This window comes from Actinomyces marseillensis (assembly GCF_900155605.1).
In the GTDB taxonomy this organism is placed as follows: domain Bacteria; phylum Actinomycetota; class Actinomycetes; order Actinomycetales; family Actinomycetaceae; genus Pauljensenia; species Pauljensenia marseillensis.
Genome location: NZ_LT707420.1, coordinates 1577298 through 1634968, shown reverse-complemented (window position 1 = coordinate 1634968; position 57671 = coordinate 1577298). Strand labels below are relative to the sequence as shown.

Genomic DNA, 57671 nt, shown 5'->3' with positions numbered 1-57671 from the left:
CTCAAAAGCCTTGAAGATGCTTACAGGTCGTGTTGGAAAAGATGGAGGCCCCGGGCTCTTGCAGCTCAACCAGACCTTGAGCTCAATATCTTGGAAAAAATCGGTGGCCACATCGTCTTGCCAAAGGATGAGAAGTGGCCGAAGGGCTTTGTCAAACTTGGGCAAAATGCGCCTCGAATGCTCTGGGTTCTCGGGGAACTCTCGACGCGTTCTTCAATAGCGATTGTGGGCGCTCGCGCGTCTTCAAATTACGGGAACAGCGTTGCTCGTGAACTTTCCCGGGAGCTTTCTCATCGGGGATTTGGCACTATTTCTGGCGGAGCGATCGGTATTGACTCCTATGCTCACCAGGGGAGCGTTGACGTGGCTGGCTACACATGTGCGTTCATGGCTGGTGGATTGGGCAATCTCTATCCCGCATGCAACACGGATCTCTTTCGAACAATCCTTGCCTGTGGGGGAGCGCTCATCTCTGAAGTTCCATGCACATTCCGTCCTGCAAAGTGGCGATTCTTGGGAAGGAACCGCTTGATTGCTGCCGCTGCAAGCGGAGTTGTCGTTGTCGAGGCCTCGCCGCGTTCAGGGGCGCTGGCCACCTCTCGGTGGGCGCTCGAGCAGGGAACACCCGTTGGTGGGATCCCCGGATCTATATATTCGGAAGCATCGCGCGGGGTCCATGATTTGCTTCGCAATGGGGGAACTCTAATCCGTGACTATGTCGATGTCCTCGAAATGATAGGGGAGGCAAACGCGCCAGAGATCCACGAGCTTCCATTGTTCGGAGATCCTACTGCTCCTGATGGTCTTGTTGATTCCCTCGAACCGCTACTACGCCGGGTTTATGAGGCCCTTCCCCAAAGACGCTCCATGACGACCGAGCGTCTTGCTGTTGCGGCTGGCCTCGATGAAGAATCCGTTAAGGTTGCTCTTGTTCGACTTCAGCTCAGTGCATTCGTCGGTGTCGATGAGCGCGGCTGGCATCGCAGTCTCGGGCAAGGCCGATAGACTTGCCCCGTGGAGGAGTCTTTGATCGATGCATGGGGCGTGTATTTGCGCGCAAATCTTGCGGTATCAGAGCACACCCTTCGCGCCTATGTCAGTGATCTGCGTTCATTCACTACTTATTGTCAGGTCGATGAACTCTCAACAGAGAACATCCACAGCGTCGTCACTCTTCGGGCAATTCGTGCCTGGCTCGCCAGTTTGGTTCAACAGGGGAAATCGCGATCGACAATCTCTCGCAGAACCGCTTCAATTCGTTCCTTCACCGCTTGGGCATATCGCCGTGGGTACCTTGACAGCGACCCCGGGTTGCTCGTGACCAGCGCTCGCGGGGACCAAAAGCTTCCGCAGGTTCAGACCCCTTCCGATACGGCCGAGCTCCTGTCTTATGCAGCCACTCGCGCACGCCAGGAGAATTCGCCGGCGGCGATACGCGATTGGACCATCCTTGAGACGATTTACGCGACCGGTATTCGCGTGAGTGAAGTGTGCTCGCTGGATACGACGTCTATTGACCAACAGGGCATGACATTAAGAGTGATCGGTAAAGGCAACAAAGAACGAGTAGTTCCTTTCACACGCGCGTGTTTGTCCGCACTGCAAGCATGGCTTTCTCATGGTCGCCCGAGTTTGGCGATTCCCGAGGCGGGACGTGCGCTCTTTGTTGGAGATAAGGGACGGCGCATTGACCCTCGTGTGATCCGCTCGATGATTCATCGAATGTGCGCACAGGCAGGCGTGCGAGACCTCGCCCCTCACGCCCTTCGCCACACTGCTGCGACACATATCCTGGCTGGAGGTGCAGACCTTCGAGCCGTGCAAGAAATGCTTGGACATTCTTCACTTCAAACAACTCAGCGTTATACGCATGTGGATGCTCAGCGCCTGAGCGCTATCTACAAACAAGCGCATCCTAGGGCTTAGCGCTCATTGAAGAGTTTTCAACCGCGGGTGTCCTTGGAGCATTCTGAGCGGATTGATGTAGCGATAACGACTAACTTTCGCACCCCAGTGAAGATCGCCCTTCCGCATGTGCGAATCCTCCTGCTTGGGCGGGACAACCTCACCGATGCGCTGCCCGCGCTGCACGGCCTCGCCAATGTGGAGGGAAGAAGTTGCTGGCTCAAAGGTGGAATGGATTCCCGAGCAATCAATGGAAAGGACTTCGCGTCCGGCGAGCATCCCGGAAAAAACTACGGTTCCGTTGCACGGGGAGCGAAGCGAAGGATCCTCACTTCCGATGTTGACCCATATTCCTCGTGAGCCTGAAAGCCATGGTTTATCAGGTTGGGCAAAACCTTGAGTAAGAGTGAAAGGCTGAGAAAAAGGAAGAGTCCACACGGAAGAAGCGCGTGGCATGGCTGGTGTTGCAATTCCAGGGAAACAAAGGCTCCAAGCGAAGATGAATGTCGCCACAGTAGGGATGAGCCGCAGAAAGCCATACGTACGTTGATTCATAAATCCAGCCTGCAAATAGGGAAACGATGTGGCTCGCGCAAGATGAAATCTGTGGAAAACGCCGAGGGAATGTCCTCCCTGTGGATAAAGGTATGTGAGCTATTGCAAGTGGAATTGCTGCATTTTGTACCCCACTGGGTCCGAAGAGCTAGGTGAGATGAGATAAGATTGGACAGCATTCGCTGTGCGAATGACTTCGCGTGCTATTTTCCGAGCACCTCACGGAAGTGAAAGTGCCGGGGCAGTTGCGTCACGGTCCAATGGGTCGCAACGTCATAGCACCAGGGCCGAAAAGGCACATTAACCGAGAAAACGGGGGAAACCCCACGATCCCGCCCAGCGGGGAAAGGACGATGCAATGGCAGTCGTCACCATGCGCCAGCTCCTGGAATCTGGCGTGCACTTCGGGCACCAGACCCGTCGTTGGAACCCGAAGATGAAGCGTTTCATCCTCACCGAACGTAACGGCATCTACATCATCGACCTCGAGCAGACCATTGCCGATATCGATATTGCCTTCGATTTCGTGAAGGAAACCGTTGCTCACGGTGGAACCATCCTCTTTGTTGGCACCAAGAAGCAGGCTCAGGAAGCTGTTGCCGAGCAGGCACAGCGCGTTGGCATGCCTTACGTGAACCACCGTTGGCTCGGCGGTATGCTCACCAACTTCTCCACCGTTTCCAAGCGCCTGCAGCGCCTGAAGGAACTCGAGCAGATTGACTTCGACGATGTGGCATCTTCTGGCCGCACCAAGAAGGAACTGCTCATGATGCGCCGCGAGAAGGACAAGCTTGCTCGCACCCTCGGTGGTATTCGCGATATGGCCAAGGTTCCCTCCGCAGTGTGGATCGTTGACCCGAAGAAGGAACACCTTGCGGTTTCCGAAGCTCGCAAGCTCAACATCCCGATCGTGGCCATCCTTGACACCAACGCCGATCCGGACGAGGTCGACTACCGCATCCCCGGCAACGACGACGCCATCCGCGCCGTTGCGCTGCTGACCCGCGTGATCGCCGACGCAGTTGCCGAAGGCCTGCTTGCACGCAGCGCCGGCCGCAAGAACGCTTCCGAGGAAAACGCAGCTGAGCCTTTGGCTGAGTGGGAGCGCGAGCTCCTCGAAGGTGAAGTTGCCGCCGATGAGGCAGCAGCACAGGCCGTCGCCACCGAGTCTGAAACCCCCGCACAGGACTGAAGCTCAGAAAGAAGGAAATCAGTAATGGCTAATTTCACCGCTGCTGATGTGAAGGCTCTGCGCGAGAAGACTGGCGCAGGCATGATGGACGTCAAGAAGGCGCTCCAGGAAGCCGACGGCGATGCTGAAAAGGCTCTCGAAATCATTCGTCTGAAGGGCCTGAAGTCGCTGTCCAAGCGCGAAGGTCGTCAGGCATCGGCCGGCCTGCTCGCCGCATCCGTCCAGGACGGCGTGGGCGTCATGGTCGAGGTCAACTCCGAGACCGACTTCGTTGCCAAGAACCAGAAGTTCATTGACTTCGCACACTCTGTCCTCGAGGCCGCTGTTGCCTCCGGCGCATCCGACGTTGACTCGCTGCTTGCAGCTCCGATGGGCGACTCCACTGTCAAGGAACAGCTTGACGCAATGGCCGCAGTTATCGGCGAAAAGCTCGAGATCCGTCGCGTGATTCGCGTTGAGGGCGAGAACGTTGATCTCTACCTGCACCAGACCAGCCCCGACCTGCCCCCGCAGGTTGGCGTCTTTGTCGTCACCGACGCAGCTGGAGCAGGCGTTGCACACGATATCGCGATGCACGTTGCTGCCTACATGCCCGCTTACCTTGACCGCGACTCGGTTCCGGCCGATGTCTTGGAGAAGGAACGCGCCACCCTCGAGAAGATCACCCTCGAGGAAGGCAAGCCCGAGAAGATCGTCCCCAAGATCGTTCAGGGACGCCTTGAGGCATTCTTCAAGGACAACTGCTTGGTCGATCAGGCATTTGCTCGCGATCCTTCAAAGTCCGTCGGACAAGTTCTGCGCGACGCTGGTGCAAAGGTCACCCAGTTCGTGCGCGTCCACGTCGGCGCCTGATTTTGTGTGATGGCCCCGCTTCATGCGGGGCCATCACCCTATCTCTTAGGACTCAGCACTCATTCAAAGGAGAAGTACTCATGCCAGCTGCTCGTCGCGTCCTCCTCAAACTCTCAGGTGAAGCCTTTGGCGGAGGTTCCGTCGGCCTCGATCCCACTGTCGTCCGCTCAATTGCAGAGCAGATCGCCGAGGCAGTTCACGCGGGGATCCAGGTTGCAGTCGTCGTTGGCGGTGGTAACTTCTTCCGCGGAGCCGAGTTGTCCAGGCAAGGTCTGGACCGCTCACGTGCGGACTACATGGGAATGCTCGGTACCGTCATGAATGCCCTGGCGCTCCAAGATTTCATCGAGCAGTCTGGTGTTCCCGCGCGCGTCCAAAGTGCAATTGCAATGCAACAGGTCGCAGAGCCCTACATTCCGCTGCGCGCTATTCGTCACCTCGAAAAGGGGCGCGTTGTTCTCTTCGGTGCAGGTGCAGGATTGCCCTACTTCTCTACCGATACGGTCTCCGCGCAGCGCGCATTGGAAACTCATTGCGATGAACTTCTTGTTGCAAAGAACGGTGTTGACGGCGTCTACGATGACGATCCTCGAGTCAACCCGAATGCACATAAGCTTGACTTCGTCACCTATCAAGATGCACTGAGCCGTGGTCTGAAGGTCGTTGATGCTGCAGCCTTCGCGCTTGGCCAGGAAAACGGGCTGACAATGCGTGTCTTTGGAATGTCAGAACCCGGTAACGTTACCGCCGCGCTCCGTGGCGAAAAAATCGGTACGCTTGTCCTCAGCGAATCACACTGAAAGGAAGATTTCCGTGATCGACGACATCCTGCTCGAAGCAGAAGAAAAAATGGATAAGACGGTCGAAGCAGCCCGTCACGAATTTGGCAATATCCGCACCGGACGCGCAAACGCTGGCATGTTCGAGCAGCTCCTTGTTGACTACTATGGAGCCCCGACCCCGATGCAGCAGCTGGCTTCTTTCCAGATTCCTGAAGCTCGTACCGTTCTGATTTCGCCTTTTGATCGCACGGCGACCCAGGAGATCATCAAGACTCTGCGCGAGTCCGATTTGGGGGTCAACCCGACCGATGACGGAAACGTTGTACGCGTTGTTTTGCCCGCTTTGACTGAAGAACGTCGTAAGGAATACGTCAAGCAGGCAAAGAACAAGGCAGAAGATGCCCGCGTTTCGGTTCGCTCTATCCGTCGTAAGGCAAAGGAAAGCCTCGATCGTCTGAAGAAGGACGGCGAAGCAGGAGAAGACGAAGTCGAGCGCGCAGAAAAGGCCCTCGAGGCTGCAACGAAGGCTCGCGTCGAATTGATCGACCACCTTCTTGCAACTAAGGAAAGCGAACTTCTCACCATCTGATGTCCACCACATCCCATCAACACGGTCCATCGGTGTTTTCGCGCGTCTTTTCACCTCAGCCGCGCGAAAACACCCAGCCGCTAGCACCGACGGGGAAGGCCGGTCGCAATCTTCCGGCAGCGGTTTCTTCTGCTGTAGTCCTGATTGCCTTGCTCGTCGCCTCGCTACTTGTCGTCCAAGGGCTCTTTGTTGGCTTCGTGTGCTGCATCGCTCTGCTTGGATTGTGGGAGTTGGGAGGAGCCTTCGCTCGGGTTGGCACTCATATCGCCCTTGCTCCCTTGTACCTTGGCGCAATCGGCATGATGGTCTGCGCGTGGCTTCTTGGCCCCGAGGCCCTCACCATGGCCCTCTACCTCACTGTTTTTGCGGTTGTGGTGTGGCGCCTCATTGATGCCCCCACGCCTTCTCGGATTGCTGACATCACTGCCAGCGTGTTTAGCGCAATCTACGTTCCTTTCCTCGCCTGCTTCGTTGTCTTGATGCTGCGCGAGTTTCGCTCGCCTGCAGTTATTGGGGTCTACGTTGCGGTGACCTGCTTTAACGATATTGGAGGCTGGCTTGTCGGTATTCTCTTCGGAAAGCATCCGATGGCGCCGCGTCTGTCCCCAAAGAAGTCGTGGGAAGGATTCGTTGGATCGCTTGCGTTCTGCATCGGTACCGGCGTTGGCGGCTTCTATCTTCTGGGCGCACCGTGGTGGTGGGGTTTGATCGCCGGTGCGTGTGGCTGTGTCTGTGCGACGATCGGTGACCTCACTGAATCCTTGATCAAGCGTGAAGTCGGTTTGAAAGATATGTCTGCTTTGATCCCCGGACATGGCGGTGTCCTTGATCGCGTGGACTCTCTTGTCATGACGGCCCCCGTTTTCTATGTGATTTTTCTTCTCGCACTTCGCTAAGCACAGCTAGCGATGGACGAAGATGCCGGTGGAAGCGATTAGGCTATGCACGTGGAAAGGAGGCCGTTGCGGTGAGCATAGAACAGCACAAGCGACGTGAGGTACGTCCAACAGATCAATTGCCCGAAGGCGCGACATCGCCTGATGCGAAGCCTCAGGTGACTTTTACTGCGCGTAGGCGCGGAAAAGCCCCTCGTCATCTTGCTGATTTTGACCGAAGTGAACGCAAGGCTTTCGTTTCCGAGGCCGGGCTGCCTTCTTTCCGCGCTGACCAACTTTCGCGTCACTACTTTGAACGCCACGTGAGCGATCCCGCGCTGATGACGGATATGCCCAAGAGCGCGTATGACGTCATTTCTACGACGCTTCTTCCTTCTCTTGTGCGTGAGGTCGCTGTTCTTGAGGCCGATCGTGGAGAGACTCTTAAGCACCTGTGGGAACTCTACGACGGGGCCCGCGTGGAGTCCGTTCTCATGCGTTACAGTGATCGGACGACTTTGTGCATTTCTTCCCAGGCTGGGTGTGGGATGGGCTGTCCTTTCTGTGCCACAGGTCAGATGGGGCTGACACGTAACTTGTCGACGGCCGAAATCATTGACCAAGTACGCTGCGCACATCAAGCGTGTGAGCAGGGGATGGTTGGTGGATCGCCCACGCACCTGTCGAACATTGTGTTCATGGGAATGGGGGAGCCCCTGGCAAACTATAAGGCAGTGGTGGGAGCTCTCCATCGGATCATTGATCCTTCGCCAAGCGGTTTCGGCATGTCGGCACGCAATGTCACCGTATCGACGGTCGGTCTGGTTCCTGCGATTGATCGCCTCGCGCAAGAAGGCCTGCCCGTGACTTTGGCCGTGTCTCTGCACACTCCAGATGATGACCTCAGAGATGAGCTCATCCCTATTAATTCCCGCTGGAAGGTCGGCGAGCTTCTTGACGCCGCGCGACGTTACTTTGTTGCGACTGGACGTCGCGTATCTATTGAATACGCCTTGATTAAAGATATGAATGATCAGGTTTGGCGTGCACAACTCCTTGCTGACGAGCTCAACAAGCGCGGCAGGGGATGGGCGCATGTCAACCCCATTCCTCTCAACCCAACTCCGGGATCCATTTGGACAGCGTCCACTCGTCGTGCGCAGGATGCATTCGTCCACACACTGCGAGACAATGGAATCTCGACAACGATTCGAGATACCCGCGGCTCTGATATCGACGGTGCCTGCGGGCAGCTTGCGACGGCTGTCAATAACCGCGAGCGTGCGCGTCAAAGTGCGCGTGAGAATAATGCACATGAAGAGGAGATGCGATGAGCGACGCTTTCCCGACGACGGGAATTTTCCGGCGTGGTTACGGTAAGAACGCCGTAGATGACTTCTTCGTCGATGCTCGTCATGCCTACGAGGGAGGCCTTCCTGCTGAGCAATTCAGTGCGGAGCAGGTCCGGCAGGCTTCCTTCCCTCGGCAGCGCAACGGTTATGACACCCAGGCTGTCGATGCAGCGATGAGCCGCCTTGAAGCTGCTTTTGTTCAGCGTGATCGTGCTGACCACATTGCAGTTAACGGAGAGGCTGCTTGGTACGAAAAAGTCGCCGACCGTGCGACCACCTTGTACCCGCGATTGCTTCGCCCCTACAAGGATCGCTTTGCTCACCCAAAGTCCGGAATTGGCTACGATGCCGAGCAGGTCGATGATCTTTTGGATCGGATCGCTGCCTTCTTTGATGATCGTGAGGAACTTCTGGCTGACGATGTTCGCCACGCCTTGTTCAAGTCTGCGCGCGGCAAGAAAGCATATGCGATGGGTCCAGTTGATGCCTATCTTGGCCGTGCAGTCGAGATCCTTCTCTCCGTGAATTAAACGATGACACAACAAGTTGTCCTTCTAGGCTCGACGGGATCCATCGGCACCCAGGCCCTGCAGGTTATCGACCAATATGCAGAGCGTTTCGATGTTGTCGCGCTGAGCGCGGGTGGACACTCCCTAGAACTCCTCGCTGAGCAGTGCGTGCGCTACCGCCCACAAATCGTTGGGATCCACAGCGGTGACGTTGATGAACTCGCTCAACTCATTCGCTCCAAGGGGGGAACTCTCCCGGAAATCCTCCACGGCGTAGAGGCCTCGACGCAGATCGCTGGATCTTTCCCCAAGGCCGTGGTTTTGAATGGGATTACCGGAGGCGTTGGCCTCGGACCTACACTCGCCGCACTTGAAGCGGGTGCAACCCTAGCCCTGGCAAATAAGGAATCCTTGGTTGTTGGCGGTTCCTTGGTACGCAGGCGAATGCGTCGACCTGGACAGATCGTTCCCGTTGATTCAGAACATTCGGCGATTGCTCAATGTCTGGAAAGCGGTGTGCATGAAAAGGGACTGACTGCTTCCCGCGTGACGGGGAAAAGCGAGGTCGCCCAGCTCGTTCTCACGGCCTCGGGCGGTCCTTTCAGAGGGAAGAAACGCCATGAACTCACGGATGTCACTCCCCAGCAGGCTTTGGCGCATCCGACGTGGAGCATGGGGCCGGTTGTTACCATCAATTCTTCAACGCTGGTCAACAAGGGCCTCGAACTGATTGAGGCGCACCTTCTTTTTGATATTCCGGCAGATGACATTGTGCCAGTTGTTCATCCCCAGTCCATCGTTCACTCGATGGTGACGTGGAAAGATGGCGCGACAATCGCCCAGGCTTGTCCGCCCGATATGAAGCTCCCGATTGCTCTAGGACTCACCTGGCCTGAGCGGCTTCCTGATATTGAAAGACCCGTTGATTTTCTCCGCGCACAGGAGTGGACCTTCGAACCCGTCGATTTTGAGACTTTCCCGGCCCTGACTCTTGCTCGCGCAGCTGTTTCAGAATCGGCGACGCACCCGGCAGTCTATAACGCGGCGAACGAAGTTTTCGTTCAAGCCTTCCTTGAAGAGAGGCTTCCCTATCTGTCGATTGTCGACCTTTTGGCGCAGGTTCTTGGTGAACACTCTGGTATTGCGCAGCCAANCACCGTATCGACGGTCGGTCTGGTTCCTGCGATTGATCGCCTCGCGCAAGAAGGCCTGCCCGTGACTTTGGCCGTGTCTCTGCACACTCCAGATGATGACCTCAGAGATGAGCTCATCCCTATTAATTCCCGCTGGAAGGTCGGCGAGCTTCTTGACGCCGCGCGACGTTACTTTGTTGCGACTGGACGTCGCGTATCTATTGAATACGCCTTGATTAAAGATATGAATGATCAGGTTTGGCGTGCACAACTCCTTGCTGACGAGCTCAACAAGCGCGGCAGGGGATGGGCGCATGTCAACCCCATTCCTCTCAACCCAACTCCGGGATCCATTTGGACAGCGTCCACTCGTCGTGCGCAGGATGCATTCGTCCACACACTGCGAGACAATGGAATCTCGACAACGATTCGAGATACCCGCGGCTCTGATATCGACGGTGCCTGCGGGCAGCTTGCGACGGCTGTCAATAACCGCGAGCGTGCGCGTCAAAGTGCGCGTGAGAATAATGCACATGAAGAGGAGATGCGATGAGCGACGCTTTCCCGACGACGGGAATTTTCCGGCGTGGTTACGGTAAGAACGCCGTAGATGACTTCTTCGTCGATGCTCGTCATGCCTACGAGGGAGGCCTTCCTGCTGAGCAATTCAGTGCGGAGCAGGTCCGGCAGGCTTCCTTCCCTCGGCAGCGCAACGGTTATGACACCCAGGCTGTCGATGCAGCGATGAGCCGCCTTGAAGCTGCTTTTGTTCAGCGTGATCGTGCTGACCACATTGCAGTTAACGGAGAGGCTGCTTGGTACGAAAAAGTCGCCGACCGTGCGACCACCTTGTACCCGCGATTGCTTCGCCCCTACAAGGATCGCTTTGCTCACCCAAAGTCCGGAATTGGCTACGATGCCGAGCAGGTCGATGATCTTTTGGATCGGATCGCTGCCTTCTTTGATGATCGTGAGGAACTTCTGGCTGACGATGTTCGCCACGCCTTGTTCAAGTCTGCGCGCGGCAAGAAAGCATATGCGATGGGTCCAGTTGATGCCTATCTTGGCCGTGCAGTCGAGATCCTTCTCTCCGTGAATTAAACGATGACACAACAAGTTGTCCTTCTAGGCTCGACGGGATCCATCGGCACCCAGGCCCTGCAGGTTATCGACCAATATGCAGAGCGTTTCGATGTTGTCGCGCTGAGCGCGGGTGGACACTCCCTAGAACTCCTCGCTGAGCAGTGCGTGCGCTACCGCCCACAAATCGTTGGGATCCACAGCGGTGACGTTGATGAACTCGCTCAACTCATTCGCTCCAAGGGGGGAACTCTCCCGGAAATCCTCCACGGCGTAGAGGCCTCGACGCAGATCGCTGGATCTTTCCCCAAGGCCGTGGTTTTGAATGGGATTACCGGAGGCGTTGGCCTCGGACCTACACTCGCCGCACTTGAAGCGGGTGCAACCCTAGCCCTGGCAAATAAGGAATCCTTGGTTGTTGGCGGTTCCTTGGTACGCAGGCGAATGCGTCGACCTGGACAGATCGTTCCCGTTGATTCAGAACATTCGGCGATTGCTCAATGTCTGGAAAGCGGTGTGCATGAAAAGGGACTGACTGCTTCCCGCGTGACGGGGAAAAGCGAGGTCGCCCAGCTCGTTCTCACGGCCTCGGGCGGTCCTTTCAGAGGGAAGAAACGCCATGAACTCACGGATGTCACTCCCCAGCAGGCTTTGGCGCATCCGACGTGGAGCATGGGGCCGGTTGTTACCATCAATTCTTCAACGCTGGTCAACAAGGGCCTCGAACTGATTGAGGCGCACCTTCTTTTTGATATTCCGGCAGATGACATTGTGCCAGTTGTTCATCCCCAGTCCATCGTTCACTCGATGGTGACGTGGAAAGATGGCGCGACAATCGCCCAGGCTTGTCCGCCCGATATGAAGCTCCCGATTGCTCTAGGACTCACCTGGCCTGAGCGGCTTCCTGATATTGAAAGACCCGTTGATTTTCTCCGCGCACAGGAGTGGACCTTCGAACCCGTCGATTTTGAGACTTTCCCGGCCCTGACTCTTGCTCGCGCAGCTGTTTCAGAATCGGCGACGCACCCGGCAGTCTATAACGCGGCGAACGAAGTTTTCGTTCAAGCCTTCCTTGAAGAGAGGCTTCCCTATCTGTCGATTGTCGACCTTTTGGCGCAGGTTCTTGGTGAACACTCTGGTATTGCGCAGCCAAGTGTGGAAGATATTCTCGGCGTTGAAGAGTGGGCGCGAAATCGGGCTGAGCACTTGTGTGCTTACTGATTGTGCCTGCGGATACGTACTAGATGCGGCTAGGCTGGAACAGGCTTAATAGGTCGGGCAGTAGGAATACAGTCGCACGCATTGGATGAGGACGAAGGACGAACGTGGGAATTATCGGTGTAGTCATTGTCATCGTGGGTTTGCTGATCTCGGTTGCCCTGCACGAATGCGGTCACATGCTTCCTGCCAAGAAATTCGGCGTTTACGTTCCTGAGTTCGCTGTCGGTTTTGGCCCCAGACTTCTTGCGTGGAAGAAAGGCGACACAACCTATTCCCTTCGAGCTATTCTTCTGGGCGGCTACGTCCGTATTGTCGGAATGTTTGCTCCGGCGCGTGAGGGGATAAAGATAACGAATAGCAGGGGAAAGCCCACTCTCGCCCAAGAAGCCCGCGAAGCAAGCATGGAAGAAATTCCTCAGGGCTACGAATCTCGCGCATTTTATCTCCTTCATCCAGCCAAGAAGATCGTTGTCATGCTGGGTGGGCCGATGGTCAATCTCTTCCTATCCATCGTGCTCATGACGGTTGCTTTAGTCGGGATTGGAATTCCTCGCGCCTCGCTGACGCTCGGCGATGTTCCCCAAGAGCTGTCCTCGCAAGGAACAAGCGTCCAAGCTCCCGCATACGCGGCTGGAATTCGGCGTGGGGACACGATTACCGCGATTAATGGAACAGGCGTTCAGTCGTGGGATGAGATGCGCCAGGCGATCGCAAGCTCGCAGGGTGAAATTGGCGTCGACTATCTACGCCAAGGCCAAAGCTATCACGTGCAAATCGACCCGCTGCGCACGGCTGATTCTGTGAGCATTGGTGTGATTGCTGGAATCGAATACCATGCGGCAAGTCCAGCGACCGTAGCCTCGTCAGTCTGGCAGACCTTTACCGGTACCGTACAAGTTGTCGTTCGTTTGCCACTTGCCTTGTGGGATGTTGGGCAATCGCTCGTTAAGGGCACACCGCGAGATTCTGCAGGCGTGATGTCGGTTGTCGGAATTGGTCGAATTGCGGCAGATGCGACTTCTTCGGATGTCACTGCTTCCAGCGGGGGATGGATGCGCTCGCTTGCTCTGCTTCTCTCGATTTTGGCTTCTCTCAATATGGCGCTTTTTGTTTTTAATCTTCTGCCTTTCCCCCCGCTTGATGGTGGGCATATTGTTTCCGCGCTTTACGAGTGGATTCGGCGTGGGATTGCTCGCGTCAGAGGCAGGCAAGTTCCGCCGCCCGCCGATACTGCTCGCTTGATGCCACTGACATATACGATGGGCGCACTCCTGATCGCTATGACAGTCTTGCTGGTCGCAGCCGACATCATTGCGCCGATTTCTTTGCAATAGAGCTGAGCCCGCGTGCCAGCCAGTTTCGAGTGGGAGATAATAACAAGGTGACTGAGATTAACTTAGGGATGCCGAGCGTCCACGAAAGCCCGTTTCCGCGTCGAAAGACTCGTCGAATCATGGTGGGGGATGTACCCGTCGGTGGTGGGGCTCCCGTTTCTGTTCAGTCGATGACGACAACGAAAACACACGATATCGGTGCGACACTGCAGCAGATTGCCGAGTTGACCGCAGCGGGCTGCGATATCGTCCGCGTTGCCTGCCCGACCGATAAGGATGCTGAGGCGCTTCCGATTATCGTTAAGCAATCCCGTATTCCCGTGATCGCTGACATCCACTTCAATCCGAAGTATGTTTTTGCGGCGATCGAGGCCGGTTGTGGTGCAGTTCGCGTGAACCCGGGAAACATTCGTAAGTTCGATGACCAGGTGAAGGAAATTTGTCGCGCGGCTTCCGATCATGGAACGTCACTGCGTATTGGTGTGAATGCTGGGTCTTTGGATCCGCGCCTTCTCAAGAAGTATGGTCGAGCAACTCCCGAGGCCCTGGTTGAGTCTGCCGTTTGGGAAGCGTCGCTCTTTGAAGAAAATGACTTCCACGATTTCAAGATTTCCGTCAAGCATCATGATGTGCTCACGATGGTTCAGGCCTACCGTCTTCTTGCAGAGAAAGGCGATTGGCCTCTTCACTTGGGAGTGACCGAGGCCGGCCCCGCATTCCAGGGAACAATCAAGTCCTGTGCGGCTTTCGGTGTCCTTCTTGCCGATGGAATCGGCGATACTATTCGCGTCTCGCTTTCTGCGCCTCCCGTAGAAGAAGTCAAGGTTGGCACGAAGCTTCTTGAATTTATGGGGCTGCGTGAGAAGACTCTTGAGATCGTCTCGTGTCCTTCGTGCGGGCGTGCCCAAGTTGACGTGTGGACGCTTGCTGAGAATGTCACTGAAGGCCTCAAGGACCTTACTGTTCCCCTCCGCGTTGCCGTTATGGGCTGCGTGGTGAATGGCCCCGGCGAGGCTCGTGAAGCTGACCTGGGTGTGGCCTCGGGAAATGGCAAGGGGCAGATTTTTATCCGCGGAGAAGTTGTTGAGACCGTTCCCGAAGACGACATCGTCCCGACCTTGATCAAGCACGCTAATCTTTTGGCTGAAGAAATGGGCTTGGAAGAAGGGGAAGGCTCTGTCGAGGTCATGCCCATCATCCGCTAGGGGAGTTGCGCGAGTGCGCTTCACGTATCCTTCACTACTAAGAAAACAATTGCTACTACCGCTTTAATGAAGGGGATTGTTATGAAGATTCGTCACGTATTGGCTCTGGGTGTGCTGGGGTGTGCGGGTGCGATCTGCGCGACGGGTTTCCCGCGCCGTATCGGATTGACCCGTTCCGAGGCCGCGGTTTCTCTGCCTGGAGACCTTGAGCTGCCCAACGCTGATGTCGTCGTCGACCGCTCGGTCGTTATCGATGCTCTTCCGACGCGCGTCTGGGAAGTTTTGGACGCTGCTTTTGAAGAGGATGAAGACGGTCGTGTGCTGATCCGCCAGGAAAACGATTGCTTGGTTATTCGCGTTCCTGCCCCCGGAAGCAACGTTGAGTGGGAAGACCAGGTTGAGGACTACACCGGTACCTGTACTTTCGCTCTTCTTCCCGAGGCCAACGATCGTACTCGCCTGCACCTGCGTGAGCGTCATCAGGCATCTGAGTCTGTTCCTGTGTGGCGCCTGTGGGCTGGAGTGTGCGCTGAGTCGTATTCCACCATGTCGATGCTGCGTGATTTGAAGGAAGCAGCAGAGGCTTTGTGAGCTGAACAATATGCCACGGCGGGTGCAGGCTTCGTGCCTGTGCCCGCCGTGCTTTAGGATTGAGGTGTGTTAAGAACTCTTTCCTCTTTTTTTCTGCGTACTTTGCGTGAAGACCCGGCTGATGCCGAGGTAATTTCGCATAAGCTCCTTGTCCGTGCTGGCTACATTCGTCGTACAGCTCCTGGTATCTACACGTGGCTTCCTTTGGGCCTGCGCCTGTTGCGTAAGGTTGAAGACATCGTTCGTGAAGAGATGGATGCGATGGGCGCTCAGGAAGTTCATCTTCCTGCGCTTCTGCCGGCGGATCCCTACAAGGAAACACATCGCTGGGACGAGTATGGACCCACGCTGTTCAAGCTTCAGGATCGTAAGGGCGGGGACTACCTGCTGGCCCCGACCCACGAGGAGATGTTTACCCTCCTGGTGAAGGATCAGTATTCCTCCTACAAGGATCTTCCTTTGACCATCTACCAGATCCAGACGAAGTATCGCGATGAAGCGCGTCCGCGCGCGGGTCTGATCCGTGGCCGTGAGTTTGTCATGAAGGATGCGTACTCCTTCGATATCGACGATGCTGGGCTGGATGTTTCCTATCAGAATGAACGCGATACCTACGAGCGTATCTTTAAGCGTCTGGGCTTGGATTACGTCATCGTCTCGGCGATGTCTGGTGCGATGGGCGGCTCTCGTTCCGAGGAATTCCTCCACCCCAGCCCGATCGGTGAGGATACTTTCGTGCGTTCCCCGGGTGGCTACGCCGCTAATGCCGAGGCCGTGGTGACCCCCGCGCCGGAGCCGATTCCTTTCGACGGTATTCCTGCGGTTGAAATGCGTGAGACGCCCAACGCACCGACGATCGATGCTCTGGTGGAGCGCTCGAACGAGCTCTATCCGCGTGAGGATCGTCCGTGGCAGGCCTCGGATACGTTGAAGAGCTTTGTGGTGACCTTGACCCATCCCGATGGGGAGCGCGAGGTTGTGCTGCTCGGCGTTCCTGGGGATCGTGACGTTGACATGAAGCGCCTCGAGGCTTCGGTTGCTCCCGCTGAGGTGGAAATGTCGACCCCGGAAGACTTGGCAAAGTACCCCGAGTTGGTTCCGGGCTACATCGGTCCTATGGCCGCTGGTCCGAACTCTCCCGCGCGTCATCTGGATGAAGACGGCAACCCGGTTGGCGGGATCCGTTTCCTTGTTGATCCTCGCGTTGTTGATGGAACGACGTGGATTGCGGGTGCGAATACTCCCGGTAAGCACGTCTATTGGTTGACCATGGGTCGTGATTTTACGGCTGATGGCACGATTGAGGCTGCTGAAGTCCGTGAGGGGGATCTTGCTCCCGACGGCTCTGGTCCTCTGCACCTGGAACGTGGCATCGAGGTCGGCCATATCTTCCAGCTGGGACGCAAGTATGCGAAGTCCTTGGGACTGACGGTGCTTGACGAGAACGGTAAGAGCCAGGTCGTCACCATGGGTTCCTATGGAATCGGTGTTTCTCGTGTTCTGGCTGCGCTTGCAGAAACCAATAGTGATGAGCGTGGTCTGGCATGGCCCGCGAATATCGCTCCCTTCGATGTACACGTCCTGGCCACGGGTAAGACGGACGAGATTTTCGATACTGCGGCATCGATTTCCGCGGCCTTGGACCGCGATGGTTTGGACGTCCTTTTTGATGATCGTCGTAAGGTTTCCGCAGGTGTGAAGTTCGCGGACGCGGAGCTCGTGGGTATCCCGGTTTCGGTCGTCGTTGGACGAGGCCTTGCTGAAGGTAAGGTCGAGATTCGCCTGCGCGCGAGCGGGGAGTCTTTTGAAGTTCCGGTCGAGTCTGCGGTGGAGCGTATTGAGCAGATCCATCGTGATCTTTTGGGAAGGTGAAGTAAATGGCTCTTCGCGAGATTCGAGTGATCGGCGATCCGGTCCTGCGTACTCCCTGTGATCCCATTCGCGATATTGATCAGAGCGTGAAGTCTCTGGTTGAAGATCTCCTCGAAACTGTGGATATGGATGGTCGCGCTGGTTTGGCTGCGAACCAGATCGGTGTTGGGCTGCGCGCCTTTTCCTACAATATCGATGGCGAAATCGGCTATGTGCTCAATCCCCGGATCGTTGAACTCAGTGAAGATGAGTATCAAGACGGGGATGAGGGTTGCCTATCTGTACCGCAGTTGTGGTTCCCCACTCAGCGTGCATGGTATGCGCGTGTGGAGGGCATCGATTTGGATGGTAAGCCTGTTGTCGTTGAAGGCGAGGAGCTTATGGCTCGTTGTCTTCAACACGAATGTGATCACTTGGACGGCATGCTCTACATTGATCGCTTGGATCGTAAGACTCGCAAGCGCGCGCTGCGCGAGATTCGCGAGCAGAACTACTAAGAACAATATGTGAGCATCAATCACACGCAACTGCGGCGGATCCTCTAGGATCCGCCGCAGTTTTTAGGTTAGAATAGCTTCACACCGTTTGTTTGTGGCATTGATAGAAGAGGACGTAGGGGAAGACGATCCTCAAACACAGGAGGCCACAATGCGAGGGACCTATACCCGCGGTGTACTTTTCGTACACTCAACCCCGCCTGCTCTTTGTCCGCACATTGAGTGGGCCGTTGGTGCTGCCTTGGGAACTGAGGTTCATTTGCAGTGGACTCCACAAGAAGCTGCTCCCGGGATGCTCAGGAGCGAATACTCGTGGGTAGGAAGCACCGGATCTGGAGCCCGACTCGCTTCTGCACTTCGCGGTTGGGAACACCTGCGCTACGAAGTTACCGAAGAAGCAAGCCCGTCATGCGATGCTGGCCGGTGGTCTCACACGCCGTCTTTGGGAATCTTCCATGCCCAAATGGATAGCGTGGGCAATGTTGTCGTTCCTGAGGATCGTGTTCGCGCTGCAATTGAAAACGCCACTTCCTACGAGGAACTGCGTGAAGGGCTAGATCTTGCTCTTGGACAGGCATGGGACGATGAACTTGAACCCTTCCGTCATGCTGGTGCGGGGGCTCCCGTGCGCTGGCTGAATCGAGTGGGCTGACCGATGGGGACCATTGGCGATCTCCTAGGAGATGCACTCGGTCAAGCATTGGCCTCGAATGTCGAAAATACTCCCGTAGACGCGATCGAGGGGGCACGCGAGAAAGCGCAGGAAGAAAGAAGTGCGCATGCTCGCGAGGTCGTCATCAATGCCGTGTGTGCACATACTTCTGCGGAGGCATCTCAACTTCACGATGGCCTTTCATTGGAGGAGCTCGACTTCGATACTCTTTCTCTCTATGCGGTTGTCACGGCAATTGAACATGAACTGAACATCAGCATTGAGGATGCCGTCATTGCTGATTGGCACAGTTTTGGGGATATCTTCGCCAGCGTCGGTGAGCTGACTCACTAGTTCTCAATTCGTGTCCTAAAATCAAAGAGAGCCATAGCTGACGCACTGAATCAAGGAGATAACAGGTGGCACGTATCGAAGAAGATCTGCTGGGCACGCGTGAGGTTCCTGATGATGCATATTGGGGGATTCATACCCTGCGAGCTCTTGAGAACTATCAGATCAGCGGCCGCAGTATCAATCAAGTTCCTGAACTGATTCGTGCCATCGTCCAAGTGAAGAAAGCCTGTGCACTGGCGAACCGCGAATTGCGAGTGATTAGCGCAAAGTCTGCTGATGCGATTGTTGCCGCATGCGATGACATCTTGACGAATGGCTCGTGCATGGACCAATTCCCAATCGATCAGTTCCAAGGTGGTGCGGGGACAAGCGTGAATATGAACGCGAACGAAGTCATCGCCAACCGCGCACTCGAAATGATGGGGTTGCCCCGGGGGGAATACTCGGTCATCAATCCCAACGACCACGTCAACCACTCGCAGTCCACCAACGATGCCTATCCAACGGCGTTCCGTCTGGCTTTGCACGGTAAAGTCGAGAGGCTGCGCATTGCTATCGAAGATCTCGCAGCAGCTTTTGACGCAAAGGGAGAAGAATTCCACGACATTCTCACCATGGGTCGTACGCAGCTTCAGGATGCTGTTCCCATGACTCTTGGCCAAGAGATGACCGCCTTTGCAGTGACCTTGCGTGAGGAAGACCCGCGCCTCGAGGCGAACTCGGAGTTGCTTCTTGAAACGAACCTGGGTGCAACGGCTATTGGTACGGGGCTTAATACTCCTGCGGGTTACCAAGAAGCAGTCGTGCGTCACTTGGCTCAGATCAGCGGGGCTCGGGTGAAGGCAGCAACGCACTTGGTTGAGGCAACGTCAGATACTGGCGCTTACGTTTCGATGCACGCAGCGATCAAGCGTACCGCGGTCAAGCTCTCGAAGATTTGCAATGACTTGCGCTTGCTTGCCTCCGGTCCGCGCGCAGGACTGAACGAGATTAACCTTCCAGAAATGGCAGCAGGTTCATCCATCATGCCCGCGAAGGTCAATCCCATCATTCCCGAGGTCGTCAATCAGGTCTGCTTCAAGGTCATCGGAAATGACCAGACTGTCACGATGGCTGCTGAAGCTGGCCAGCTGCAACTCAACGTGATGGAACCGGTCATCGCTCAGGCGATCTTTGAATCTATCGATCTTCTGGTCAACGCATGTGACACTCTTCGTGAGCGCTGCGTTAATGGAATCACGGCAAATGCCGAGGTCTGCCGCTCCTACGTTGAGAACTCTATTGGTATTGTTACGTACTTCAATGATGTGATCGGGCACCACCTTGGTGATGTTGTGGGTAAGCGCGCTGCTGCAGAGGGGAAGACCGTTCGCGAAGTGATTGCCGAGATGGGATTGCTTTCGGATGAAGAGGTCGAGGCGATTCTTTCGCCAGAAAACCTTGCGAACCCTCATTACCGAGGCGCACAGGTCGATTGATCTTCTTGCTTAGTTTGGAATCGGGAGATTAGCTCTCTCGACCTAAACTAGGTGGGCTCGCAAATTAGTGGTTATTTCAGGATGAAAGAATTGCCGATTTGGCTATGTCCTGATTGTCTGCTTCAACGCGGATAAATGCTTGATTTACCTCTGTCACCGCATGCGATATACCTGCAGCAGCGAATGCTATCTGATCGGCTAGATTGTTCATTTCACCAATCAATGAATCGAGTATTTCCTGGCTGCTGCCAGCAGCTGGGATAGATGAGAGTCGTGTTTTTGCCGCGCTTTCTCCAGAGTCATCAGCTTTTTTCGCAGCTTGAGCCACGTATTCTGGATGCCATTCGATATCCTGAGACACCTTACCTCCTAGAGGTTGAAGTAGTTGGCGAGCTCGCACCAGAGCATCGTTTGGTAGTAGCCCTCGAGCCCAACTCGTGCCGGATCTGAACTTTGTTTACGAACCATGCAGGGCGGAGCGAGGTAGCTGGATGGCACACGTGAGGTTGCGATCTTGTAGCTTGCCGAAGGAGTTGATAGCGTTGCGATGCTGGAAATTGGCTCATAGCGGCTGGCAACGCGCTTCCATCGAGTCCACGCCGAATATTCCCAGTTATCTTCCTCAATTTCCCGGTGAAACCTTGGATTCATATATCGAGTCGTCCGATCTATGAGCAGTCCTTTGGCTTCTTCGATATCACCTCTACTGAGTGCGTCAACTGCCTGCGACTGAATGTATCTTGGAGCGTCGAAATCGTTCTCACGAGTGAAGATCGGTGAGTTTGCCAGTAAGACGTGGGGGGTTTCTTCTGTATCGATCAGATAGATATGACTTTCTTCTCCGACGGAGCGCAAAACTGTTGTCGAAACCGGGGCCTGAAAAATACAGAGCTGACGTATTACGTTGGGTGTGTAATGAGGTGAGAGTGAATAAATAGTGATCGGATGAGTGCTCTTCTGGATAGGGACAAACAGATTCAGTGCATCCTCGGTCAGGCAGCCTGCAGAAAAAACGGATTCAACGCGCTGTCCAGCCGCTTTTTCAGCTTCTAACCATACCCTTTCGCCATTTCCTGACTCGAGAGCCGCAGTGCGAAAGGCTTCTGTGAGGCAAGTCGGAATTGAAATTGTGGGGCGATCTTTTGTATTCATGGAATCACCTGCAAAGTCTCGAGCATCCGGGGAAGTTGATCAGCGATTGAATTAATTGAAGTCGTTGTTGCGGTTGCTGTCGCATAGAGGCGGACAGTTCTGTTACTAACTGTCTGAGTCCAGGTCCACTGGATCGCTGTGTAGGAGAGTCCTTCGTCAACGTAAAGGCCGGTAGTCATTAGTGTGTCATCACTTGGGATCGGAAAACGTGTCTCTTCGATAGTCATCCAGCCGGGAATAATATCATCGAGGGGTATCGGGCTTTTCCCCATTAAATCGATGGTCACGATGAAATTCGGTCGGAAGCCTGACGTCTTTTCCGGAATTCCGACTGCAACAAAGAGAGCATCATCTAACGGGGAACGGGGGTGCGCGGAGGTCGCGTTAACTATTGGCGGAATCTGCGGAGTGAGTATCGCCTTCGGATTCGGGAGAGATAACGCCCTCCATGTGTCGGGGAGTTCCATTGTCGCGGTTAAAGACATTGAGATATCTCCAAACGTGAATGTCAAATTATTGACCAGACTCGGTGTAGGCGCGATGATTTGGCGATTTTCGTCGAGAAAACCTTGGCGCTTGTGCCACTGCCATTGTTGGTCCACTAGGTGCGGAATTGGAATCGGCAATAAAAAGACGATGCTGAGCATGAGGAAGAAAGGAATACTTCCAGCAAAAACCGATTGGATGTGCTGTGGCAGAGCGATCTTTATAGAAAACAGCAAGAGAGAAGCTGAGATCATGCAAAGCATCCACAACGGAATGGCAATTTCGTTGACGCGCCGTGGCGCATTCGCCTTACCGTATGCCCGCCAAAACTGGGCCAATGGGGTGTCCGTATATGTCTCGATGTACCAGACGTACAGTCCCAAACAGCCAAAAGGAAGACCTAAAGCAGTAAAAAGAATGCTTGAATCCATAGTTCTCCCTAAGAGGACAGCGCGTAACTGTTGAAAAGTGTTGCGCTACCGTCGCCGATGCTGCCTCCTAGCCACCCGCCTAGAACACCACCAACTATACTTCCTGCAACAATTCCGAGAGGGCCTAGCGAGGCTCCGACTGCCGCCCCAACTTTTGCGCCTAGCACTGCGCCTCCCCATCCGCCCGCAGCACTGAGACTTCCTTTAATTCCGGCACGTGCGATTTTTGTTCCTTCGCCCATTTCAGGGTGGTGGTAGGTATCAGACTGATAGGACTCCAAGGCGCTTAGCCCGCCTCCTGCGATGGCCACACCTCCACCTAAAAGTTTCGCTCCAGACTCAAGTTTAGATACGTTCTTAAGGACAGAAGGAGCTTCTCCATCAACACGAATTGCTTGGGTAACCTCTCCACTGTTGCGTGCCATGAGTCCTGGCTTTGCTCCTTCGGGCACCCTAGGGCTGTGCCGAGCCTGGTGAACGTGCCGGCCGCGGGTTGGTTTCCAGTTGCTGAGTTTTCCGCGCTCTCTGAACCTGCGCCAGGAGTTCAGATGGACGTAGTCCTCATTAGGAGAAAAAATCGCATTTTTATTAAACAAGTATGCGCCGTGGAACGTTTTAACTCCATCGGTTACAAGGCCTTGTAAGTACTTTGGCATCTTCCACTCAGCGTGATAGCCCTGCGGAGGGAGGAACTTATCACGGAAGCGCTTTACTAAACTCCCCAGGATTCGTTCGATGTCGCTGGTGTCTAATTTCGAAAGATCAGTCGCAAACTCGTGGTTTGCTGATTCTAAGTTGTTCTTCGTCCACGAGCATCGTTTGCTGAGAGAAGAAAAAAGTGCCGAATGGGAATCGCGCTGCTGTTCTGATAGATGAATGAAAGCACTTTCGCCGCATTCACTCACTGTTAGCCCAGCTTTTCTTGCGTCTTCTCTTATCGATCGAAAACTATCGCGGACTTTTTGGACTGCCCAAGCGTACGTAGATAGAGTCCCCCGTAGCAGCTCTAAAAGTTTGACGGTGTCCAGTGCGCTGTTTTCAAGTTTTTTCAGATCCTCTGCAGCCTGGGGGACACATGACGCGACCTGTGATTCGATGAGGTGTCGTGCGTCGTGGGCGTCTTGAGCCGAGTTTCGAAGCTGACTGATCATTGTCTGAAATTGCTGATCAGCTGCAAACAAGCCGTCGACGTCAATCGCAAAGGTCCATGAAATCGTCTTCACACTGTCATAGCTTGATTGCGGAGTTCCAATACAGTAAGGCTGAGGGGGGTAAGCACTGCAGAATCAGGTAACACGCCACTTGCCTCCACATCGCCGCTGACACGGTGTATCGCTGTTTATGCAACAGACACTACGCCTGAGAGTGGACGCAGGCAAGCAGTTTCAACTTTCGGATTCCTGCTTTTTAGTCTGTGTTGCATTGAAAACGCAATGAAAAGTGGGTGGTGAGATTCTCAGAACCTCACCACCCACTGAGCTTTTCCTGCACTTGTCGTTACGCAGGCTTAGCAGTTTTTACTCGTCGCCAGCGTGATCGTTTCCGGAGATCGAGTAGTTGAACAGCTGGTAGCGATCGATTGCCTCTTGGACGAGGGAGCGATCAATCTGTCCGCGGTCAGCCAGAGCCTTGAGGACTCGAACAGTCATCGACTCAGCGTCGATATGGAACCAACGGCGCGCAGCACGGCGGGTATCCGAGAAGCCAAAACCATCCGCGCCCAGCACGTGGTAGTCGCCGGGGACCCACTGACGGATCTGGTCAGGGAGCATACGATCGAAGTCAGAGGAAGCGACGAAGGGTCCTTCACTTCCCTGCAACTGAGAGGAAATGAAGGGGGTGCGTGCCGCTTCACTTGGGTGGAGGAAGTTGAATTCTTCCGCCTCCAAGGCCTCGCGACGCAGCTCTGTCCACGAGGTGACCGACCATACCGCAGCGTCAACGCCCCAATCGCGGGCGAGCAGTTCGCGGGCCTCACGTGCCCACGGAACACCGACACCGGAGGCAAGGAGCTGTGCCTTGGGGCCGCCGAAGTTCTGGTGGTCATCCAAGCGGTAGATTCCCTTGATTAGACCGTTAACGTCCAGGTTCTCCGGCTCCGCAGGCTGGTGGATCGGCTCGTTGTAGACGGTCAGGTAGTACATGACATTCGGGTCGCGTCCGCCTGCATCACCGTACATGCGCTCCAGGCCATCGCTCATGATGTGGCGCAATTCGTAGGCATAAGCGGGGTCGTAACACACGAAGGCGTGGTTCGTCGCCGCAAGCACCTGAGAATTGCCATCCATGTGCTGGAGGCCTTCACCCGTCAGGGTGGTGCGACCAGCAGTTGCGCCAATGACGAAGCCCTTCGAAAGTTGGTCGCCGGCAGCCCAGAACTGATCGCCTGTACGTTGGAAACCAAACATCGAGTAGAAGATGTAGAAGGGGACCATGGGGAGGTTATGAGTCGCGTATGCGGTACCGACTACCTGGAAGGCTGCGGCACTTCCGGCCTCGGTGATACCGGTGTGCAGAACCTGGCCCTGCTCGGATTCACGATAGGAGAGCATCATGTCCGCATCAACCGGAGTGTATGCCTGCCCCGTCGTATTAAAGATCTTCGCCGAGGGGAAGATCGCATCCAGACCGAAGGTGCGAGCCTCATCGGGAATGATCGGCACGAAGTACTTGCCGACATTCTTATCCTTGATGAGATCCTTAATGAGGCGGACCAAAGCCATGGTCGTTGCCACCTCAAGCTTGCCTGAGCCCTTGGAAAGAGCCTCGAAAGGCTTAACGGGAAGCTCGGGGAGCTTAGGCTGGTGGTCTCGACGCTCGGGCACCCAGCCGCCCAGCTTTTCGCGAAGCTCCTTCATGTAGAGCAGAGCCGGGTGATCTGCCGGCGGCATGTAGTAGGGGGGCATGTAGGGATCGCGTTCGAGTTCCTCATCTGTGATGGGGATTTGCAGACGATCACGAAGCTGCTTTGCGTCTTCCAAGGTCAGCTTCTTCATCTGGTGCGTCGAATTGCGACCAGCGAAGTGACTGCCCAGAGCGTAGCCCTTAATGGTGTGTGCAAGGATGACGGTGGGCTGACCGGTGTGTTCCATCGCGGCCTTGTATGCAGCGTAGACCTTGCGGTAGTCGTGGCCGCCGCGCTGCAGTGCCCAAATCTGGTCGTCGGTCCAGTTTTGAACCATAGCCTTGGTACGCGGGTCGCGTCCGAAGAAGTGCTCACGGATGTAGGCGCCGTCGTTAGCCTTGAAGGTCTGGTAGTCGCCGTCAAGCGTTTCATTCATCAAGTGAACAAGGGCATCGTCCTTGTCGGAAGCGAGCAGCTGATCCCATCCGCGGCCCCAAATCACCTTGATGACGTTCCAGCCGGCGCCCTTGAAGAAGGCTTCCAGTTCCTGAATGATCTTGCCATTACCGCGGACCGGGCCGTCCAGACGCTGCAGGTTGCAGTTGATGACGAAGGTCAGATTGTCCAAGCCCTGCTGGGCTGCCAGCTGGAGCATGCCGCGAGACTCGGGTTCGTCCATTTCACCATCGCCAATGAAAGCCCAGGTGTGCTGGAGCGAGGTGTCCTTGATGCCGCGCAGGTGAAGGTACTTGTCGAACCATGCCTGGTAGATGGCCTCGGCAGGGCCAAGACCCAGCGACACCGTCGGGAATTCCCAGAACTCGGGGAGCTGACGCGGGTGCGGGTAGGAGGGCAGGCCGTGCGCGGTGGAAACTTGCTGGCGGAAACCGTCCATCTGTTCTTCGGAGAGACGTCCCTCGATGAAGGCGCGGGCGTAGGGGCCGGGGGAGGCGTGGCCTTGGAAGAACACGTGGTCGCCGCCGCCGGGGTGGTCCTTTCCGCGGAAGAAGTGGTTCAAGCCGACTTCATAAAGAGTGGAGACCGAGGCGTAGGAGGAGATGTGTCCGCCAACCTTGACGCCGGGGCGCTGTGCGCGCGTCACTTGAACGGCTGCATTCCAACGGATCCAGCGGCGGTACTGGCGCTCCATGGCCTCGTCGCCGGGGAAGTAAGGTTCCTGGTCAACGGGGATGGTGTTGACGTAGGGAGTCGTGTATTCCTGGGGGAGCTGAATGCCCTGGCGCCTTGCCTCATCCAGCATGTGCAGCAGGATGTAGCGTGCGCGCGGACCGCCCTTTTCCTCGATGAGACCACTTAGGGATTCGACCCATTCGGAGGTTTCAGCAGGGTCGTTATCGGGAACCTGGCTCAATAGGCCGTTGACAACGGGATGGTTCTCGCTCACTTGATCTCGAACTCCTCTGGTTGGTTAATGGAAGCGTTTTATCGGACACGCCCTCGTGGTTACGGGTCTATTTTCGTCCCTCGGGACAGAAAAAGCGAGCGAGAATAGGACTTCTGGCCCATGATTCTTGCCTCATTTGTTGCGGTGATAATTTCCGTGACACTGGGAAAATGACCGGAAAATGGAGAAAGAGAAAATTATTGCTCTGAGTGCATTACGATAAGACCCGTGATAAGCGAAGAAACACTGACAATGTCGTGGCTCAAAGGGGAACTCCGGTGAGTGTCAAACTAGGGTTCACAAAGGGCCAGATTATTCAAGAGTTTTATCTCGACGATGATGCGGATCAGAGCTTGCGCCAACTCGCTGAGGAGGAATGCGGCAACGAGCTAGTTGATCCCGACTACGAAGATGTCGTTGACGGAACAATCGTGTGGTGGCGCGCGGAAGACGCTGAAGAAGAAGATCTTGCCGATCTCCTGGTCGATGCCATGTCGAATCTTGATGACGGTGGCTTGATTTGGGTGCTTATTCCCAAGCCGGGCCGTCCTGGTGCAGTTCCTGTTTCCGATGTTGAAGAGGCTGCACATACAGCCGGTCTTCACGCGACTTCTGCAAGTGCGCTTGCGCCGGAATGGGCAGGGATTCGTCTTACTGCTCGTTCAAGGACCCGCTGAGGATTTCGCGCGATACTGTCTCGGCAAGGCAGTGCGTGCCGCAGGTTTGACATGCGCGCAATGAATCTCACAGCATCTGATTCCAAGTAATAGCTGCTTGTACTCTATGCTGTACTGGTGCGTTCAACACTGGGCGCGCTTTGGGCCTTTAGCTCAGTTGGCTAGAGCATCTGGTTTACACCCAGAAGGTCATCGGTTCGAGCCCGGTAGGGCCCACTCAATGAGAAGGACCGGAAGCGAATGCTTCCGGTCCTTTCATGTATTGCGATGCAAGAGAACCTCTTGCGCGCAGACCTAGGATTGCGGCTCAGATTCGCTGTGCTCGTCTTGAGCAGAATGAACCAGTTCCTCCACGACGTCCTCACCGGCCACCAGCTTTCCAGATACGCCACTTCCAAGCTGTTCCATTGCGAGGCGTGCGACGAGTTGCTGGTTTGTTGTGGTCCTTTGTGAGCGTGCTCCGGAGAGGAAACTGAAGAACCAATTGACCAGGGTGCCTACTTGGGACTTGAATCCGACGATATAGAGCAGGTGGAGGAAGCACCATGAAACCCATGCTGTAAAACCGGTCAGACTCACCTTGCCCATTTTGACGACCGCTTTGAAACGTGCGATCGTCGCCATTGAACCCTTGTCGAAATAGGAGAACTCTGTGCGCTTGGGCGCGCGACCGGCTAGGCGTGCTCGTACGGTGTCTGCAGCGAAACGCGCCGATTGAATGGCGCCCTGAGCAACTCCCGGAACACCCGGGAAAGCCATCATGTCACCAAGGACGAAAATTTCGGGGTGGTTGGGAAGGGTAAGGTCCTTGTTGACTTCGACGCGTCCTGAGCGATCAACTTGGGCACCTGTCGCCTTGGCAAGTTGAGCTCCCAAGGGACTCGCGGACACACCTGCCGCCCAGACCTTGCAGACGGATTCGATCGTTTCTTCTTCCCCGGACTTGTACTTCAATGTGACGCCATCTGCATCGACATTCGTCACAAAGGCATCCATCTTCATCTCGACGCCGAGCTTCTCAAGCTCGCTTCGAGTTTTCTGCCCGAGTTTTTCTCCAAAGGGCGGTAGGGGATAGGGGGCTCCGTCGACGAGGATCACGCGAGCCTGCGTGGGATCAATTTGGCGGAATTCGCCCTTGAGAGTTTTCGAAGCAAGTTCTCGGATTTGGCCGGCCATTTCAACACCAGTAGGACCTGCACCAACGACAACAAAAGTAAGCAGTCGTTGAATTTCGGCTGGATCTGTGGCGATCTCTGCCTGTTCGAAAGCGCTAAAAATGCGCGCGCGCAGTTCGAGCGCATCATCGATAGTCTTCATTCCTGGTGCAAACACGGCAAAGTGGTCATTACCGAAGTAGGACTGTCCAGCGCCCGCTGCGACAAGGAGAGTGTCGTAGGAAGTTTCGTTGTATTCGTTGTGGTTACGCCACCGAACGATGCGGTTCTCGACGTCAATATCTTCGACCAAAGCCTGTAACACGCGAACATTCTTCTGCTTGCGTAAGATTTCGCGGGTCGTGGGGGCAATATCTCCCTCTGACAAAATTCCTGTTGCAACTTGGTAGAGGAGCGGCTGGAAAAGGTGGTGGGAGGTTCGTGCTAAAAGCGTGATATCCGCATCCGCATGCTTAAGGCGACGTGCGGCGGTGAGCCCAGCGAAACCGGAACCGATAATGACGATGTGATGACGAGACATTGACCTTCCTTAATTAGGTAAGGTCGATCTTACTAAAATGTGAAATGCTGTGCTAGAGACGGACGCGTGGTGCTTCTTATACTCTCTGGTCTTCTCGCGCTTCTAGTTGTGAGAAGACAGGGTTGATGCTCGCGCCACCAACTGAGGGTCTTGATCAGAGGCTGTCCGAGCTTCTTCGCCCCGCAGCTGTTCCAACAGAAGCTGGGCGCCCGCATATCCCATCGTCGCCGGGTTTCGTGAAATTGCGGTAACTGCGGGAGAAAACATGCTGAGCATCGGGGAGTCTTCGCAGGAACAGATTTTAATGTCCTCTCCGATCTTCAGTCCGCTCTGAGCGATGGCTTGGAAACCCCCTAGCGTGAGGATCTCGTTCGCGAAAATGATCCCCTCGGGCATGGAGGGAGCTTCGAGGAGCGCTCGCGTCGCTTCCAGTGCCGAGGCCTCGGAAAATTCGTTTTCGGGCGAGATAGTAACCCGTGCTCCTCGTTCGTGAGCGAGGCGCTGCAGCGTGGCGATGCGCTGCTGGATGTGAGAAAAAGAGCTAGAGCCGCACACGAAGGCGATGTGTCGGCATCCCTGCTCAAAGAGGTGTTCGGCGAGTAGGCGAATCATTTGTTCATCGTCACCAATGACCGCGCCGCATTGGTCAAATTTCTGGCCAATGACAACGGTGGGTAGAGAATACTCATTGAGTTTTTGGGGGCGTGGGTCACCATCTCGAGGATCAACAACGATGACGCCGTCGACGCGGCCCTGTACCCACCACTCCTGATAGGCTCGAAGTTCTTCCTCCATTGAGTGTGAGAGGTGGAGAAGCAGGTCGATGCCAGTGTTGTCTAGTCCGTCTTGGATTCCGGTGATGAAGTCGAAGAAGAACCTTTCGGATGAGTTATTGACGCGTGGTCTTTGAAGGACGAGGCCGATGGCGTTGGATCGCGAGGATGACAGTGCTCGCGCGGTTGCGTTTGGTCGCCATCCCATTCGGGCTGCGATTTCAAGAATTTTTGCTCGGGTACTCGGCGATACGCCGGGGCGATCGTTGAGGGCAAAGGAGACTGCTGCTCGGGAAACCCCTGCTTCGCGGGCGATATCACGGATTGTTAAACGCGCCATTGCGAAACTCCCTTAAGGTGTGATCGGATTGTTATGAGTTTAGCAGGAGCTAAACCGAATTAGTTGTTAATCTGTGATCAGAGCCGCAAAGCAGCGGTAAGGCAGAAACGGAGTCGTGATGCACGACAATAAAGAAATCCTGATGCAGCGTGTCACTCGTACGCTCAAGGAACGCATCCTTCCTTTCGAGTACACAACAGTGTCTTCGCTCGACGTCAGTCAATGGCGTCAACCCCTAGAAGACGGAGTGATTTCTGAACCAGTTCGCTTTAAGGAAGCCCTTCAAGCAAACTTTGTTCCCTTCGAACTTGGACAGACATGGGGTGGAGCGTGGCAGACCACCTGGTTCAAGCTTCACGGACAAGTTCCGACCGACCTCAGCCTCACCGAGGAGCAGCGTCTTGAAGTACGCGTTGACCTCGGCTTTGAAGAACACTTTGTCGGTTTCCACGCCGAAGCACTTGTGCGCGATGTGAATGGAAAGACCATTAAGGCCCTGAACCCGCGTAGCCGTTGGCTTCCGGTAGCTCAAACTCCTGGATCAACAATCGACTTTGTCGTGGAAGCTGCTGCAAACCCCCTGATCCTCGGAGTTCCTCCCTTCCAGCCGACTTTGAACGGGGACAAACTCACCGCTTCTCATGAGGAGCTCTACCACTTCCGTCAGGCAGACCTCGTCATTGTGAATAAGGACGTCTACGGACTCGCCCTTGATATTCAAGTACTCCACGAGATGATCGAGGCTGCGCCTCACTTTGGCGATTACGAGTGGAACCTTCTCTTTGGATTGAACCGTGCTCTGGACTGCCTCGACCTGGATGATGTTGTTTCCACTGCAGGTGCGGCGCGAGAAGTCCTCAAGCCTTTCATGGAGGCGCCGGCACTTCCCGGTGCTCACCGAATCAGCGCTGTTGGGCATGCGCACATCGACTCCGCATGGTTGTGGCCACTGCGCGAAACCCGCCGCAAGGTGAATCGCACTCTTGCCAACGTCGTTCGTCTCATCGAGGACGGCTCATCCTTGATCTTTGCTCTTCCTGCTGCCCAACATGCAGCCTGGCTCAAGGAAGACGACCCAGAACTCTTCGAACGAGTTCGTGACCTTGTTGCAAAGGGACGCATCGTTCCTGTCGGCGGAATGTGGGTTGAACCCGATGCCGTTCTTCCCGGTGGCGAGGCCATGTGCCGCCAGCTCGTAGAAGGCTTGGACTTCTTTGAAAATGAACTCGGCGCATCTTGCCAGGAAATCTGGCTGCCTGACTCCTTCGGGTATTCCGCAGCCCTCCCACAGATCGCGCGTGAAGCTGGAATCGAGCGCTTCCTGACTCAGAAGATCTCGTGGAACCAAGTCAACACTTTCCCGCACCACACTTTGCTGTGGGAAGGCATTGACGGTTCACGAATCTTCACGCACTTCCCGCCTATGGACACTTACGGTGCAGAAGTGACAGGTCAGAACTTGACCCACGCTGTCGAGAATTTTAAGGACAAGGGTCACGCAAGCGTCTCGCTCATGCCCTTCGGCTACGGTGATGGCGGCGGCGGCCCCACCCGTGAAATGCTTGAGCGCATCGATCGTTTTAGCTCTCTTCGCGGGGCTCCCGAAGTGGTCATGGAAACTCCGAAGCAGTTCTTTGACCGTGCACGTGAAGATGCTGATCAGATCCCCGTGTGGGTGGGTGAGCTGTACTTGGAACTTCACCGAGGAACCTTCACCTCTCAGATCGATGTCAAGCAGGGTAACCGTCGCGGCGAATCCATCCTGCGTGAAACCGAATTGTGGTGCTCCTATGCAGCCGTTAAGGGGCTCATGGAGTACCCCTACGAAGAACTGCGTTCCTACTGGCGCACGCTCTTGCTGTGCCAGTTCCACGACATTCTTCCCGGAACGTCGATCGCTTGGGTCTACCGTGAGGTTCGCGAACTGCACCAGAAGATCCAGGACGGATGCGATGCCCTCATTCAGCAGGCTCTAACAGCGCTCACGGGCACCCAGGAAACTGGCCAGGCGCGCGCTTTGCTCGCCAATGCCTCGTCCTTCCCGCTCCACGGAGTTGCCCCGCTGTCTGCGGGCGTTGCATGCGAAGAAAAAGACAGCGCGGGAGTACACCTCCTCCAAGTAGAGGACGGCTACGAGGTTACGAACTCCTTCTACAAGGCTCGCATCTCAAGCAGCGGTGAGCTGACGTCGCTGCGCGAAAACACTAGCGGTCGCGAGTGGATCCCCGCAGGGCAAAAAGCTGGCGAATTCCACATTCATCAGGACTTCCCGAATATGTGGGATGCCTGGGATCTAGATCCCTTCTACCGTAATTCCCTGCGCGTTGTTTCTGATCGCTCAGTGAGCAACGTTGTTGTGGAGCACGATCGAATTGAAATCCACACACACGCTCGTGTTGATTCCTCCACGATGGAACTCGTGTGGATCTTCCGATCTGGGGCCGTGGGAATCGACGTTCACGTTGAAGCTGACTGGCACGAGCATGAGAAGCTGCTCAAGCTAGCTATCCCGGTAGAGATCCACACGGACCACGCTCAGTACGAAACTCAGATGGGCTACATCACGCGTGCAACCCATGAAAACACGTCCTGGGATGCCTACCGTTTCGAGGTCTCGGCACACCGCTGGGTGCGCTTGGAAAATGCATCGCGTTCGTGGGCAATCGCGAATGATTCAACCTACGGATGGGACGTTACACGCCACCAGAGCGATCGTCGTGGTACCTGGTCGCAGGTCCGTGCAACCCTCGTGAAGTCAGCGCGCTTCCCCGATCCTCAGCAGGATCAAGGACACCACGAGTGGAACTTCCGAATTGTTCCTGACGCCTCAGTTCTTGATGCCGTTGCAGCTGGTCAACAGCTCAACCTGCGTGAGCGTGAGGTCAGCGGTCTTCCCTTCGAAGCACCCTTCTCCATCACTGGTGCAGTGGTTGAGTCCGTTGCGATGGCTCCTGATCGCTCCGGAGACCTCGTCCTTCGCGTCTACGAGGCCCAGGGTGGTCCTTCACAGGTGACCTTGACTGCGCCCGAGGCAACCTCAGTGACCGCCTGCGATCTGCGCTACCGCCCCAGCGAGGACGAACCGCATCTTCGCGGTGGCGATGGACAGTGGTCCTTCGATTTGTCCGCTTTCCAGATCACGACGCTTCGACTTTCCTTCACCAAGTGAAGAGAAAGAAACGATGAAGTTTGGTGTGAATTACACCCCGCGGCGGGGATGGTTCCATTCGTGGCTGGATTTTGATGCCGAGGCCGTGCGTGATGACTTCCATGCCATCCGCGCCATCGGTGCCGACCACGTTCGGATCTTCCCGCTGTGGCCACTTCTGCAGCCCAATCGCACCCTTATCCGACATCGGGCAATTGGCGATGTTGTGAGAACGGTTGAAATCGCGGGGGAGTGCGGACTCGAAGTGACGGTCGATGTTCTTCAAGGACATTTGTCGTCCTTCGATTTCCTTCCCTCGTGGGTCACGTCGTGGCATCGCCGCAACCTCTTCATCGATCCCGATGTCGTCTCAGCACAGCGGAATCTGGTCGCTGAAATGGCGCGGGCGTTACGTGGGATTCCTGCCGCAGCTGGGCTATCTGTGGGCAACGAGTTCTTCCAATTTGCTGCATCGCGCCATCCTTTCGCGCACGAGGTGAGCGAAGATGACGCGATGCAGTGGCTTAGGGGAATTCTTGAAACGGCAAAACAGGAGTGGCCGCACGGGATTCACACTCACAGTCATGATGATGACCTGTGGTTTGAAGACGATCAGCCTTTTACTCCTGCGTGCGCAACTACCGTAGGTGACCTCACCACTGTGCACTCATGGATCTTCGGGCGCATCGGACCACGGCTTGGAAAACAAGCTCCACAGCTTGTCTGGTTTGCCAGATATTTGTGTGAGCTTGCCGCCGCGTGGAGCGAGGATCCGGGCAGAGGAGTATGGCTTCAAGAAATCGGTGCTCCTGAGAACTATGTGGACCAAGACCAGGCCCCGCAGTTCCTCATGGAGACCCTTGAAATTCTCATGGGAGAGCGAGGCGGGGGAATATCCCCTGGCCTTGAAGCAGTCACTTGGTGGTGCTCTCACGATGTCTCCCGTGAACTATCCGACTTTCCGGACATCGAGTATTCCTTGGGGCTGCTGGGACAAGACGGGAATCCGAAACCAATCGGAGAGGCCTTCCATCGTGCTGCTCAGCGTTGGGCGGATCTGCGAGTTCAGGGTGAGCAGCGTTCGTCCCTCCTACTAACTGCACAGGAATGGACGCGCGTCGATACCGATGCTCGGCACGAGTATTTCGACCGATGGATGGAGCTTGCCTTGGCAGGAGACGTTCGTTGCATCGAATTGGACCGTTCTCGTTATTTTCCACATGGTGATCACGGGAATAGAAGAAAAGAAGCTTTCCTCTCTACGGGGGACTCTTAAAACCTACGCGTTCTCAAAGTAGTTTCTTCGAAGGAGAAGACTATGCGTCAGTCGCATACTTTCCTGACTGCCATCGCCTTGAATGCGGCATTCAGCTTGGCTGCTTGCTCCGGCGGTTCCGGAGCAAGCTCCTCTTCGCATATGCTTAAAAGTTCTTCTTCAAAGGGCTAAGAAAGTCTTTCTTGCGATGTGTTTGCCGCGGTGTGTGGGCCACAAGCTCATGCCCCGCTTCTCTATGCAAATAGGGCTTGAACCTGAGAGAAATCCACTTTCCCTGTCGTTGTCTTCGGGAGAGCCTCAACCCAGCGGATACTGCGAGGATGCTGCCAAGGCGCCAAAGAATCTTTGACTAGATTCCTCACTTCTTTGAGGGAGGGCTCTTCATGAATCGCCGGAACGAGCGCCGCTGCAACGATTTGTCCCCATCGTTCATCATCGAGACCGACAACGCAGGCATCAGCCACACAGTCCAATGCGCGAAGAGCTTCTTCAACGTGCGCGGGGGAGACAAGCTCTCCACCCGTATTGATAACCCGTGAGGAACGGCCGATCATATGCATGCAATGCTCCTCATCGAAAACGGCGATGTCTGAGGAGGAAAACCACTCATTCTCGCGTTCTTCTTCACCCCAATAACGCGAGGCAACTCCCGGGCCGCGTACTTCAATGATCCCGGCCTGTCCGGCCTCGGTAATGAGGTTGCCCTGCGCATCACGGAGACGGCACTGGATATAGGGGAAGGGGAAACCAATCGCACCCGGGTGAGCAGGCCAGCGCTCGGGACTCAAGAATGTTCCGGCGCCTCCTAGCTCAGTCATTCCCCACACATGAATGGGGGACAGGCCCATGCGTGACATTTCGTCAAAAAGTGATGCCCCCATGGCATCTCCGCCGACCAGAGGGCGGGTCCACGAGGACAGATCGATTGTGGCCTCGCGTGCGGCCTGCACGAGCATATGGCACATAGCGGGTACCGCAAACATGATCGAGATACGCCATTTCTCGATGCCGCGAGCCACTTCGAGCGGGTCGAAAGAGGCGAAGACGACGAGGGTTCCTCCGTGAGTAAAGATATCCATCGAGGTGCCGTTGAAACCACCGATATGAGATAGCGGCGCGACTACCCCACAAACCGCTGATCCGGGACAGTATTCGAACCCATCCCTAAAGCACTGAGAAGCCCACCACAGGTTCGCATGAGTGAGCTGAGCTGCTCGCATCTTCCCTGAGGTGCCGGAGGTGAAAACTAAAGCGGCAGTCTCATCATGGCATGGGAGAGGGGAGAAATCCGCTGGGCACTGGCTACCGGCTTCACGCGAGAGGGTATCGAGCTCCTCAAAAGACAAAGATGCCAGTAAATTGCTTGTGTGAGGCCTGCCGCTTCGGGGACCGATAATGAGCGCAGGTGCGACTTCGTCATACAGGCGCATGCGCACTGCCTCGGGGAGGAGAGGCGAAATAGGAACAGACACCGCATGAATCCACGAAGCGGCGGCGTGAATCAGAAAATGCCACACGCTATTGGGAGCGCATACAACGATGCGATCACCCGCATTCAGCCCCAGAGTCGTGAAATACCAAGCAAGCCTGCGAACGCAGCTGGCGCTCTGCGCAAGAGTAAACGTGCGTGCGCTTTCAGCATCGATCAGGCTGAGTCGGTCTGGATGCTGATGGGCTGCAGACAGCAGCGCGTGGGCAGGCGAGAGATCGGGCAATACTTCCGCCTGACACCCGGTGTTCATCGAGCGCCGGTCATCTGGCGGTGAAGTTCTTGGCGTTTCTTCAGACGCTCAAGGACCGATCCAGCTTCCTGCAAGGTCGAACCGGAGTTCTCGATGTGTGCGAGTTCTTCCGGAATTTCGAAGCCTCGGGCGCGCATTCCCTTTGCCCACAGCAATCCCGCGCGATAGGAAGAACGCACGAGGGGGCCGGCCATGACCCCGGCGAAGCCCATGGCCTCGGCCTCGGCAGAAAGCTCGATGAACTCTTCGGGATGCACCCAACGGTCAATTGGATGATGCAGGGGAGAAGGGCGCAGATACTGTGTGAGAGTCAGCAGATCGCAGCCGGACTCGTGCAGGGCGCGCATGGCTTCAAGAATTTCCTCGCGGGTTTCGCCCATGCCCAAAATCAGGTTAGATTTCGTGACCATTCCACCGTCGTGTGCGCGTTTAATCATTGCGAGTGAACGCTCGTAACGGAAGGCTGGGCGAATCTTCTTGAAGATTCGCGGGACCGTCTCAAGGTTGTGTGCGAAGACCTGGGGAGCGGCTTCGATAACCATATCGATGGACTCAGCGCTGCCTCGGAAATCGTCGACGAGAAGTTCAACTCCTGTTCCCGGGCTCTTTTGGCGGATTTGGCGTGTGGTTTCTGCATAGAGCCAAGCCGCGCCATCGGGGAGGTCGTCGCGGGTGACGCCGGTGATCGTCGCGTAGCGAAGTCCCATTTGAGCGACCGACTCGGCGATGCGCCTGGGTTCGTCTTGGTCGTATTCCGTGGGACGCCCAGTTGCAATATCGCAAAAATCGCACCTTCGCGTGCAGATTGCACCACCCAAGAGAAAAGTTGCTTCACGGTCTTCCCAGCATTCGTAGATGTTCGGGCATCCAGCTTCTGCGCATACGGTGTGCAGCCCTGCGCCGCGAGCAAGAGAACGCATGTCCTGGTAGTTTTCACCCGCGCGTGCGGTCGTACGAATCCACTCGGGCTTATTCTCGATGGGAGTTTGCGCGTTACGAACCTCTACGCGCAAAAGCTTGCGTCCCTCGGGATCGGGGAGAGTGCTCATTGGGTGCGTCCTTCCGAATTTTCCATTGCCGAGGCCGCCGGTGCGAATGCGCCGATGGGGGCAGTTTCCCAGTGGAGCGGCTCTGGAGCTGAGTGAAGCTGAGGGGTAATCGATGCGATCATGTGCGGGACCAAAAGCTGAGCGGCCTGGGTCACATCGCTGGAGATTCCTTCCCATGACAGGGAAGCAACGTCTGCGTCGGTCAGGCCGCAGGGAATAATGCCGCTGAAGGCATACTGGGGGTCGATATCGACATTAAGAGCAATCCCGTGCATGGTCGCGCCTCGTGCGACCTTCAAACCGATTGCACAAATCTTTCGGTCGCGGCCTTGGTCGCCGCGAAGCCATACCCCTGCGCGGCCTTCAATGCGTTCTACGGGAAGTCCCCATTCTTCGCGCAGAGTCTCAAGGACACCATTTTCAACGCTGCGAATCCACGCGTATAGATCGACGGGCTGACGAAGGCGCACGATCGGGTAAATAACGACTTGCCCGGGACCATGCCATGTCGCAGAACCCGCACGATCAACGTGGATGACGGGCAGCGTTGAATCGGGAATATCTTGGGGTTTTGTATGGCGTCCTGCTGTCCATGCCGGGGCAAACTCGCCGACGATCAGGGTGTCTTCCGCCTCGCCGCGGGCGACCTGGTCATGAAGCGCATGCTGGTAGTCGTTCACGGCGGAGTAATCAGTCAGTCCACTGGGGATGAGATTCAAAATCCGCACTCTTCGATTTTAGAGGCGTGCTAGGTGCATTTCCTGAGCTTAGAGTGGGACATTCGTCCCACTGCTGTGACCTATCATGCATCCGGTTAGACTGAAGCCATGACGCAATGGACCGTTGACAGCATACGAATGCTGATGAATCAGTGGTATCCGCCCTCGACGGCGCATGGGTGGGACAAAGTTGGACTCATTACCGGCGCGCCTCAGGCACCGGTTCACAAAGTGCTTCTGGCATTAGATCCCACGCAAGCAGTGGTTGATGAGGCATGTCAGTGGGGCGCTGACATGGTCATCACCCATCACCCGCTCCTCCTCAGGGGAGCGTCGTTCCTTTCGGAAGAAAGCGCGAAAGGGCGAATGGTCGCCACTCTCAATCGTTCCCGTATCGCTCTTTTTAACGCGCACACCAACGGGGACGTTGCAATCGACGGGGTGGCGCAGGCCTGTGCAGACGTCATCGGTCTGAAGGACACCAAAGTTTTAGCCCCCGAAGGGACGAATGATCAGGGGCACATAATCGGGCTCGGGCGTATTGGTACTGTTTCTCCGATGAGCCTACGGGAGTTCGCGCGTGTTGTTGCACAAGCCTTACCAGCAGGCCCAACAGGACTACTCGTCGGCGGTGATCTTGACGCGACAATTCACCGAGTTGCGGCGAGCCCGGGAGCGGGAGATAGCCTACTTGACCTAGTCCTTACCAGCGGGGCAGATGTCTTTATCACCGCCGATCTGCGCCATCACCCCGCCAGCGAATTCCTCGAAGAAGGGCATTGCGGCCTAATTTGTGCAAGCCACTGGGCAACGGAGACACTGTGGATGCCGGTACTTGCTCGCAAATTGAGGGAAGAAGCACGCCGATCAGCTATCACCTGTGAGGTGAAAGTCTCTACCATTGTGACAGAGCCGTGGAACGTTCATTTGAATACGGAGGGAAGTTACCTGTGAAAGCGCCTCACCCCCAGCAATTGGTCTTACTCGAGCTGCAAAAGCTCGACCAGAAGGAATCTTCGCTCCGCCACCGTCGTCAAGCCCATCCCGCACATGAAACTGTGCGCGAACTGGCTGCTCGTCTTGCTGATCTGCGCCGTGCAGCAGTGTCGCAAAGCGCTGTGATTTCAGACTGTGAGCGTGAGAGCAGACGCATCGAAGAAGAGATTGAACGCGTGCGCCAACGCCGCGATCGTCAAAGCGAGAGAATCGAAAAGAACCAGGTTCCCTTGCGTGATATTAATTCCATGCAGCACGAGATCGCGCAGATGGACGAGCGCATCAAGCGCCTCGAGGAAGACCAACTTTCCGCAGAGGAACGAACCGATGCGGCAAGAAACGCTCAAACTCAGATGAACGCCGAAGCAGAAGCAATTGAAGCTGATATTGAATCGACGAAGGCTCGTTTCCTTGAAGAAACCGCCGAACTTGATGATGAACTTCGCAGCGTGATTGCGCAGCGTCGTGAGCGCGCCGCTCAGATTGATGCTGCTCTTCTTGAAGAATACGAGGCCGCGCGTGACAAGAACGGTGCCCTTGCAGTGATCGAGGTACGCGACGGTAACGCTATGGGCTTTGCTGAGCTTTCCCCGATGGAACTCGAGCGTATCCGCCTGACCCCCAGCGACGAACTGTACTTCGCGGAAGATACCGGACAGATTGTCGTTCGGACCCGAAGCTAAAACAAAGAAAGGCCCCGCGATGCGGGGCCTTTCTTTTATTTCTCAGCGGTGATCAGAGTCAGAGTGCGTGTACTTCCGCGGAGTCGAGTTGAGCGCGGTGGCGACACTTCGATCGCCTTCACGCGGCTTGTCACTCCGCGTGCATCGCAAGTGTGAATCCTGGGAATGATGTCGTGGAGGGCTTCTTTAAGTTCTATTTCCTGAGTGATGGCGGAGGCAACGGGGGCAAGTGCGGCAGCGAGGATTCCACGCCACTTCTTCGCATTGTGCGAGACAACGCTTCGTTTCCCGTCTTTTTCGCGCTCAACGCGGACATCCCACAGATGCGCCCACTGAGCCGTACAAGCATTCTTGTAGTCACTAGAGCGGCAGTCAAGGATTGTGTGCCCAGCATAGTGATCCTTCAGTTCTTCGTTGAGAACTCGGCGCCACAGGGAGGAGATTTTTCCGAGCGGAGGTAAGGCCGCACCCATTGCAAGGCGGTGGAGAGGAATCATGTCCTCAGCGCGAAGCACTCCAAAGATTCCCGAAAAGATGAGGATGCGTCGGGCTTCTGGTCCTTCCCAGATTGTTGGGTTGTGCTCGCGAAGGGCTTCGTAAAGCACACCAGTAAATACAGTTGACGCTGGGGCGCATGGTTGGCTCATGAGAGCACGATTGGCAGCAAGTTCTACTTCGTGCTTCGCGCCAATATTGAAGACGCGCTGCGCTGTTTGGGGCTCGGTGATTCGAGCACAAGCGTTTATTATTTCCGCGCGAGTTGAATTCAAGATCGGAAACGACAGCGAATCGAGGTTCAGATTGGGGCCATCGCTGGGTGCATTCTTGCCTTCTGAGGGCGGTAACCAGATATCCACGACTCCACACTAGTGATAAACGCGCTAAACTTCCCTGTGCATACGAGTTGGCTGGGCGGCCGCGCGACTTTAAGTCTCGAGGAACGTCCGGGCTCCACAGGGCAGGATGGTGGCTAACAGCCACCCGGGGTGACCCGCGGGAAAGTGCCACAGAAAAGAAACCGCTGCGTAAGCAGTAAGGGTGAAAAGGTGAGGTAAGAGCTCACCAGCGTTGCGGGTGACCGCATCGGCTTGGTAAACCCCATCCGGAGCAAGACCGAGCAGCAGACGTAAAGAATTGCCCGTTCGATGTCTGCGGGTAGGTTGCTTGAGGCCATCGGCAACGGTGGTCCTAGATAGATGGTCGCCACTACGGAAGTAGGACAAAACCCGGCGTACAGGCTGACTCGAATGCACTTGAGGGCCGCTTGGTAATCCAAGCGGCCCTCAAAATTATGATCGAAAGGGAGAACCCCTCCTGCGTTACGCGCGAGACTCGCGTGCGGCCTCGAAAGCTGCTCCAACGATGCCGGCAGTGTTGCGCAAGATTGCCGGCACAACGGGAGTGCGCAGGTTCAAGAGCGGGAGGAACTTCTCATGGTTGGCGCTCACGCCGCCACCGATGACAAAGAGATCGGGGGAGAAGAGCATCTCAACGTGTGAGTAGTAGCGCTGAAGACGACCAGCCCACGTGACCCAATCCAGATTCTGTGCTGTTTTCTGGCCTGCTGAAGCCTGAGTTTCGGCATCGTGGCCGTCGATCTCGAGGTGGCCGAGCTCGGAGTTGGGCAGAAGGATCCCGTCGTTGATGATTGCCGAGCCGATTCCAGTTCCGAGCGTCGTCACAATGACGACACCGGGAACGCCTCGTGCAGCGCCGTAAATGGCTTCGCCAAGTCCCGCGGCATCCGCATCGTTAAGGGCAACGATAGTGCGCCCCAAATGACGATCCATGAGCTCAACGACATCGATTCCCGCCCAAGAAGGATCGAGGTTAGCCATGAAGGGAACGCGCCCGTGCACGATGGGAGCGGGGAAAGTAATTCCAACCGGAATTTCTGGTGTGACGCCAAGCGTTTCAAGGACCTGACCGCACACCTGTGCAACAGCATCTGGCGTTGCAGGGGACGGTGTCTCAATGAGAACACTCTCGCCGGAGTATGTTCCCGTTGTGAGGTCGACAAGTGCGCCTTTGACGCCTGAACCGCCGATATCAATTCCGCATGCGAGTTTCATGTTCTTCTCCTTTGAGTGGCCGCACTACTAAGAATAACTGCCAACCAGAACGGATAAAAGTTTGCTTCCGTATCAGGGAAGAGTCAGGATTTCTGCACCGTCTTCAGTCACGACGATCGTGTGCTCAAATTGTGCTGATCGGCCGCGATCCTTCGTGACGACAGTCCAATCGTCATCCCACTGCTCCCACTCAATTCCGCCCAGATTGAGCATGGGTTCGATGGTGAAAACCATGCCTTCTTCCATGACTTCGTTATGCGCAGGAGCCGCATCGTAGTGGGGAACAATCAAGCCTGAGTGGAATGCTTCACCGACGCCGTGCCCGGTGAAATCACGAACGACACCGTAGTCAAAGCGATGCGCATAGGATTCAATCACTCGACCGATGACGTTAATCTCGCGACCGGGGCGCACAGCTTTGATGCCGCGCATCATTGCGTTACGGGTACGTTCAATGAGGAGATGGGACTCTTCGTCGACATTTCCTACCTCGAACATCGCACAGGTATCGCCGTGAACACCGTCGTAGTACGCCGTGATATCGACATTGACGATGTCCCCGTCTTCGAGGGGCCGATCATCAGGGATACCATGGCAGATCACTTCATTAATCGAGGTACACAGGGATTTGGGGAATCCCATGTAACCCAGACATGACGGATAGGCATTATGCGAAATGATGAACTCGTGGCCTATACGATCCAATTCGTCCGTCGTTACCCCGGGACGAACTGCTTCACCGACTACCTGCAGCGCCTGAGCAGCGATACGGCCAGCCACACGGATCTTTTCAATCGTTTCGGGGCTTTTAATATCGCCGGCAGTGACGACTTCGGGACCTGAGTGATACATGTACTCAGGACGGTCGATGTGTGCGGGAACCGCACGACGCGGTGAGATCTTACCGGGCTTCAAAGTTCCAAGCGGAGCACGCTTTGCGCCAAGTGATTGCGACATTGTTGATTCAACCTCATTCACTACGGTAGTTATCTGAACCGGGAAAATCGCCACTGCGAACGGCGGAAATGTAGCTGCTTGCTGCCGATTGAAGTTCACGGCCGAGTTCCGCAAAGCGACGGGCAAAAGATGGGGACCAGGAGGTCATGCCAGCCATATCGGACCAAACAAGGACCTGTCCGTCCGTGTGAGGGCCTGCTCCGATCCCGATCGTAATGATGGAAAGTTCCTTTGTGAGCTGCGTTGCAACGGGCTCAGGAACCATTTCAAAAACGACTGCGAATGCACCGGCGGCTTCTAATGCGCGAGCATCTTCCATCAGCTTCTTTGCGCCTTCTCCGCGTCCCTGCATACGCGGTCCCCCCAAGGAATTTTCGGATTGGGGAGTATAGCCGAGGTGTGCGACGACGGGGATTCCCCCGCCTGCAAGCAGAGCAACAGTTTCAGCTCGCGCCGCGCCTCCTTCGAGCTTGACGGCGTGCGCACCGGCTTTCATGAGTCGTGCTGCACTGGCGAAAGCCTGCTCAGGTGAGGCCTCGTAGGTGCCAAAAGGAAGGTCAGCGACGATCAAAGCACGGGATGCTGCACGGGCAACAGCGGCAGTTGCGCGTTCCATATCATCGAGGGTTACGGGAAGAGTAGAGGAATACCCCAGCACAACATTGCCCAGCGAATCCCCAACCAAAATCATATCGATCCCCGCCCGATCAAAGATCGAAGCGGTGAGAGCGTCATAAGCGGTCAGCATCGATATTCTGACGCCCTGTTCTTTAGCCGCTTGGAGATGCTGAATACGGATGCGCTTCTTATCCAGCGGTCCACGTCCGGGCTGTGGCGAGAGTGAACGCAGGGGAGCTGAAGCAGTTGAATCGTCAGCGAGGTAACCCGTCATTGTTGTCCTTTCGTCGCACTTTGAGAGTAGTCCGCACTGCGGCTTCATTCCAGCCGGAAGAAGCTGTTGACCTACAATGGAAGAAATCCTCGTCCTGTCACGAGGCAAAATGCTGACCCAATCATAGGAGAGTAGGACATGACCGGCACCGCTGGTGGCCTCAATCCCTTAGATGAGCACGCAATTGAAGAGCTTGTCACTCAGGCAACCCAGGCGATCGCTCACACTGAAGACCTCGATGAATTGAAGGCCGTGCGCCTGGAGTTTATGGGAGACTCAGCCGCTCTCGTCCAGGCAAACCGCGGTATCGGCAAACTTGACCCGAAAGATCGCGGTCTTGCCGGTCGTCTGCTGGGATCTGCACGTTCGCAGATTAATGCAGCTCTGCAGGAACGCCAGGAACTCCTTCAAGAGCGTCACGATGCGCAAGTTTTGGTCAGCGAGGCCGTGGACATCACAATCCCGACCGCTCGCGCTCGCGCAGGCGCCCGTCATCCCCTCGAAACGATCATGGAAGAGATCTCAGATTTCTTCATCGGAATGGGATGGCAAATCGCCGAAGGACCGGAAATTGAACACGAATGGTTCAACTTCGACTCCTTGAATTTCGATATTGATCACCCCGCACGTCAGATGCAGGACACCCTCTACATCGACGGTCGCAGCGTCGGGGGAGACGGTGAAGAAGACGCTCACCTGGTGATGCGTACGCACACTTCGCCTGTGCAATCGCGTTCGATCCTTTCTCGAGGCGTGCCGCTGTACATGGCGTGCCCCGGTAAGGTTTTCCGATCCGATGCTCTTGATGCAACGCACACCCCGGTCTTCCACCAGGTTGAGGGCCTCGCAATTGATCGCGGGCTGACAATGGCGCACTTGAAGGGCGTGCTCGACCACTTCGCCCGTCACATGTTTGGCCCCGATGCGAAGACCCGTTTGCGTCCCTCTTTCTTCCCCTTTACCGAACCCAGCGCGGAGATGGATTTGTGGTTCCCCCAGAAGAAGGGCGGAGCCGGATGGATCGAATGGGGTGGCTGCGGAATGGTCAACCCGAATGTTCTTCGAGCAACGGGTATCGATCCCGAGGTTTACACGGGTATTGCATTTGGCGTTGGTGTTGAACGCACGTTGATGCTTCGTGACGGTATTGCCGATATGCACGACATCGTTGAAGGAGATGTGCGTTTCTCCGAGCAATTCGGTGTTAACGGAATGGGAAGGGGCAACTGATATGCCAATGGTTCCAATGAGCTGGCTGCGTGACTATGTCGATGCAGACCCGGCAATGACAACCGAAGAACTCGCGGCTGCTTTAGTTCGCGTCGGACTCGAAGAAGAAACCATCCACCCCGCGCGCGTTACGGGGCCTCTCGTCGTGGGCCGTGTGCTCAGCCGCGAGGAATTCGAAGCCTCGAATGGTAAGACGGTCAACTACTGCCGTGTGGACGTCGGAGAACATAATGACGCGCCCGGCACTGGAAAAGAGCCCAGCGATCTTCCCTCGCGCGGCATTATCTGCGGTGCGCACAACTTTGATGTCAATGACCTAGTTGTTGTCTCCCTGCCGGGTGCTGTTCTTCCCGGACCTTTCGAGATTGCCGCACGAAAGACTTACGGCCACGTCTCTGATGGAATGATGTGCTCGGCGCGCGAACTTGGCTTGGGCGAGGACCACAATGGCATTATCGTCTTGCAGAAGGACTTCCCGGAAGCAGATCTTCCCGCTGTTGGCCAGAGCGTGATTTCTTTCCTTGGTTTGGGCGAGGAAGTTCTTGAGATCAACGTGACGCCGGATCGAGGGTATTGCTTCTCGATGCGAGGAGTTGCGCGCGAATTCTCCCACTCGACGGGTTCGGCTTTCCGTGACCCGGGTCTTGTGGGGACTCTCGTTGAGTCCGTTCCCGAGGCGAACGAGGCCGGATTCCCCGTTGTTGTCGCTGACGATGCCCCTATTCACGGACGCTGCGGCGCAGATCGCTTTGTGACTCGAATTGTGCGCGGCGTCAATCCTGCAGCTCCCACGCCTCGTTGGATGGTTGAGCGGCTTGAAATGGCGGGAATGCGCTCGCTTTCTTTGGCTGTGGATATCACCAATTACGTGATGCTTGACCTTGGCCAGCCGATGCACGCCTACGATCTTGCTGCTCTTGAAGCTCCGATCGTTGTTCGTCGCGCACGTCCGGGTGAAGAGCTGACGACTTTGGACGAGGTTGCGCGCACTCTGGATCCTCAGGATTTGGTCATTTCTGATTCGCCTAGTGGCGAGGAAGGATCGCGCCTTCTGGGGATCGCCGGTGTGATGGGCGGTGCATATTCCGAGGTCGAGGATTTGACGACGGACATCCTTCTCGAGGCCGCGCACTTCGACGCGGTATCGATCGCGCGTTCCTCTCGTCGTCATAAATTGCATTCCGAGGCCGCGAAGCGTTTTGAACGTGGAACTGACCCGCTTCTTCCCGCGATTGCAGCACAGCGCGCTGTCGATCTCCTCGTTCAATACGGTGGCGGTCATGCGGATCCTGCGGTCTTTGACCTCAATAACTTGCCTGAACCGACGAGCTATGAGTTCGCACTCAGTGATGCTGAGCGTTTGACCGGTGTTGCCTACACGCCCGAACGCGTCCGTCAGCTGCTCGAAGAAGTTGGTTGCGCTATCGAGGCCATTGACGATGAACGTGTACGCGTGACGCCTCCCTCATGGCGCCCCGACTTGACGGGAGCCGCTCACTTCGTCGAGGAAATTGCGCGTCTTGATGGTTACGACAATATTCCTTCGGTTCTTCCGACTGCTCCCGCTGGAACAGGCCTGACGCTTGCCCAGCGCGCACGACGTTTGGTCGCCCAAGGACTCGCGCATGCAGGCTTGACGCAGGTAGAGAGCTATCCCTTCGTTTCTGATTCTTTCGATCGCCAGGGAATGAAGGAAGACGATCCTCGCCGTCAGGCGGTCAAACTGCGTAATCCTCTTGCTGATGATGCGCCGTTACTGCGTACCTCGGTTTTGGACACACTTCTTGACGTAGCGGCCCGCAACTGTGCGCGCGGGATTCCCTCAGTTGCAATTTATGAAGTTGCGAAGGTGGTGCACAGTCAGGGCGTCGTTCCTACGGGACTGATTTCGGCCGAGCATCGTCCCAGTGACGAGCAGCTTGCTGCATTGGAAGCTGGAACTCCTCCGCAGCCGTGGCATGTTGGTGCTGTTCTCGCGGGTCAAGCACTGCCGGCAGGAATCCTCTCCGCTCAGCGTTCTTTCGATTGGGCGGACGCAGTCCAGGCGGTGCGATCGATTGCTGATCAGCTGGGCGTACGTATCGAAGTGACGCGTGCGTGGCTTGCGCAGCCGATGAGTCACAAGGGGCCTCGTCTCCCCGAGGCAGCAACGGATCCCGCTGAAGTTGCTCCCTACCACCCGGGTCGGGTCGCGCGAATCTTTGCGCGAAAGGGTAAGGATTTCGTCGAACTCGCCTTGGCGGGTGAGCTCTCACCGAAGACCTGCAAGGCTTTCGGACTTCCGGCGCGTTCATGTGCCTTCGAACTGGACTTGGATGCACTGATCGCTCTCATCAGTGATGAGCCTTTGCAAGTCAAGCCTGTTTCGACGTATCCGGCAGCGAAGGAAGATCTTGCTCTGGTTGTTGCCAATGACCTGCCTGTTTCTCGTGTTGAGCAGGTTATTCGCCAGGCGGCGGGCGCTCTCATTGAGGATCTTTCGCTCTTCGACGTATACGAGGGCGACCAGGTTCCCGAAGGATTCCGTTCTTTGGCCTTCTCTCTGCGTCTTCGCGCCAGTGACCACACTCTGACTCCCGATGAGGTACAGAAGGTCCGTGCGGATGTCATCGCAAAGACGGAGAAGGTTTTAGGGGCAACGCTTCGCGGGTGATCTGGTTGCGCCTTGTTAGGATGAAGCCAGGCTCGTGTGTGAAGGAGTATCAATGAAGGTTTTGCTGACTGCAGCTTCGCAGCATGGTGCAACCACAGAAGTTGCAGAAGCGATTGCTCGCAGGCTGAAGGTTGATGGCCTCGAGGTTGTCTGCAAACCGCCGCAAGACGTTGACTCTCTTGAGGGATTTGACGCCGTTATTTGCGGTTCTGCTGTCTACATGACTCAGTGGATGCCCGCCGCCCATGATTTTATGGAGCGTTTTGCGCAGGAACTGCACAAGATGCCGGTGTGGGCTTTTTCCGTTGGCATGAACGGTGTCCCCAAGCACGTGCCTCAGGATCCCAGCCGGATTGGTCCTGTGCTGACACGTATCGATGCGAAGGAGTTGCGTTCTTTTGCGGGACGCTACGATCCTTCTCTTCTTTCGCTTCGTGAGAGGGCGATCGTTCGCCTCGCGGGTGCAGTGGAAGGCGATTTCCGTGATTGGGATGCAATCGATGAATGGGCTCACGGCATTGCTCAAGAGCTGACACGTCAATAACTTCGATATTCCGCGGCTGAATGTCGATGGAAGGGGCCTATGCGATCCGATTTTCGCATAGGCCCCCTTTCTTCCCTTATACTTGCCTGAACGGGAGTGGAGTCAACGTCGATTCGCGACTAATTAAGGGGATTTTGATGTCATCTGAAGCGACACCGCAGACGAAGGCTGGGCGCCATGCAGCAATTCGCAATCTGTTAGTCTCCCAAACTATTAGTTCTCAGGAACAACTGCGTTCTGCTTTGGGGACTCTCGGTATTGAGGTCACCCAGGCAACTTTGTCGCGTGATCTTATGGAAATGCGCGCGACGAAAATGCGTGACCGCTCGGGTACGTTGATTTATTCGGTCCCTAACGCAGATGGTTCTCAATCGCACGAAGCTGAGGCCAGCGTTGAACGCTTGCAGCGGTGGCTTCAGACCCTTCTTGTGACTTCAACCTGCGTAGGCAATCAATTGGTTTTGCGCACTCTGGTTGGCGCGGCAAACCTTTTGGGTTCAGCTCTCGATGTGGCTCGTATCGACGATGTCGTGGGAACAATCGCGGGTGACGACACGGTTTTGATCATCTGCACTTCCGATCAGGGAGCGCTTAACGCCCAAGAATATTTGACCTCTTTGGCCGGAGGCGGATCGCATCAAAGCGTCCTGTAAGAGGCTGTTTTCTTGAAGAGAATTGCTGTGTAGAACATGCCCGTTAGCCGTGTGGCTAGCGGGCATGCCTTCTTACGGCTATTCTCCCTACTGGAACTGGTTCTAGTCTTGAGGAATTACGTGAGTACAACAGTGAGTTCGAGGGCCGAATCTCTACTGCCGGCCGTAGGCGTTGCGATATTCTTCTTGGCTTTTGGCGGCCAAGGGGTACGTAATCTTTTTGGCTGGGTCGGTTTCGGAGTGATTGCGGGGATCGTCCTCATTGCTGCGTGGGTGGTTTTCTTCCTTGCGGGTAGGGCAGTGACGCTGCGCCGATTGTCTCTTTCGGTTTCTTCCTACATTCTGGTCTGTTGTTTATCGGTGATATGGAGCCAGTATCGTTTAGAGACTTTTGGCTCAGCCTTGATTACTCTGGCGACAAGTTCGGCGGGGGTTCTCGTTGCGATTGCATTTCCGCTTCGACAGATGTTGGATGTCTTCACTCAGGCGATGAAGATCATCATTGCTGCCTCCTATGCCCTCGAATTATGGGTGTCCTTGGTGGTTGGGCATCGCATACCGCCGATGTATATGCGCAATTGGAAAGAAGTACCGGAACTCTATTACTGGGTGAATGACGCTCTCTTCAAAGGCGGACCGATTCAGGGTTTTGTGGGAAACCGGAATCCGCTTGCCTTCATTGCGCTTCTGCTCATGCTCTCCGTTTTGGTTCTTTGGGTTGAGGACAAGACACATCACCTGCGTAATGGAGCGTGGCTCCTTGCGTGTGTGGGTATTTTAGTTTTGACCGGCTCTGCGACCGTTTTTGTTGCCATGCTCGTCTCGGTGAGCGCCCTTGTTTTCTTCTTGATTATTCGCCGCTTGGGCTTTTATGAACGTCGCTTCGCTGTCCGCGTCGCTCTTACTGCCGCGGCAAGTTTCCTCTTGGTCGCCGTCATCATGAAGGACCAAGTCACTATCTTGCTGGGTCGCAGTTCTGATATGACTGGCCGAGGTGTGATCTGGCAGAAGCTCTTGGAGCTGTGGCAGCAGCACCCCTTCCTTGGATGGGGTTGGGTTGTTTTGTGGCCGCCGTGGTTGCCTCTGTTTAAGAACTTGGTTGTTCGTCCCGACGGCACTCCTACTATGCAGGCACACAATGCCTACATTGAGGCTCTGTTCCAGACCGGAATCGTCGGTCTTATGCTTTTGGCCTTCGCTGTTTTGTGGGTGATGATTCGTATCTTCCGAGTTGCGCTACGCGATCTTGAAACTGATTTAGTGCCTACTTTGGCTGCAGTTCTGATGCTGGCAATGTTTGTGCAGTCTTTTACAGAGTCGCGTCTCTTGACGGAAGGCAATTGGGTGCTCTTCGTTGCCTTTGCAACTTGGTTGAAGGTTCGTGCAGAGTCCTACGACTTCCACCCTCCCCGCCGAGCACTCCCTGGCGGCCGGACTAGCACCACCGCGGCCTCGTAAAGGTAAAACGAACGCTTCCACAGAGGCGAACACTTATCGCGTAAACTATGACTTGAATGTCATTCCAATAGGAAGAGGAAAATTCAGTGACCGATATTATTGACGACCTCCAATGGCGTGGTCTGATTGCTCAGCACACCGACCTTGACGCGCTTCGCGCTCACTTCGCTGCGGGCCCGGTCACTTTCTATTGCGGCTATGATCCCACTGCTCCGTCTCTTCACCATGGACACTTGGTTCAGCTGATCGTTATGCGTCACTTGCAACTGGCTGGACATAAGCCGCTTGCTCTTGTTGGCGGTGCGACGGGCCAGATTGGTGATCCTCGCCAAAGTGGCGAGCGTCAGCTTCAACCGACTGAAGTTGTTCAGGGCTGGGCCGACCGTTTGCGCGCACAGATTTCACGATTCTTGGATTTCGAGGGGCCTGCAGCGGCTTGCATGGTGAATAACCTGGACTGGACCCAGGAGATGAGTGCAATCGATCTTCTGCGCGGGATCGGTAAGTACTTCCGCGTGGGCACCATGCTGAATAAGGACATTGTTGCTCGTCGTATCGCTTCTGATGAAGGTATTTCATACACCGAGTTTTCCTACCAGGTTCTTCAGGCGAACGACTACCTCGAGCTCTTCCGTCGTTACGGTTGCACGCTAGAGACCGGTGGAAACGACCAGTGGGGCAATATGGTTGGCGGCGTCGACCTGATTCACAAGGTCGAGGGCGCTGATACCCACGTCATGACGACGCCCATTATTACTAAGGCTGACGGAACAAAGTTCGGTAAGTCCGAGGGTGGTGCAATTTGGCTCGACCCCGAGATGATGAGCCCGTACGCCTTCTATCAGTTCTGGTTGCAGGTCGCCGATGACGACGTCGTTCGCTTCTTGAAGATCTTCACTTTCCTCTCGCGCGAAGAAATTGAGGCGCTTGAGGTGGAAGTTGCCGAGCGCCCGCATGAGCGTGCTGCCCAGAAGGCCTTGGCTGCGAGCGTGACTGCTTTGGTCCACGGTGACGAGGAGCTTGCGCGCGTGCAGGCTGCGACCGACGCGCTGTGGGGGAGCGGAGACCTTTCTTCCATTGACGAGGCCACCCTGGCAGCAGCTACCAGTGACCTTCCCCGCGCGGAGCTTTCGTTGGGGGACTCTCTTATTGACGCTCTTGTCGAGACCGGACTGGAGAAGGGGCGTAGTGCTGCACGTCGTACCCTCGCGGGTGGTGGAGCTTACGTCAATAAGGTCAAGGTCGAAGACGAAGAGGCTGTGCTGCGTGCCGATGACCTCTTGGCAGGTGGCTTGGTTTTGATCCGTAAAGGTCGCAGGAATCTGGCTGTAGTTGCGGTCCGATGAGCTGTTTTTCAAGGTGTGCTCGTCATCATAGTGTTTTGATTTGACGACGAGCCCCTAAACGGCCTAATCTATAACTCGTTGCGCTGAGGGCGACGGAAACGTTGCAAAGCGCGAAAGCCCCTTTGAGATTCGCCTCGGGTGAATTGCAGATGTGGGGGTGTTGTTTGTGAACTCGATAGTGTGTTTGTTTTTTGTTTTTATGCCTGTTTTTTGTTTTTGAGTATTTTTTTTGGTTGGGATTGCTTGCCGCGTTTTTGTGGTGGGTTTTCCGGGCTTATTGTTTTTACAGTTTTGTTCGGAGAGTTTGATCCTGGCTCAGGACGAACGCTGGCGGCGTGCTTAACACATGCAAGTCGAACGCTGAAGGCTCAGCTTGCTGGGCTGGATGAGTGGCGAACGGGTGAGTAACACGTGAGTAACCTGCCCTCTTCTTTGGGATAACGGTCGGAAACGGCTGCTAATACCGGGTATTCACTGTCCTTCGCATGGGGGGTGGTGGAAAGGTTTTTTCTGGTGGGGGATGGGCTCGCGGCCTATCAGCTTGTTGGTGGGGTGATGGCTTACCAAGGCTTTGACGGGTAACCGGCCTGAGAGGGTGACCGGTCACATTGGGACTGAGATACGGCCCAGACTCCTACGGGAGGCAGCAGTGGGGAATATTGCACAATGGGCGAAAGCCTGATGCAGCGACGCCGCGTGAGGGATGGAGGCCTTCGGGTTGTAAACCTCTTTCGCTCATGGTCAAGCCGCAACTCAAGGTTGTGGTGAGGGTAGTGGGTAAAGAAGCACCGGCTAACTACGTGCCAGCAGCCGCGGTAATACGTAGGGTGCGAGCGTTGTCCGGAATTATTGGGCGTAAAGGGCTTGTAGGCGGTTTGTCGCGTCTGCCGTGAAATCCTCTGGCTTAACTGGGGGCGTGCGGTGGGTACGGGCAGACTTGAGTGCGGTAGGGGAGACTGGAACTCCTGGTGTAGCGGTGGAATGCGCAGATATCAGGAAGAACACCGGTGGCGAAGGCGGGTCTCTGGGCCGTTACTGACGCTGAGGAGCGAAAGCGTGGGGAGCGAACAGGATTAGATACCCTGGTAGTCCACGCTGTAAACGTTGGGCACTAGGTGTGGGGGCCACCCGTGGTTTCTGCGCCGTAGCTAACGCTTTAAGTGCCCCGCCTGGGGAGTACGGCCGCAAGGCTAAAACTCAAAGGAATTGACGGGGGCCCGCACAAGCGGCGGAGCATGCGGATTAATTCGATGCAACGCGAAGAACCTTACCAAGGCTTGACATGCACGGCGGCACTGCAGAGATGTGGTGGCATTTAGTTGGTCGTGTGCAGGTGGTGCATGGTTGTCGTCAGCTCGTGTCGTGAGATGTTGGGTTAAGTCCCGCAACGAGCGCAACCCTTGCCCTATGTTGCCAGCACGTTATGGTGGGGACTCGTGGGGGACTGCCGGGGTTAACTCGGAGGAAGGTGGGGATGACGTCAAATCATCATGCCCCTTATGTCTTGGGCTTCACGCATGCTACAATGGCTGGTACAGAGGGTTGCGATACTGTGAGGTGGAGCGAATCCCTTAAAGCCGGTCTCAGTTCGGATTGGGGTCTGCAACTCGACCCCATGAAGGTGGAGTCGCTAGTAATCGCAGATCAGCAACGCTGCGGTGAATACGTTCTCGGGCCTTGTACACACCGCCCGTCACGTCACGAAAGTTGGTAACACCCGAAGCCCATGGCCTAACCGTTTGGGGGGAGTGGTCGAAGGTGGGATTGGCGATTGGGACGAAGTCGTAACAAGGTAGCCGTACCGGAAGGTGCGGCTGGATCACCTCCTTTCTAGGGAGCCCATTTGGGGGATGCATACGGCCTGGGGTTTTTTCGGGTTGTGTGTGTTTCTTGTGCCTGCATTAGGACGCTGCCCCTTTTGGGTGGTGGGTGTGGGTGCGTTTTTGGGTTGGGCATAAATTGTTGTGCAAGAGGCAAGCATGCTGTCGGGTTCACGTTCAACACCTGTTGGGCGAGTAGCCCACGACTGTTGGCACCGGGTTTTTTGGTGTTGGTGGTTGTGTGGTGTGTTGTTTGTGATCTGTATAGTGGTTGATGAGCATCTTTATTGCAATTGAAACCTGTTCTCTAAAATTTTTTTTGTTTTAGGGTTTTGTTTCTTTTATTGTTTTTTGTGTCTGTGGTTTTGTTTAGTTTTTGTGGGCATTCGGTGGATGCCTTGGCACTCAGAGCTGATGAAGGACGTGGCGGTCTGCGATATGCCTTAGGGAGTTGACGAGCGAGCGTTGATCTAAGGATTTCCGAATGGGGGAACCTAGCTGGTGTTATGGCCAGTTACCATCACTTGAATGAAATAGGGTGGTGGGGGGAACGCGGGGAAGTGAAACATCTCAGTACCCGTAGGAGAAGATATTCCGTGAGTAGTGGCGAGCGAAAGCGGAGGAGGCTAAACCTTGTGCGTGTGATAGGCGGCGGCCGTTGCGCATGGGGTGTTGTGGGGCATGATCGTTCGCCTTCTGCCGGGGGTGGGCATGGTGTGTTGTTGGTGGTTGAACCTCTTGGGATGGGGGACCGTAGTGCGTGATAGTCGCGTAGGCCAGCCGGTGACATGTTGTGTGGGTTGTGTTCCCGAGTAGTGCGGGACTCGTGAAATCTCGTGTGAATCTGCCAGGACCACCTGGTAAGCCTAAATACTACTGAGTGACCGATAGTGCATAGTACCGTGAGGGAATGGTGAAAAGTACCCCGGGAGGGGAGTGAAATAGTACCTGAAACCGGATGCTTTTAAGCCGTCAGAGCCTTGTGGGGTGATGGCGTGCCTTTTGAAGAATGAGCCTGCGAGTCAGTGGCATGTGGCGTGCTTAACCCGTGTGGGGTATGCGTAGCGAAAGCGAGTCTGAAATATGGCGTTTGTCGCGTGTTCTGGACCCGAAGCGGGGTGATCTACCCATGGCCAGGTTGAAGCAAGGGTAAGACTTTGTGGAGGACCGAACCCACCAGGGTTGAAAACCTGGGGGATGAGCTGTGGGTAGGGGTGAAAGGCCAATCAAACTCCGTGATAGCTGGTTCTCCCCGAAATGCATTTAGGTGCAGCGTTGTGTGGTTCCTGTTGGAGGTAGAGCTACTGGATGGCCGATGGGCCCTGTGGGTTACTGACGTCAGCCAAACTCCGAATGCCAATAGGGTTGAGCATGGCAGTGAGACTGCGGGGGATAAGCTTCGTAGTCGAGAGGGAAACAGCCCAGATCATCAGCTAAGGCCCCTAAGTGTGCGCTAAGTGGGAAAGGATGTGGAGTCGCGGTGACAACCAGGAGGTTGGCTTAGAAGCAGCCATCCTTGAAAGAGTGCGTAATAGCTCACTGGTCAAGTGATTTCGCGCCGACAATGTAGCGGGGCTTAAGCGTACCGCCGAAGCTGTGGCAGCAACACATATAGCTGGCGTCATTGAATGATTGTTGGTGTGTTGTTGGGTAGGGGAGCGTCCTGCATGAGGTGAAGCCTGGGGGGAACCTCTGGTGGATTGTGTGGGAGTGAGAATGCAGGCATGAGTAGCGAATCTGCGGTGAGAATCCGCAGCGCCGATTGACTAAGGGTTCCAGGGCTAGGTTTATCCGCCCTGGGTTAGTCGGGTCCTAAGGCGAGGCCGACAGGCGTAGTCGATGGATAACCAGTTGATATTCTGGTACCGCCTAGCAACCGTCCAATACTGAGATCATCATGCTAACCAATTTTGCCGGCCAATACTCGTATCCTTCGGGGTGTGGGTGGAGGTTGGTCTTGGGACCCGGTGGTGGAGGTAAGCGTATTAACAGGGGTGACGCAGAAAGGTAGCTGCAGTGCGCCGGTGGTTTGGCGTATTTAAGGTTGTGGCCCGTCTTCTAGGTAAATCCGGGAGACACTGTGGGTGAGAACTGATGAGGGACGCACGTGTGTGTGGACTTGTGGTGATCCTATGCTGCCGAGAAAAGCCTCGACGCGAGGGGGCAAGGCGCCCGTACCCTAAACCGACTCAGGTGGTCAGGTAGAGTATACCGAGGCGTTCGAGTGAATCATGGTCAAGGAACTCGGCAAAATTCCTCCGTAACTTCGGGAGAAGGAGGACCCCTTAGCTTCCCAGCGCCGCGCGTGCTGGTGGGGCCGGGGGGTCGCAGAGAATAGGGAGAAGCGACTGTTTATCAAAAACACAGGTGCGTGCGAAGCCGTAAGGCGATGTATACGCACTGACGCCTGCCCGGTGCTGGAAGGTTAAGAGGAACCGTCAACGCCCCTTGGGGTGTGAAGCGGTGAATTTAAGCCCCAGTAAACGGCGGTGGTAACTATAACCATCCTAAGGTAGCGAAATTCCTTGTCGGGTAAGTTCCGACCTGCACGAATGGCGTAACGACTTCTCCGCTGTCTCGACCGTGAACTCGGCGAAATTGCAGTACGAGTAAAGATGCTCGTTTCGCGCAGAAGGACGGAAAGACCCCGGGACCTTTACTATAGCTTGGTATTGGTGTTCGCTTGTGCTTGTGTAGGATAGGTGGGAGACTGTGAAGCTGCGGCGCCAGCCGTGGTGGAGTCGTCGTTGAAATACCATTCTGGTTCAAGCGGTCACCTCAACCTTGGCCCGTGATCCGGGTTGGGGACAGTGCCTGGTGGGTAGTTTAACTGGGGCGGTTGCCTCCTAAAATGTAACGGAGGCGCTCAAAGGTTCCCTCAGCCTGGTTGGTAATCAGGTGGCGAGTGCAAGTGTACAAGGGAGCTTGACTGTGAGACCGACGGGTCGAGCAGGTGCGAAAGCAGGAACTAGTGATCCGGCCATGGCACGTGGGTGCGTGGTCGCTCAACGGATAAAAGGTACCCCGGGGATAACAGGCTGATCTTGCCCAAGAGTCCATATCGACGGCATGGTTTGGCACCTCGATGTCGGCTCGTCGCATCCTGGGGCTGGAGTTGGTCCCAAGGGTTGGGCTGTTCGCCCATTAAAGCGGTACGCGAGCTGGGTTCAGAACGTCGTGAGACAGTTCGGTCCCTATCCTCTGTGCGCGTAGGAAACTTGAAAAGGGCCGTCCCTAGTACGAGAGGACCGGGATGGACGAACCTCTGGTGTGCCAGTTGTACCGCCAGGTGCATGGCTGGTTGGCTACGTTCGGGAAAGATAACCGCTGAAAGCATCTAAGCGGGAAACTTGCTTTGAGATGAGGTTTCCACACCCCCCTGTGGGTGGAAGGCCCCCGGCAGACTACCGGGTTGATAGGCCAGAGGTGGAAGCACCGCGAGGTGCTCGTGAGCCGACTGGTACTAATGGGCCGACACTAAACACAAACACATCAACCACACTGTTTACACCGCATGGTTGACAGACACTATAGAGTGCTCGTCGCCACTATACGGATCACAACCAACACAAACCCCCACGCCCAACGCGCGGCACACACTCGGGGGCGTTTAAGTGAATATGGTTGAACCGTCTTGTGGTGGTCATAGCCGCGGGGAAACGCCCAGCCTCCATTCCGAACCTGGAAGCTAAGCCCGCAAGCGCCGATGGTACTGCACCTGGGAGGGTGTGGGAGAGTAGGACACCGCCACAACACACTCAACGGCTTGGCCCCGGAACCCACACGGTCCCGGGGCCAAACCTTTATATACTGATGCTCGCAAGGCGAGCGAGCGGCCGACTACCGCGACGATGCCTAGGCTGGGTGATACGACACCCAGATACGATTTACGCAACGCGGTCGACGAGGCCAATCCCACAGTTTTTGGCAATCCACAGGTTGTCAAGCGCGCTGGCTTGTTTGCTACTCGCCCATTATGCTGGATGCGTTCATAGTTTTAATTCAAGATAGGTGCGGTCGAAGGGCCCGAAGAAAGTAGGAATTGTGGCAGATAGGTTTGACTCCTCGCAGCGTCGCGGACGTGGATCAAGGGGAGACGGCGGTTCATACTCTCGCGGCGATTCTTCTCGTGGACCGCGCCGTTTCAATTCTTCCGATCGACGTTCCTCGCGTGATGGTGGGCAAGGTTTCGACCGTCAGGGACGCTTCGCCGATCGCGACCGTGGCAATTTCGATGGTCGTCGTTTTGATCGTGATGACCGTCGTGGGGGTGAGCGTTCCGATCGTTCGCGTTTTGATCGCGGTGATCAGCGCGATGGTCGTCGTTTTGACCGTTCTGAGCGTGATTTCCGTTCTTCTGATTCTCGTGAGCGTCGCTTTGATGGTGAGCGTTCGGGGCGTTTTGACCGGGATTCTAGAGACCGTCGCTTCTCAGGGCGCGACGACGGCCGGGGGAGTCGTCGTTTTGATCGTGATGACCGTCGTGGGGGTGAGCGTTCCGATCGTTCGCGTTTTGATCGCGGTGATCAGCGCGATGGTCGTCGTTTTGACCGTTCTGAGCGTGATTTCCGTTCTTCTGATTCTCGTGAGCGTCGCTTTGA

47 protein-coding genes, 1 tRNA gene, 3 rRNA genes, 1 other RNA gene and 1 pseudogene (1 of these 53 only partly in view) are annotated in these 57671 nt (G+C 55.7%); 38 read left to right on the top strand and 15 right to left on the bottom strand.

Translation table 11 applies throughout. From position 1 onward, the window contains the following. Together dprA and BQ8011_RS07210 are read left to right on the top strand one after the other, a co-directional pair. Positions 1-1005, top strand: the 3' portion of a protein-coding gene (gene dprA, locus BQ8011_RS07215; protein WP_072455975.1) for a DNA-processing protein DprA. Its footprint begins 153 nt before the window's first position; 1005 of the gene's 1158 nt are visible here — the last part of the coding sequence; its start codon lies beyond the left edge, outside the window; it ends in the stop codon at positions 1003-1005. Between the two features lie 9 nt (positions 1006-1014). Then, positions 1015-1926, top strand: a complete 912-nt coding sequence (locus tag BQ8011_RS07210; RefSeq protein ID WP_072455973.1) for a tyrosine recombinase XerC — start codon at positions 1015-1017, stop codon at positions 1924-1926. A 3-nt stretch (positions 1927-1929) separates the two neighbouring features. Here the strand turns inward: BQ8011_RS07210 and BQ8011_RS09190 are convergent, their stop codons facing one another. Further along, positions 1930-2361 (bottom strand): M23 family metallopeptidase, encoded by a 432-nt coding sequence (locus tag BQ8011_RS09190; RefSeq protein WP_231945292.1) that lies wholly within the window; start codon positions 2359-2361, stop codon positions 1930-1932. Between the two features lie 457 nt (positions 2362-2818). Between BQ8011_RS09190 and rpsB the strand changes: the two genes are divergently transcribed. The 18 genes from rpsB to aspA all read left to right on the top strand — a co-directional run bounded on the left by rpsB (position 2819) and on the right by aspA (position 20028). Beyond that, positions 2819-3652 carry a 30S ribosomal protein S2 gene (gene rpsB, locus BQ8011_RS07200; protein ID WP_072455971.1) on the top strand — a complete coding sequence of 278 codons (834 nt, stop codon included), beginning with the start codon at positions 2819-2821 and terminating at the stop codon, positions 3650-3652. Positions 3653-3676: 24 nt separating this feature from the next. Further along, complete coding sequence (tsf, locus tag BQ8011_RS07195) at positions 3677-4504, top strand: translation elongation factor Ts (protein WP_072455969.1); 828 nt, start codon at positions 3677-3679, stop codon at positions 4502-4504. A gap of 80 nt (positions 4505-4584) precedes the next feature. Then, positions 4585-5304, top strand: coding sequence for a UMP kinase (gene pyrH, locus BQ8011_RS07190; RefSeq protein WP_034501499.1), 720 nt, complete (start codon positions 4585-4587; stop codon positions 5302-5304). A gap of 13 nt (positions 5305-5317) precedes the next feature. Then, positions 5318-5875, top strand: coding sequence for a ribosome recycling factor (gene frr / locus BQ8011_RS07185; RefSeq protein ID WP_034501497.1), 558 nt, complete (start codon positions 5318-5320; stop codon positions 5873-5875). Then, the gene (locus BQ8011_RS07180; RefSeq protein WP_072455967.1) at positions 5875-6771 is read left to right on the top strand and encodes a phosphatidate cytidylyltransferase; all 897 of its coding nucleotides are present in this window, start codon (positions 5875-5877) and stop codon (positions 6769-6771) included. The genes frr and BQ8011_RS07180 overlap by 1 nt, the downstream gene beginning before the upstream one ends. 71 nt (positions 6772-6842) lie before the next feature. Continuing rightward, positions 6843-8084, top strand: coding sequence for a dual-specificity RNA methyltransferase RlmN (gene rlmN, locus BQ8011_RS07175; RefSeq protein ID WP_072455965.1), 1242 nt, complete (start codon positions 6843-6845; stop codon positions 8082-8084). Further along, positions 8081-8632 (top strand): DivIVA domain-containing protein, encoded by a 552-nt coding sequence (locus tag BQ8011_RS07170; protein WP_072455963.1) that lies wholly within the window; start codon positions 8081-8083, stop codon positions 8630-8632. Before rlmN ends, BQ8011_RS07170 begins: the two co-directional genes overlap by 4 nt. Before the next feature lie 3 nt (positions 8633-8635). After that, positions 8636-10297, top strand: coding sequence for a 1-deoxy-D-xylulose-5-phosphate reductoisomerase (gene dxr, locus BQ8011_RS07165; protein WP_200801140.1), 1662 nt, complete (start codon positions 8636-8638; stop codon positions 10295-10297). Beyond that, a complete protein-coding gene (locus tag BQ8011_RS07160) occupies positions 10294-10845 on the top strand; it encodes a DivIVA domain-containing protein (RefSeq protein WP_072455963.1) in 552 nt (183 codons plus the stop codon). Before dxr (BQ8011_RS07165) ends, BQ8011_RS07160 begins: the two co-directional genes overlap by 4 nt. A 3-nt stretch (positions 10846-10848) precedes the next feature. Beyond that, entirely contained in the window at positions 10849-12045 is a 1197-nt protein-coding gene (dxr, locus tag BQ8011_RS07155; protein WP_072455961.1) for a 1-deoxy-D-xylulose-5-phosphate reductoisomerase, read from the top strand. Positions 12046-12149: 104 nt separating this feature from the next. Then, on the top strand, positions 12150-13379 hold the full coding sequence (locus BQ8011_RS07150) for a M50 family metallopeptidase (RefSeq protein ID WP_072455959.1): 1230 nt from the start codon (positions 12150-12152) through the stop codon (positions 13377-13379). A gap of 68 nt (positions 13380-13447) precedes the next feature. Then, positions 13448-14584, top strand: coding sequence for a flavodoxin-dependent (E)-4-hydroxy-3-methylbut-2-enyl-diphosphate synthase (ispG, locus tag BQ8011_RS07145; RefSeq protein WP_072455957.1), 1137 nt, complete (start codon positions 13448-13450; stop codon positions 14582-14584). Positions 14585-14665: 81 nt separating this feature from the next. Further along, complete coding sequence (locus BQ8011_RS07140; protein ID WP_072457731.1) at positions 14666-15175, top strand: hypothetical protein; 510 nt, start codon at positions 14666-14668, stop codon at positions 15173-15175. Positions 15176-15241: 66 nt separating this feature from the next. Next, positions 15242-17047: a proline--tRNA ligase gene (locus BQ8011_RS07135; RefSeq protein WP_072455955.1), complete on the top strand. Its 1806-nt coding sequence runs from the start codon at positions 15242-15244 to the stop codon at positions 17045-17047. Positions 17048-17052: 5 nt separating this feature from the next. Then, positions 17053-17544, top strand: coding sequence for a peptide deformylase (def, locus tag BQ8011_RS07130; protein WP_072455953.1), 492 nt, complete (start codon positions 17053-17055; stop codon positions 17542-17544). Between the two features lie 151 nt (positions 17545-17695). Next, positions 17696-18196: a DUF3145 domain-containing protein gene (locus tag BQ8011_RS07125; RefSeq protein WP_072455951.1), complete on the top strand. Its 501-nt coding sequence runs from the start codon at positions 17696-17698 to the stop codon at positions 18194-18196. 3 nt (positions 18197-18199) lie between these two features. Beyond that, positions 18200-18550, top strand: a complete 351-nt coding sequence (locus tag BQ8011_RS07120) for a phosphopantetheine-binding protein (RefSeq protein ID WP_072455949.1) — start codon at positions 18200-18202, stop codon at positions 18548-18550. Positions 18551-18615: 65 nt separating this feature from the next. Continuing rightward, positions 18616-20028, top strand: a complete 1413-nt coding sequence (gene aspA, locus BQ8011_RS07115; RefSeq protein WP_072455947.1) for an aspartate ammonia-lyase — start codon at positions 18616-18618, stop codon at positions 20026-20028. Between the two features lie 76 nt (positions 20029-20104). Here aspA and BQ8011_RS07110 read toward each other — a convergent pair whose 3' ends face one another. From BQ8011_RS07110 to aceE, 5 genes are all read right to left on the bottom strand, one after another. Further along, complete coding sequence (locus tag BQ8011_RS07110; RefSeq protein WP_072455945.1) at positions 20105-20389, bottom strand: hypothetical protein; 285 nt, start codon at positions 20387-20389, stop codon at positions 20105-20107. 8 nt (positions 20390-20397) lie between these two features. Further along, a complete protein-coding gene (locus BQ8011_RS07105) occupies positions 20398-21180 on the bottom strand; it encodes a hypothetical protein (protein WP_072455943.1) in 783 nt (260 codons plus the stop codon). Further along, complete coding sequence (locus tag BQ8011_RS07100) at positions 21177-22097, bottom strand: hypothetical protein (RefSeq protein ID WP_072455941.1); 921 nt, start codon at positions 22095-22097, stop codon at positions 21177-21179. Before BQ8011_RS07100 ends, BQ8011_RS07105 begins: the two co-directional genes overlap by 4 nt. An 8-nt stretch (positions 22098-22105) precedes the next feature. Then, a complete protein-coding gene (locus tag BQ8011_RS07095) occupies positions 22106-23320 on the bottom strand; it encodes a hypothetical protein (protein ID WP_072455939.1) in 1215 nt (404 codons plus the stop codon). Positions 23321-23614: 294 nt separating this feature from the next. After that, on the bottom strand, positions 23615-26347 hold the full coding sequence (gene aceE / locus BQ8011_RS07090; RefSeq protein ID WP_072455937.1) for a pyruvate dehydrogenase (acetyl-transferring), homodimeric type: 2733 nt from the start codon (positions 26345-26347) through the stop codon (positions 23615-23617). Between the two features lie 278 nt (positions 26348-26625). On the opposite strand from aceE, the gene BQ8011_RS07085 reads away from it, so the two are divergent. Together BQ8011_RS07085 and BQ8011_RS07080 are read left to right on the top strand one after the other, a co-directional pair. Continuing rightward, positions 26626-27024 carry a DUF3052 domain-containing protein gene (locus tag BQ8011_RS07085; protein ID WP_034501667.1) on the top strand — a complete coding sequence of 133 codons (399 nt, stop codon included), beginning with the start codon at positions 26626-26628 and terminating at the stop codon, positions 27022-27024. Between the two features lie 142 nt (positions 27025-27166). Further along, positions 27167-27240: transfer RNA gene (locus tag BQ8011_RS07080), tRNA-Val, on the top strand. Positions 27241-27318: 78 nt separating this feature from the next. On the opposite strand, the gene BQ8011_RS07075 is transcribed toward BQ8011_RS07080, so the two are convergent. Beyond that, positions 27319-28719 (bottom strand): NAD(P)/FAD-dependent oxidoreductase, encoded by a 1401-nt coding sequence (locus BQ8011_RS07075; RefSeq protein WP_072455935.1) that lies wholly within the window; start codon positions 28717-28719, stop codon positions 27319-27321. Between the two features lie 102 nt (positions 28720-28821). Then, positions 28822-29832 (bottom strand): LacI family DNA-binding transcriptional regulator, encoded by a 1011-nt coding sequence (locus tag BQ8011_RS07070; RefSeq protein WP_072455933.1) that lies wholly within the window; start codon positions 29830-29832, stop codon positions 28822-28824. 118 nt (positions 29833-29950) lie between these two features. Between BQ8011_RS07070 and BQ8011_RS07065 the strand changes: the two genes are divergently transcribed. From BQ8011_RS07065 to BQ8011_RS09245, 3 genes are read left to right on the top strand one after another with little or no spacing between them, the layout of a single operon-like run. After that, the gene (locus tag BQ8011_RS07065; protein WP_072455931.1) at positions 29951-33001 is read left to right on the top strand and encodes an alpha-mannosidase; all 3051 of its coding nucleotides are present in this window, start codon (positions 29951-29953) and stop codon (positions 32999-33001) included. 13 nt (positions 33002-33014) lie between these two features. Beyond that, positions 33015-34256, top strand: a complete 1242-nt coding sequence (locus BQ8011_RS07060) for a glycoside hydrolase 5 family protein (protein WP_072455929.1) — start codon at positions 33015-33017, stop codon at positions 34254-34256. Positions 34257-34298: 42 nt separating this feature from the next. Next, entirely contained in the window at positions 34299-34427 is a 129-nt protein-coding gene (locus BQ8011_RS09245) for a hypothetical protein (RefSeq protein WP_268753778.1), read from the top strand. A 62-nt stretch (positions 34428-34489) separates the two neighbouring features. On the opposite strand, the gene BQ8011_RS07055 is transcribed toward BQ8011_RS09245, so the two are convergent. The 3 genes from BQ8011_RS07055 to lipB are packed head-to-tail and all read right to left on the bottom strand — an operon-like array spanning position 34490 to position 37775. Then, a complete protein-coding gene (locus BQ8011_RS07055; RefSeq protein WP_072455927.1) occupies positions 34490-35998 on the bottom strand; it encodes a class I adenylate-forming enzyme family protein in 1509 nt (502 codons plus the stop codon). Continuing rightward, the gene (gene lipA, locus BQ8011_RS07050) at positions 35995-37047 is read right to left on the bottom strand and encodes a lipoyl synthase (protein ID WP_072455925.1); all 1053 of its coding nucleotides are present in this window, start codon (positions 37045-37047) and stop codon (positions 35995-35997) included. The genes BQ8011_RS07055 and lipA overlap by 4 nt, the downstream gene beginning before the upstream one ends. After that, complete coding sequence (gene lipB / locus BQ8011_RS07045; RefSeq protein ID WP_034501468.1) at positions 37044-37775, bottom strand: lipoyl(octanoyl) transferase LipB; 732 nt, start codon at positions 37773-37775, stop codon at positions 37044-37046. Before lipB ends, lipA begins: the two co-directional genes overlap by 4 nt. Before the next feature lie 99 nt (positions 37776-37874). Between lipB and BQ8011_RS07040 the strand changes: the two genes are divergently transcribed. Next, positions 37875-38720, top strand: a complete 846-nt coding sequence (locus BQ8011_RS07040) for a Nif3-like dinuclear metal center hexameric protein (RefSeq protein ID WP_072455923.1) — start codon at positions 37875-37877, stop codon at positions 38718-38720. Further along, positions 38717-39445 (top strand): zinc ribbon domain-containing protein, encoded by a 729-nt coding sequence (locus tag BQ8011_RS07035; RefSeq protein ID WP_072455921.1) that lies wholly within the window; start codon positions 38717-38719, stop codon positions 39443-39445. The genes BQ8011_RS07040 and BQ8011_RS07035 overlap by 4 nt, the downstream gene beginning before the upstream one ends. A 35-nt stretch (positions 39446-39480) precedes the next feature. Here the strand turns inward: BQ8011_RS07035 and BQ8011_RS07030 are convergent, their stop codons facing one another. Next, a complete protein-coding gene (locus tag BQ8011_RS07030; RefSeq protein WP_072455919.1) occupies positions 39481-40302 on the bottom strand; it encodes a YaaA family protein in 822 nt (273 codons plus the stop codon). A gap of 43 nt (positions 40303-40345) precedes the next feature. Here BQ8011_RS07030 and rnpB point away from each other — a divergent pair. Continuing rightward, positions 40346-40695, top strand: an RNA gene (gene rnpB / locus BQ8011_RS07025) — RNase P RNA component class A. 69 nt (positions 40696-40764) lie between these two features. On the opposite strand, the gene ppgK is transcribed toward rnpB, so the two are convergent. The 3 genes from ppgK to panB form a co-directional block, all read right to left on the bottom strand. Continuing rightward, positions 40765-41517, bottom strand: a complete 753-nt coding sequence (ppgK, locus tag BQ8011_RS07020) for a polyphosphate--glucose phosphotransferase (RefSeq protein WP_072455917.1) — start codon at positions 41515-41517, stop codon at positions 40765-40767. Between the two features lie 72 nt (positions 41518-41589). Continuing rightward, a complete protein-coding gene (gene map / locus BQ8011_RS07015; protein ID WP_034501460.1) occupies positions 41590-42474 on the bottom strand; it encodes a type I methionyl aminopeptidase in 885 nt (294 codons plus the stop codon). A gap of 13 nt (positions 42475-42487) precedes the next feature. Continuing rightward, positions 42488-43366 (bottom strand): 3-methyl-2-oxobutanoate hydroxymethyltransferase, encoded by an 879-nt coding sequence (gene panB / locus BQ8011_RS07010; RefSeq protein ID WP_072455915.1) that lies wholly within the window; start codon positions 43364-43366, stop codon positions 42488-42490. Positions 43367-43504: 138 nt separating this feature from the next. Here panB and pheS point away from each other — a divergent pair, with 138 nt between their 5' ends. From pheS to BQ8011_RS06960, 10 genes and pseudogenes are all read left to right on the top strand, one after another. Next, positions 43505-44596 (top strand): phenylalanine--tRNA ligase subunit alpha, encoded by a 1092-nt coding sequence (pheS, locus tag BQ8011_RS07005; RefSeq protein ID WP_072455913.1) that lies wholly within the window; start codon positions 43505-43507, stop codon positions 44594-44596. 1 nt (position 44597) lies between these two features. After that, on the top strand, positions 44598-47249 hold the full coding sequence (gene pheT / locus BQ8011_RS07000; protein ID WP_072455911.1) for a phenylalanine--tRNA ligase subunit beta: 2652 nt from the start codon (positions 44598-44600) through the stop codon (positions 47247-47249). Between the two features lie 52 nt (positions 47250-47301). Further along, positions 47302-47793 (top strand): flavodoxin domain-containing protein, encoded by a 492-nt coding sequence (locus BQ8011_RS06995; RefSeq protein WP_072455909.1) that lies wholly within the window; start codon positions 47302-47304, stop codon positions 47791-47793. 137 nt (positions 47794-47930) lie between these two features. After that, a complete protein-coding gene (locus BQ8011_RS06990; RefSeq protein WP_081940758.1) occupies positions 47931-48446 on the top strand; it encodes an arginine repressor in 516 nt (171 codons plus the stop codon). Between the two features lie 120 nt (positions 48447-48566). Beyond that, entirely contained in the window at positions 48567-49904 is a 1338-nt protein-coding gene (locus tag BQ8011_RS06985; protein ID WP_072455907.1) for an O-antigen ligase family protein, read from the top strand. Positions 49905-49990: 86 nt separating this feature from the next. After that, positions 49991-51250, top strand: coding sequence for a tyrosine--tRNA ligase (gene tyrS / locus BQ8011_RS06980; RefSeq protein WP_072455905.1), 1260 nt, complete (start codon positions 49991-49993; stop codon positions 51248-51250). 292 nt (positions 51251-51542) lie between these two features. Further along, positions 51543-53080: ribosomal RNA gene (locus tag BQ8011_RS06975) — 16S ribosomal RNA — on the top strand. Positions 53081-53436: 356 nt separating this feature from the next. Further along, positions 53437-56556 (top strand): 23S ribosomal RNA (locus BQ8011_RS06970). Positions 56557-56705: 149 nt separating this feature from the next. Next, a 5S ribosomal RNA gene (rrf, locus tag BQ8011_RS06965) occupies positions 56706-56823 on the top strand. Together the 16S, 23S and 5S rRNA genes form the textbook arrangement of a ribosomal RNA operon. Before the next feature lie 291 nt (positions 56824-57114). Then, positions 57115-57671: pseudogene (locus BQ8011_RS06960) on the top strand (hypothetical protein); the annotation flags it as partial.

What these genes read in the sequence shown, in the direction of transcription:
- BQ8011_RS09190 (WP_231945292.1), bottom strand. Translation starts at nt 2,361, where the DNA reads ATGCCACGCGCTTCTTCCGTGTGGACTCTTCCTTTTTCTCAGCCTTTC.
- rpsB (WP_072455971.1), top strand. Translation starts at nt 2,819, where the DNA reads ATGGCAGTCGTCACCATGCGCCAGCTCCTGGAATCTGGCGTGCACTTC.
- tsf (WP_072455969.1), top strand. Translation starts at nt 3,677, where the DNA reads ATGGCTAATTTCACCGCTGCTGATGTGAAGGCTCTGCGCGAGAAGACT.
- pyrH (WP_034501499.1), top strand. Translation starts at nt 4,585, where the DNA reads ATGCCAGCTGCTCGTCGCGTCCTCCTCAAACTCTCAGGTGAAGCCTTT.
- BQ8011_RS07180 (WP_072455967.1), top strand. Translation starts at nt 5,875, where the DNA reads ATGTCCACCACATCCCATCAACACGGTCCATCGGTGTTTTCGCGCGTC.
- BQ8011_RS07170 (WP_072455963.1), top strand. Translation starts at nt 8,081, where the DNA reads ATGAGCGACGCTTTCCCGACGACGGGAATTTTCCGGCGTGGTTACGGT.
- BQ8011_RS07160 (WP_072455963.1), top strand. Translation starts at nt 10,294, where the DNA reads ATGAGCGACGCTTTCCCGACGACGGGAATTTTCCGGCGTGGTTACGGT.
- dxr (WP_072455961.1), top strand. Translation starts at nt 10,849, where the DNA reads ATGACACAACAAGTTGTCCTTCTAGGCTCGACGGGATCCATCGGCACC.
- ispG (WP_072455957.1), top strand. Translation starts at nt 13,448, where the DNA reads ATGCCGAGCGTCCACGAAAGCCCGTTTCCGCGTCGAAAGACTCGTCGA.
- BQ8011_RS07140 (WP_072457731.1), top strand. Translation starts at nt 14,666, where the DNA reads ATGAAGATTCGTCACGTATTGGCTCTGGGTGTGCTGGGGTGTGCGGGT.
- def (WP_072455953.1), top strand. Translation starts at nt 17,053, where the DNA reads ATGGCTCTTCGCGAGATTCGAGTGATCGGCGATCCGGTCCTGCGTACT.
- BQ8011_RS07125 (WP_072455951.1), top strand. Translation starts at nt 17,696, where the DNA reads ATGCGAGGGACCTATACCCGCGGTGTACTTTTCGTACACTCAACCCCG.
- BQ8011_RS07120 (WP_072455949.1), top strand. Translation starts at nt 18,200, where the DNA reads ATGGGGACCATTGGCGATCTCCTAGGAGATGCACTCGGTCAAGCATTG.
- BQ8011_RS07105 (WP_072455943.1), bottom strand. Translation starts at nt 21,180, where the DNA reads ATGAATACAAAAGATCGCCCCACAATTTCAATTCCGACTTGCCTCACA.
- BQ8011_RS07100 (WP_072455941.1), bottom strand. Translation starts at nt 22,097, where the DNA reads ATGGATTCAAGCATTCTTTTTACTGCTTTAGGTCTTCCTTTTGGCTGT.
- BQ8011_RS07075 (WP_072455935.1), bottom strand. Translation starts at nt 28,719, where the DNA reads ATGTCTCGTCATCACATCGTCATTATCGGTTCCGGTTTCGCTGGGCTC.
- BQ8011_RS07070 (WP_072455933.1), bottom strand. Translation starts at nt 29,832, where the DNA reads ATGGCGCGTTTAACAATCCGTGATATCGCCCGCGAAGCAGGGGTTTCC.
- BQ8011_RS07065 (WP_072455931.1), top strand. Translation starts at nt 29,951, where the DNA reads ATGCACGACAATAAAGAAATCCTGATGCAGCGTGTCACTCGTACGCTC.
- BQ8011_RS07060 (WP_072455929.1), top strand. Translation starts at nt 33,015, where the DNA reads ATGAAGTTTGGTGTGAATTACACCCCGCGGCGGGGATGGTTCCATTCG.
- BQ8011_RS09245 (WP_268753778.1), top strand. Translation starts at nt 34,299, where the DNA reads ATGCGTCAGTCGCATACTTTCCTGACTGCCATCGCCTTGAATGCGGCA.
- BQ8011_RS07055 (WP_072455927.1), bottom strand. Translation starts at nt 35,998, where the DNA reads ATGAACACCGGGTGTCAGGCGGAAGTATTGCCCGATCTCTCGCCTGCC.
- lipA (WP_072455925.1), bottom strand. Translation starts at nt 37,047, where the DNA reads ATGAGCACTCTCCCCGATCCCGAGGGACGCAAGCTTTTGCGCGTAGAG.
- BQ8011_RS07040 (WP_072455923.1), top strand. Translation starts at nt 37,875, where the DNA reads ATGACGCAATGGACCGTTGACAGCATACGAATGCTGATGAATCAGTGG.
- ppgK (WP_072455917.1), bottom strand. Translation starts at nt 41,517, where the DNA reads ATGAAACTCGCATGCGGAATTGATATCGGCGGTTCAGGCGTCAAAGGC.
- map (WP_034501460.1), bottom strand. Translation starts at nt 42,474, where the DNA reads ATGTCGCAATCACTTGGCGCAAAGCGTGCTCCGCTTGGAACTTTGAAG.
- panB (WP_072455915.1), bottom strand. Translation starts at nt 43,366, where the DNA reads ATGACGGGTTACCTCGCTGACGATTCAACTGCTTCAGCTCCCCTGCGT.
- pheS (WP_072455913.1), top strand. Translation starts at nt 43,505, where the DNA reads ATGACCGGCACCGCTGGTGGCCTCAATCCCTTAGATGAGCACGCAATT.
- pheT (WP_072455911.1), top strand. Translation starts at nt 44,598, where the DNA reads ATGCCAATGGTTCCAATGAGCTGGCTGCGTGACTATGTCGATGCAGAC.
- BQ8011_RS06995 (WP_072455909.1), top strand. Translation starts at nt 47,302, where the DNA reads ATGAAGGTTTTGCTGACTGCAGCTTCGCAGCATGGTGCAACCACAGAA.
- BQ8011_RS06990 (WP_081940758.1), top strand. Translation starts at nt 47,931, where the DNA reads ATGTCATCTGAAGCGACACCGCAGACGAAGGCTGGGCGCCATGCAGCA.